The sequence below is a fragment of the Methyloprofundus sp. genome, from assembly GCF_965251085.1.
Lineage (GTDB): Bacteria > Pseudomonadota > Gammaproteobacteria > Methylococcales > Methylomonadaceae > Methyloprofundus.
Genome location: NZ_OZ252594.1, coordinates 1,211,100 through 1,268,770, shown reverse-complemented (window position 1 = coordinate 1,268,770; position 57,671 = coordinate 1,211,100). Strand labels below are relative to the sequence as shown.

General features: G+C 42.8%; 47 protein-coding genes and 1 tRNA gene. 18 read left to right on the top strand and 30 right to left on the bottom strand.

Annotated features, from left to right (window positions below; genetic code table 11):
- Positions 1 to 129: 129 nt before the first annotated feature.
- Positions 130 to 1,491, top strand: coding sequence for an IS1380 family transposase (locus tag ACQY3F_RS05795; protein ID WP_428352972.1), 1,362 nt, complete (start codon positions 130 to 132; stop codon positions 1,489 to 1,491).
- Positions 1,492 to 1,829: 338 nt separating this feature from the next.
- On the opposite strand, the gene ACQY3F_RS05790 is transcribed toward ACQY3F_RS05795, so the two are convergent.
- From ACQY3F_RS05790 to ACQY3F_RS05780, 3 genes are all read right to left on the bottom strand, one after another.
- Positions 1,830 to 3,389, bottom strand: a complete 1,560-nt coding sequence (locus tag ACQY3F_RS05790) for an intermembrane transport protein PqiB (RefSeq protein WP_428353969.1) — start codon at positions 3,387 to 3,389, stop codon at positions 1,830 to 1,832.
- Between the two features lie 67 nt (positions 3,390 to 3,456).
- Positions 3,457 to 4,652 (bottom strand): ISAzo13 family transposase gene (locus ACQY3F_RS05785; protein ID WP_428352995.1). Its coding sequence is split into 2 segments (ribosomal slippage): positions 3,457 to 3,845 and positions 3,845 to 4,652, totalling 1,197 coding nucleotides; the frame shifts between segments, so codons are not numbered across the junction.
- 83 nt (positions 4,653 to 4,735) lie between these two features.
- Positions 4,736 to 5,080, bottom strand: a complete 345-nt coding sequence (locus ACQY3F_RS05780; protein ID WP_428353968.1) for a paraquat-inducible protein A — start codon at positions 5,078 to 5,080, stop codon at positions 4,736 to 4,738.
- A 152-nt stretch (positions 5,081 to 5,232) separates the two neighbouring features.
- Here ACQY3F_RS05780 and ACQY3F_RS05775 point away from each other — a divergent pair, with 152 nt between their 5' ends.
- Positions 5,233 to 7,464, top strand: coding sequence for an IS4 family transposase (locus ACQY3F_RS05775; protein WP_428353915.1), 2,232 nt, complete (start codon positions 5,233 to 5,235; stop codon positions 7,462 to 7,464).
- A 66-nt stretch (positions 7,465 to 7,530) separates the two neighbouring features.
- On the opposite strand, the gene ACQY3F_RS05770 is transcribed toward ACQY3F_RS05775, so the two are convergent.
- The 9 genes from ACQY3F_RS05770 to ACQY3F_RS05730 all read right to left on the bottom strand — a co-directional run bounded on the left by ACQY3F_RS05770 (position 7,531) and on the right by ACQY3F_RS05730 (position 19,172).
- Positions 7,531 to 8,442, bottom strand: a complete 912-nt coding sequence (locus ACQY3F_RS05770; RefSeq protein ID WP_428353967.1) for a paraquat-inducible protein A — start codon at positions 8,440 to 8,442, stop codon at positions 7,531 to 7,533.
- Between the two features lie 192 nt (positions 8,443 to 8,634).
- A complete protein-coding gene (locus tag ACQY3F_RS05765) occupies positions 8,635 to 9,177 on the bottom strand; it encodes a DUF308 domain-containing protein (RefSeq protein WP_428353966.1) in 543 nt (180 codons plus the stop codon).
- Between the two features lie 341 nt (positions 9,178 to 9,518).
- A complete protein-coding gene (locus ACQY3F_RS05760; RefSeq protein WP_428353965.1) occupies positions 9,519 to 10,397 on the bottom strand; it encodes a hypothetical protein in 879 nt (292 codons plus the stop codon).
- A 251-nt stretch (positions 10,398 to 10,648) separates the two neighbouring features.
- On the bottom strand, positions 10,649 to 12,256 hold the full coding sequence (locus tag ACQY3F_RS05755) for an arylsulfatase (RefSeq protein WP_428353964.1): 1,608 nt from the start codon (positions 12,254 to 12,256) through the stop codon (positions 10,649 to 10,651).
- 180 nt (positions 12,257 to 12,436) lie between these two features.
- The gene (locus ACQY3F_RS05750) at positions 12,437 to 14,860 is read right to left on the bottom strand and encodes an arylsulfatase (RefSeq protein ID WP_428353963.1); all 2,424 of its coding nucleotides are present in this window, start codon (positions 14,858 to 14,860) and stop codon (positions 12,437 to 12,439) included.
- 523 nt (positions 14,861 to 15,383) lie between these two features.
- Positions 15,384 to 15,710: a hypothetical protein gene (locus tag ACQY3F_RS05745; RefSeq protein ID WP_428353962.1), complete on the bottom strand. Its 327-nt coding sequence runs from the start codon at positions 15,708 to 15,710 to the stop codon at positions 15,384 to 15,386.
- 86 nt (positions 15,711 to 15,796) lie between these two features.
- Positions 15,797 to 17,962, bottom strand: a complete 2,166-nt coding sequence (locus ACQY3F_RS05740) for an FUSC family protein (protein ID WP_428353961.1) — start codon at positions 17,960 to 17,962, stop codon at positions 15,797 to 15,799.
- Between the two features lie 6 nt (positions 17,963 to 17,968).
- Complete coding sequence (locus ACQY3F_RS05735) at positions 17,969 to 18,979, bottom strand: efflux RND transporter periplasmic adaptor subunit (protein ID WP_428353960.1); 1,011 nt, start codon at positions 18,977 to 18,979, stop codon at positions 17,969 to 17,971.
- Positions 18,954 to 19,172 (bottom strand): DUF1656 domain-containing protein, encoded by a 219-nt coding sequence (locus ACQY3F_RS05730; RefSeq protein ID WP_428353959.1) that lies wholly within the window; start codon positions 19,170 to 19,172, stop codon positions 18,954 to 18,956. The genes ACQY3F_RS05735 and ACQY3F_RS05730 overlap by 26 nt, the downstream gene beginning before the upstream one ends.
- A 395-nt stretch (positions 19,173 to 19,567) precedes the next feature.
- Here ACQY3F_RS05730 and ACQY3F_RS05725 point away from each other — a divergent pair, with 395 nt between their 5' ends.
- From ACQY3F_RS05725 to ACQY3F_RS05695, 7 genes are all read left to right on the top strand, one after another.
- Complete coding sequence (locus tag ACQY3F_RS05725) at positions 19,568 to 20,764, top strand: ISAzo13 family transposase (protein WP_428352931.1); 1,197 nt, start codon at positions 19,568 to 19,570, stop codon at positions 20,762 to 20,764.
- 368 nt (positions 20,765 to 21,132) lie between these two features.
- Entirely contained in the window at positions 21,133 to 22,329 is a 1,197-nt protein-coding gene (locus ACQY3F_RS05720) for an ISAzo13 family transposase (RefSeq protein WP_428352931.1), read from the top strand.
- 464 nt (positions 22,330 to 22,793) lie between these two features.
- Positions 22,794 to 24,194, top strand: coding sequence for a glutamate decarboxylase (locus ACQY3F_RS05715; protein ID WP_428353958.1), 1,401 nt, complete (start codon positions 22,794 to 22,796; stop codon positions 24,192 to 24,194).
- Between the two features lie 319 nt (positions 24,195 to 24,513).
- Positions 24,514 to 26,421, top strand: a complete 1,908-nt coding sequence (locus tag ACQY3F_RS05710; RefSeq protein ID WP_428353957.1) for an aspartate:alanine exchanger family transporter — start codon at positions 24,514 to 24,516, stop codon at positions 26,419 to 26,421.
- Between the two features lie 103 nt (positions 26,422 to 26,524).
- On the top strand, positions 26,525 to 27,178 hold the full coding sequence (locus ACQY3F_RS05705; RefSeq protein ID WP_428353956.1) for a hypothetical protein: 654 nt from the start codon (positions 26,525 to 26,527) through the stop codon (positions 27,176 to 27,178).
- A 75-nt stretch (positions 27,179 to 27,253) separates the two neighbouring features.
- On the top strand, positions 27,254 to 28,921 hold the full coding sequence (locus tag ACQY3F_RS05700; protein ID WP_428353955.1) for a DcaP family trimeric outer membrane transporter: 1,668 nt from the start codon (positions 27,254 to 27,256) through the stop codon (positions 28,919 to 28,921).
- Positions 28,922 to 29,153: 232 nt separating this feature from the next.
- Positions 29,154 to 29,726 (top strand): hypothetical protein, encoded by a 573-nt coding sequence (locus ACQY3F_RS05695; protein ID WP_428353954.1) that lies wholly within the window; start codon positions 29,154 to 29,156, stop codon positions 29,724 to 29,726.
- A gap of 25 nt (positions 29,727 to 29,751) precedes the next feature.
- Here the strand turns inward: ACQY3F_RS05695 and tnpC are convergent, their stop codons facing one another.
- The 3 genes from tnpC to tnpA (ACQY3F_RS05680) are packed head-to-tail and all read right to left on the bottom strand — an operon-like array spanning position 29,752 to position 32,112.
- Complete coding sequence (gene tnpC / locus ACQY3F_RS05690) at positions 29,752 to 31,386, bottom strand: IS66 family transposase (RefSeq protein WP_428352934.1); 1,635 nt, start codon at positions 31,384 to 31,386, stop codon at positions 29,752 to 29,754.
- 46 nt (positions 31,387 to 31,432) lie between these two features.
- A complete protein-coding gene (gene tnpB, locus ACQY3F_RS05685) occupies positions 31,433 to 31,798 on the bottom strand; it encodes an IS66 family insertion sequence element accessory protein TnpB (RefSeq protein ID WP_428353150.1) in 366 nt (121 codons plus the stop codon).
- Positions 31,795 to 32,112, bottom strand: coding sequence for an IS66 family insertion sequence element accessory protein TnpA (gene tnpA, locus ACQY3F_RS05680; RefSeq protein WP_428352923.1), 318 nt, complete (start codon positions 32,110 to 32,112; stop codon positions 31,795 to 31,797). The genes tnpB and tnpA (ACQY3F_RS05680) overlap by 4 nt, the downstream gene beginning before the upstream one ends.
- A 361-nt stretch (positions 32,113 to 32,473) precedes the next feature.
- Here tnpA (ACQY3F_RS05680) and ACQY3F_RS05675 point away from each other — a divergent pair, with 361 nt between their 5' ends.
- The 6 genes from ACQY3F_RS05675 (at position 32,474) to ACQY3F_RS05650 (ending at position 41,129) form a co-directional block, all read left to right on the top strand.
- Positions 32,474 to 33,928 carry an NAD-dependent succinate-semialdehyde dehydrogenase gene (locus ACQY3F_RS05675; RefSeq protein WP_428353953.1) on the top strand — a complete coding sequence of 485 codons (1,455 nt, stop codon included), beginning with the start codon at positions 32,474 to 32,476 and terminating at the stop codon, positions 33,926 to 33,928.
- 155 nt (positions 33,929 to 34,083) lie between these two features.
- Positions 34,084 to 35,370 carry a 4-aminobutyrate--2-oxoglutarate transaminase gene (gene gabT, locus ACQY3F_RS05670; protein WP_428353952.1) on the top strand — a complete coding sequence of 429 codons (1,287 nt, stop codon included), beginning with the start codon at positions 34,084 to 34,086 and terminating at the stop codon, positions 35,368 to 35,370.
- A 431-nt stretch (positions 35,371 to 35,801) separates the two neighbouring features.
- The gene (locus ACQY3F_RS05665; protein ID WP_428353951.1) at positions 35,802 to 37,004 is read left to right on the top strand and encodes an NAD/NADP octopine/nopaline dehydrogenase family protein; all 1,203 of its coding nucleotides are present in this window, start codon (positions 35,802 to 35,804) and stop codon (positions 37,002 to 37,004) included.
- A 254-nt stretch (positions 37,005 to 37,258) separates the two neighbouring features.
- Entirely contained in the window at positions 37,259 to 38,350 is a 1,092-nt protein-coding gene (locus tag ACQY3F_RS05660) for an AI-2E family transporter (RefSeq protein ID WP_428353950.1), read from the top strand.
- A gap of 1,273 nt (positions 38,351 to 39,623) precedes the next feature.
- The gene (locus ACQY3F_RS05655; protein WP_428353949.1) at positions 39,624 to 39,911 is read left to right on the top strand and encodes a hypothetical protein; all 288 of its coding nucleotides are present in this window, start codon (positions 39,624 to 39,626) and stop codon (positions 39,909 to 39,911) included.
- Between the two features lie 105 nt (positions 39,912 to 40,016).
- Complete coding sequence (locus tag ACQY3F_RS05650; protein WP_428353948.1) at positions 40,017 to 41,129, top strand: DUF6094 domain-containing protein; 1,113 nt, start codon at positions 40,017 to 40,019, stop codon at positions 41,127 to 41,129.
- Positions 41,130 to 41,224: 95 nt separating this feature from the next.
- Here the strand turns inward: ACQY3F_RS05650 and ACQY3F_RS05645 are convergent, their stop codons facing one another.
- Together ACQY3F_RS05645 and ACQY3F_RS05640 are read right to left on the bottom strand one after the other, a co-directional pair.
- On the bottom strand, positions 41,225 to 41,581 hold the full coding sequence (locus ACQY3F_RS05645; RefSeq protein WP_428353947.1) for a type II toxin-antitoxin system ChpB family toxin: 357 nt from the start codon (positions 41,579 to 41,581) through the stop codon (positions 41,225 to 41,227).
- On the bottom strand, positions 41,575 to 41,832 hold the full coding sequence (locus tag ACQY3F_RS05640) for an AbrB/MazE/SpoVT family DNA-binding domain-containing protein (protein ID WP_428353946.1): 258 nt from the start codon (positions 41,830 to 41,832) through the stop codon (positions 41,575 to 41,577). Before ACQY3F_RS05640 ends, ACQY3F_RS05645 begins: the two co-directional genes overlap by 7 nt.
- Before the next feature lie 288 nt (positions 41,833 to 42,120).
- On the opposite strand from ACQY3F_RS05640, the gene ACQY3F_RS05635 reads away from it, so the two are divergent.
- Entirely contained in the window at positions 42,121 to 42,831 is a 711-nt protein-coding gene (locus tag ACQY3F_RS05635; RefSeq protein ID WP_428353945.1) for a DUF932 domain-containing protein, read from the top strand.
- A gap of 17 nt (positions 42,832 to 42,848) precedes the next feature.
- Complete coding sequence (locus ACQY3F_RS05630; protein WP_428353944.1) at positions 42,849 to 43,418, top strand: site-specific integrase; 570 nt, start codon at positions 42,849 to 42,851, stop codon at positions 43,416 to 43,418.
- 171 nt (positions 43,419 to 43,589) lie between these two features.
- On the opposite strand, the gene ACQY3F_RS05625 is transcribed toward ACQY3F_RS05630, so the two are convergent.
- The 4 genes from ACQY3F_RS05625 to ACQY3F_RS05610 form a co-directional block, all read right to left on the bottom strand.
- Positions 43,590 to 43,667, bottom strand: a tRNA-Met gene (locus ACQY3F_RS05625).
- 82 nt (positions 43,668 to 43,749) lie between these two features.
- Positions 43,750 to 44,841, bottom strand: coding sequence for a redox-regulated ATPase YchF (ychF, locus tag ACQY3F_RS05620; protein WP_428353943.1), 1,092 nt, complete (start codon positions 44,839 to 44,841; stop codon positions 43,750 to 43,752).
- 315 nt (positions 44,842 to 45,156) lie between these two features.
- Positions 45,157 to 46,335, bottom strand: a complete 1,179-nt coding sequence (locus tag ACQY3F_RS05615) for an NnrS family protein (protein WP_428353942.1) — start codon at positions 46,333 to 46,335, stop codon at positions 45,157 to 45,159.
- A gap of 208 nt (positions 46,336 to 46,543) precedes the next feature.
- The gene (locus tag ACQY3F_RS05610; protein WP_428353941.1) at positions 46,544 to 47,341 is read right to left on the bottom strand and encodes a ferritin-like domain-containing protein; all 798 of its coding nucleotides are present in this window, start codon (positions 47,339 to 47,341) and stop codon (positions 46,544 to 46,546) included.
- Between the two features lie 29 nt (positions 47,342 to 47,370).
- Here ACQY3F_RS05610 and ACQY3F_RS05605 point away from each other — a divergent pair, with 29 nt between their 5' ends.
- Complete coding sequence (locus ACQY3F_RS05605) at positions 47,371 to 47,760, top strand: VanZ family protein (protein ID WP_428353940.1); 390 nt, start codon at positions 47,371 to 47,373, stop codon at positions 47,758 to 47,760.
- A gap of 588 nt (positions 47,761 to 48,348) precedes the next feature.
- Here the strand turns inward: ACQY3F_RS05605 and ACQY3F_RS05600 are convergent.
- From ACQY3F_RS05600 to ACQY3F_RS05560, 9 genes are all read right to left on the bottom strand, one after another.
- Entirely contained in the window at positions 48,349 to 49,392 is a 1,044-nt protein-coding gene (locus tag ACQY3F_RS05600; RefSeq protein WP_428353939.1) for a sulfite exporter TauE/SafE family protein, read from the bottom strand.
- Positions 49,393 to 49,526: 134 nt separating this feature from the next.
- On the bottom strand, positions 49,527 to 51,137 hold the full coding sequence (locus ACQY3F_RS05595; protein ID WP_428353938.1) for a multicopper oxidase family protein: 1,611 nt from the start codon (positions 51,135 to 51,137) through the stop codon (positions 49,527 to 49,529).
- Positions 51,138 to 51,272: 135 nt separating this feature from the next.
- Positions 51,273 to 52,121 (bottom strand): damage-control phosphatase ARMT1 family protein, encoded by an 849-nt coding sequence (locus tag ACQY3F_RS05590; protein WP_428353937.1) that lies wholly within the window; start codon positions 52,119 to 52,121, stop codon positions 51,273 to 51,275.
- Positions 52,122 to 52,138: 17 nt separating this feature from the next.
- The gene (locus ACQY3F_RS05585; protein WP_428357621.1) at positions 52,139 to 53,743 is read right to left on the bottom strand and encodes a heavy metal translocating P-type ATPase; all 1,605 of its coding nucleotides are present in this window, start codon (positions 53,741 to 53,743) and stop codon (positions 52,139 to 52,141) included.
- 128 nt (positions 53,744 to 53,871) lie between these two features.
- Positions 53,872 to 54,273, bottom strand: coding sequence for an IS200/IS605 family transposase (gene tnpA, locus ACQY3F_RS05580; RefSeq protein WP_428353936.1), 402 nt, complete (start codon positions 54,271 to 54,273; stop codon positions 53,872 to 53,874).
- Positions 54,274 to 54,376: 103 nt separating this feature from the next.
- Entirely contained in the window at positions 54,377 to 54,925 is a 549-nt protein-coding gene (locus ACQY3F_RS05575; RefSeq protein WP_428353935.1) for a hypothetical protein, read from the bottom strand.
- A 189-nt stretch (positions 54,926 to 55,114) separates the two neighbouring features.
- Complete coding sequence (locus ACQY3F_RS05570; protein ID WP_428353934.1) at positions 55,115 to 55,579, bottom strand: YMGG-like glycine zipper-containing protein; 465 nt, start codon at positions 55,577 to 55,579, stop codon at positions 55,115 to 55,117.
- A 46-nt stretch (positions 55,580 to 55,625) separates the two neighbouring features.
- Positions 55,626 to 56,354: a hypothetical protein gene (locus ACQY3F_RS05565; protein WP_428353933.1), complete on the bottom strand. Its 729-nt coding sequence runs from the start codon at positions 56,352 to 56,354 to the stop codon at positions 55,626 to 55,628.
- Positions 56,355 to 56,395: 41 nt separating this feature from the next.
- On the bottom strand, positions 56,396 to 56,929 hold the full coding sequence (locus tag ACQY3F_RS05560; RefSeq protein ID WP_428353932.1) for a DUF4136 domain-containing protein: 534 nt from the start codon (positions 56,927 to 56,929) through the stop codon (positions 56,396 to 56,398).
- Positions 56,930 to 57,671: the final 742 nt, after the last annotated feature.

Genomic DNA, 57,671 nt, shown 5'->3' with positions numbered 1-57,671 from the left:
GGGCATTCCTATCTACAGCACTTAATATATAACCTAAATCCTGCAAGCATTATACATAATAATCCACAAAACTCCTTATTAAACAATGATATAATATCATTTTCCTGATTTCACTATCTCATTGTTTTAATGAAGCCCTCTAAAGTATCAAAATCCTCATCTCACGTAAGAAACCGTACCCGAACGGTAAAAATGACATCTACAGCACATGGATTGACAAGCCAGGCGGGACTGATTCCCGTCGTGAAATATTTAGACAGGATAGGTTTTGAAAAAACCGTAAAACAAAGCGTTCCACATCGGCGGGGTGAAAATGCAGACCATCACTTATCTGATGTGGTTCTATTGACGTTGGTTGGCATGATGGGGGGAGCAACATCAATGGCAAAGGTGACGACCGTATGGGCAGATAGCGTACTGCGCAAAGTAGCTGGCTGGATAAAGATTCCTGTTGAAACCACAATTTTACGGATCTTTAAAGAAGTAAGTGATAGGCAGATAAGCCAGTTTGAAACGCTCACGCATACTTTGCGTGGTCAACACTGGCGGCGATTGCTTCGTTCCGGAAAATCGAAAACTGGCATACAATCCGTCCAGTGGGTCGATGTCGATTCAACTGTGGACACCGTTTGTGGTCGACAAGAAGGAAGTGCCAAAGGCTTCAACCCCAAAAAGAAAGGTGCCCGTTCATACCATCCACAACTCGCTTTTCTAGCGGAAACAAAAGAAATTTTACAAGCCTGGTTCCGGACAGGCAATGCCTTTACAAGCAATGGTGTTGTAGAATTTACCAAACAGTTACTTGCACACTTGCCCAATCGGATGCGCATTATTTTTCGCGGTGACAGTGGTTATTTTGTCGGTGATTTGCTTGAATTTCTCGATACCAGAGGGCATGGGTATCTAATAAAGGTTAAACTTAAGAATTTGAACGCATTGCTGGCCAAACAGGCCTGGACAGCCATACAAGGCCGACCCGGTTGGGAGCAGAGCGAGTTTCAATATCGTTGTGGTGGCTGGTCTCGCTCTCGTCAGTTTGTCGCGGTCAGGATAAAGCAACCTAAACAAGTGACAGGACCTCAGTCCGAGCTTTGGGATACGGCAGAATATGACTATTTTTGTTATGTAACAACTGAACCTCTATCGCCTTGGCAAACACATAAGAAGTATGGTGAACGAGCGACGTGCGAAACATGGATTGAAGAAGCAAAATCACAAATGGGTTTAGGTAAAATCAGAACGAATCAATTTCTGGCTAATGCCGCATTATTTCATTGCGCCGTTCTTGCCTACAATACCGTGCGCTGGATGGCTCAATTGAGTGGCAACAAAACGTTGTGCCAATGGGAGCCGGATACACTTCGTACTTATCTGATTCGGGTGGCTGGAAAATTACTCACAGGCAATAATCAGCTGAGAGTCAGAACACCTGCAGATCCGCTCTATCCACAGGAATGGGATGATTGGGTTAAGGTGGGGTTACTCGCTTAACATTAACCGAAGTTAAGTCACTTTGATTAAAAGGTCATGGCACGTTGGCAGGGTGTTTATTGCCTTGGGCTCGGGGGATATCCATACGATACAAAAAATTTCCTCTATTTATGATTTAAATCTGGATATTTTGATCGGTTGGACAAAGAGGGCTGGCAAAGCGGCAGTAAAAACCTAATAACCACTTAGCTAGACAGGTTAATGAGAGTCAAAATATGGGCTTGCAGGATTTAGGTATAAAACTTAGCATCGGGAGAGCTACCACAGCCCGCAAATAACAGTGTGGTTGCAATCAGCGATAAAGATAAAATAGTTTGTTTATTCACAATAAGTCTCCTTTATTTTCCTTGAATGAGTGATTCTGGATGTCTTTCCAGATAATCAGCCAGGGTTTTGATAGATCGTGCTGCTTTGGTAAATTCGCGTAAAGCCATTTGCAAATCCTGTTGCAGCGGTGAATCATTTTTCAAGGTATCCTGAATAGTTACCAACGTACTTTCAGCTCGCTTCAAAGTTCCAGATAATTCAGGCTCCAGATTATGATTCAGCTTATAGCTCAGTTCTTTTACCTGAGTCATCATATCATCCACTTTTTGCAGAATACTGCTTAAATGCAGTTTAAGCCCTGACATAGTGCCCGGTTCTGTAGGGAATTCGGTGAGCTCGGTACTCCAGTCGATAACAAATGGCTTTGCATCAGGAAAAAAATCCAGTGCCACATACAAACTTCCTGTCAATAAGCTTCCCGACTGCAATTGCCCTCTAAGCCCCTGTTTTACAAAATAGTCAGTGCGATTTTCACGATTAGTAGCAAACTTCCTCACAGCTTCATCATTACCTTTCACCACAATTCTGCCATAATCAAGAGTGATTTTTACCGGAACGGTAATTTTTTTATTGACAGCATCATACGATAATTGAATATCAGTGACTTCACCGACCTGTAAACCTCTGAAATCAACAGGCGCTCCAACAGATAGGCCACGTACAGACTCAGAAAAAATAAGCACATATTGCTTGCCAATTTTGTATTCTTTTTTTAGCGCGGCTTTACGATCTTTATAGAGTTCAAATTCGCTGTTATTTTCCGCGATAGTAACCTCTGTCGTCAGGTCACTGGATTCAAATGCAATCCCGCCAATTAAGATGGAAATCAAAGATTCGGTTTCTAGTTCAACACCATCAGAAGTCAACGAAACTTCAACACCACTGGCATTCCAGAACTTGGTCGTTTTATTAACCCATTTGTCAAAGGGTGCCTTGATAAAAATTTTTACAGTAACTGACTCACCATCATCATCGAGCTTGACATCTTCGACGCTACCCACACTAAATTTTCGATAATAAATCGGCACATCTCTTTCTATTGAGCCTAGATCCTTGGTATGCAATATAAAATGCTTGCCTGGTATTTTTCCAGTGATCACCGGTGGAATTTCCAGCCCTTTAAATTTTCTTGTTTTCTTACCTTCCGAACTGGGATCAATACCCACATAAGCGCCTGACAACAAAGTATCTAAACCCGATACTCCACTGGCATTAATACGCGCTCTAACAACCCAGAAACGGGTTTTATTGTAAAGATAGGATTTTGCATCGTTAACCATTTCAGCCTGGACAATAACCTCGTCTGTTTTATGATTTATACTGATACTTTTAACAACGCCAATCTCAACATTTTTATATTTTACTTTTGTTTTTCCCGCTTCCAGCCCATCCGCCGTCTTGAAAGTAATGGTAATTATTGGCCCCATTTCAGACCAGGCTTTATAACCTATCCATGCGCCAATTAAAATAGCCACCAAGGGGACTAGCCAGACGATAGAAAATTTCGACCGGGGCTGTATATTGCTTTCCGGTAAATTGTTCATAGTTTCATTTTGTACCGGTTCACTCATTTACTTTTCTCCATATTATCCCAGATTAAACGAGGATCAAAAGCCTTAGGGAGATGGAAAGAAATAATCATCCAGAACAACCAGGAGAAATGGTCAAAAACCATTTCTCCAACGATGGCATTCGGTCAACAAACTGATAATACGTCTTCATTGCTTTTTTACCTACCTTTACTCCTGTTTCATATATTTTTTCTGTTAATTTAACAATAGGTGCTTTGCCATTGTAGGTCATACTTTTGGCAAATTTTAAAGTTGTTTCAACTGTATCCATTATGTCGCCACTAATATGATTTTCATAGGCTCCCCATACTCGTTCAATTGGGTTATATTTACTATGATAAGGAGGGTAGTAGGCCAGTTTTATCTTTATGTTGCTTTTTTCAGCAAACTCCACAAGCCTTTTTATAAACTGAGTTCTGGAGCTACTGTTCTCCATACCATTGTCAGCGTGTGTGTCAGAATATCTACTCCATATTTTTCTTGAATTTCTGGCCAAATTTCTTCCAATCGGTCAACGATGAAATCACTGCTGGCATAGCCTGCTGTAAAGAAAAGGAAAAAATCATCATGTTCAGGCAGATAAAAACCAAAAGGAGTTAACTTTTCCTTAACATCTAAATCATGATCCTCTGCTTTTGTTAAAACCCGATTTCGTCCTCCCCGTGAAAAATTTCCTATATTCATTCTTGCTTTGGCATCAATTGATATACGAATCTCTTTTGGGTTGATATCTGCCATTCCATTGACTGAATGAACTTGTTCAAAAATTGCATCCGTTTCCTTGATTTTCTTATGAGGCTTTGTTTTTTGTACCTTTTTTGGATGGTAACTCAGGTCATTTAATTTTGTATTGATAGTTTTTGAGCAAGGTAATGTTTTTTCATCGTAATAATCAATCTCCAGTAAACGTTTTCTAACTTCTTTAGCCGTTAGCCGGGTATATAATCGACAGGAATTAAAAGAGGGATCCGTTTGACACTCCGGTTCAGCAATTTTTTTTATGTCATCAAGTAGATGAGGAAAATGCTCTTCACTTTTATTACGCCCTCTCGCTGAAAAATTATCTTCTATGGGCTGAGTTTCAAGTTCATATTGTCCTTTTCGGATAGTGCCTCTATTCCATCCTAGTTTTTCTTCAGCAATACTTGCACCACCTGAGCCTAGTAGCTCCACCGTTTCAGCCATGAATATACGACGTACCGAGCCTTTTAAACGATGGGCTGTATTTATAATCCAACCTATAATGCTATCTGTTAATATCAACAAGCTTATCTGCCTAGTGTGAGAATAAATTCAGAATTCATTATTATAAATTATTGAGACACAAGCTTACTTCGTTTGGATGATTATTTCTTTCCATCTCCCTTAGCGGCTAAAATAGTTAATACCACTACGGCACCAAAGGCAACCGCTCCCACACCGACTTCTATCACAATCAGCCCTTCAATTTGAATCATCGCAGCCATTAATGAATCGACATAAATATCCACCATCGACCAGCGACCAATAAACTCAGTCAGACGATACAGTTGCGTTCGTTCCTTAGGTCGCCATTGTGACTTAAAATGTACCGTTATTAGTAGCAAATACAAGATGATTAATTTAATAGTGGGCACACAGATACTGGCAATAAAAAGAATAATCGCCAGCGGCAGATCCCCTGTTGTTGCCAGATACATAACCAATGTCATTCACTTAAATACAAAAATAACAAAAAAAAATAAAGTGATTAAAACTCATAAGCTTAAGCAACACTTTCCTCAGTTACTTTTTGCCTTGACTATATCCATCTAATCTGCCAACATAAGCATGGATAATTTAATTTTTGCAGGCAGGCAACATAATGACAACAGCTATTACCCAACCACTTACACTTTCTGCTCGTTATTTTTCTAAAAAAGAACTCGCCTACGTTCAGCAAACCGTTAACACGTTCCCCAACTTAAGCCTGACCGAACTTGCCGAAACGCTATGCGAACATTTGCACTGGGTCACGGCAAAAAAACGCAATAAAATTAATGCCTGCCTAAGCGCCTTAGCTAAGCTGGAAAAATTGGGCTATATCAGCTTACCGGTAAAACGCGTTCAAAAGAAACGCGAATCAAAACCGATCATCTGGACATCACAATCGGTTCCTGGTGTACCTATTGAATGTGAGCTCAGTTCCTTGGGGCCTATAGAATTAGAGGTTGTCACAGATAAGGCGGATGTCGCGCTTTGGAATGAGCTCGTTGATCGGCATCATTACCTGGGTTATCGTCATCCTATCGGTGCGGCCTTAAAATACTTTATCATCTCCAATACACCGACACGACAAATCCTGGGTTGCCTGCAGTTTTCAGCCTCTGTCTGGCACCTGGCTGACCGTGATCACTGGATTGGCTGGCAAACGAAAGATAGGGAGCAACGCTTAAACCTGATCATTAATAACACCCGTTTTTTGATTTTACCCTGGGTCAAAGTCAAAAATTTAGCCAGTCACGCCTTGTCTATCGTGACTCGTCAAATTGCAGATGATTGGGATAAAACGCACGCTTACCGTCCCGTCTTGATTGAAACCTTTGTGGACACCACGCAATACCACGGCACCTGTTATCTCGCTGCTAATTGGTCACATATCGGTGAAACCAGTGGCAAAGACTGGCAAAAAGCGACGGATAATAAAGAGGGCACCATTAAGAAGTTGTTTGTTTTTCCGCTTAATCCACACTTTAGAGCCGTATTGAAAAATGAACCTGTCAGCCAAAAAAAATCGATCATTGATGACGACTTTTTAAACTTATGGGGCAAGGTTGTCAATATCATCTCTGAGGTGGCTCTTGCCTACGATGCCACCTGGCAAAAACGCAAACGGGTGATAGACTCATTATTACTGGTTTTTCTTATTTTTCGCCTGGTTTTTTCAAAAAACACACAGAGCTATGGCACCACCATTACCGAATTCTGGCACAATTGCCATCGGATGAAGTTTCCCTTGCCCCAAAAACAAGCCATTTCAGCCTCATCCTTTACCGAGGCACGTAAAAAACTGAATGAATCCATTTTTATCGAGTTGAACCAGCGCATTATCCAGGCCTGTCCTGAGAAAACATCAGAACGCTGGTTGGGACATCGCCTGTTTGGAGTGGATGGTAGCAAGATCAATCTGCCCCGAGAATTAATCAAAGCAGGTTATGCCACACCACAACAAAACAGCCATTACCCACAAGGCCTGCTCAGTTGCTGCTATCAACTTAAATCAAAAATCCCCTATGATTTTGATCTGGTCAGTCATGGCAATGAACGCAAGTGTGCTTTGGCGCATTTACAAACACTAGAGCCAAATGACGTTTGCGTCTATGATCGCGGTTATTTTTCTTACGCCTCTTTATCCCAGCACATTCAAGCGGGCGTACACCCTGTTTTTAGAATGAAAAGACAAGCAGGGAAAGCGATTGATGCATTTATCGACAGTGATAAAATAGATGAAATCATCACTCTGATGCCAACAAAAGCGCGTCAGAGAGAGATCAAAAAAGAATTTCCTCAGATGATCTTTGTACCGTTAAAGATACGTCTCATCAAATATGTCATTGATGGCACGAGTTATTGCATTGGCACCACGCTGATGGATAAGCAATACACCATTGATTCGTTGAAATCGGTCTATCATGATCGCTGGGGCATTGAGGAGCTTTATAAAGTGAGCAAAAAGCTAGTTGAGGTTGATGATTTTCATGGACGCAGTGAGCGCACGGTCAAACAAGAACTGTACGCTCACTTTGTGTTGATCACCATGAGTCGACTCTGCGCGAGTGCCTCTGAGCATTTACTGGCGAGTTTGCTGAATCTTCCTGTCGATGAAGAATCAGAGGCAGAGCAAACCATTCAGGTGAACTTTAAAAATACATTAACGACCGTAGCCCGACATCTTGAGGAGATTTTGTATGCACCCAGTATATACATCAATCAAGTGATGACTGAGTTGGTTTGTTCAATTTCACGTTACTATCACAAGAAAAGGAAGGGGCGTCATTACGCAAGAGAATCGAAACAGTCAGCACAGCAATGGAATACGCGGAGAAATAGCGCTTGATTTTTTAACATAAGAATGTGGGTTGGGTTGAAGTTTATCTGATTCTTAACCGAATAGGAGTGTTTCTTAAACGAATGACATTGGATACATAACCCCACTGATAATGGTATCACCTTCGGTCTTGCCCATACTAGTAACCACCATCACGGGTAATAAATTAGCAGGAATATATAAAACAGTCGCTGCAATCACTAGCGCCGTACAACGCGTTAAACTGTCTGGTTTTCTCCAATGTATATCAGCCTTGCATCGAGGGCAGGCAGATTCCTGCTCAGGGCTTACTGTCTGTATTAAATGGCAATTATGACAATTGGTTAATTGCACATCTGACTTGTATTGCTGCCTATCCCTACCCTTAGTATCGGGGCTAATCAATTCCCAAAGCAGTTCTTTATCCACGTCATTCAAAATCGCAGCAATAACAATCATCAACAATGCAAAAGACCATAAGGCAATGCTTGGAGCCACTGTTGCCATGGCAGATAGCTTGACTATTGAAACCAGGATACCCAGCATCAGCACTTCTAACATGCTCCATGACGTAATAATGCGGACTACACGATAACACTGCGGCGCAAACGGAGGAATTCGATTGAAATTAAGAGGTAGCAGAATATACAACAAACCCGTTAATTGAATTAACGGGGCGCCGATAGTGGTTAGAAAGACCAGTCCGGCAATAAATACCATTTCATGAGTAAACAGGTATTTTACGCAGCCAAATAAGGTGACTGCCATTTCATGGCCTTCCGCATCAACCTTTATAATTGGAAAAGCATTGGAGATGGCCAATAAGACCAGTGCAGTAACCACTAATGCGAGCGTATGCTCAATACTTTTCTCTGGTTTAACTCGCTCCCGCTTGCGTAATGTTGCATCACAACGGCAACATTTGACCGCGCCTTCTTCGGGCATATGGCTTATTTGTTGTAATAAACCACAATCGTGACACGTAGTGACTGGAATATATTGAGTCATAAAATATACAAACGGTTAATGAGCCTAAATTGTACCAATATAAAGGAATGTGCAAGGTAATAACTTGAATATTCCGGGGCGCGGATCTTTAGTCCGCTTTTTGAAAATGCAGGCTAAAGACCTGCTCCCCGAAAGATAATGTAAACGTGTGTTACCCATTTTCCTAAACCACATGGAATAATATGTACTTTATCAAGAGGCTCTGATATTCCCGGCAATGGCAAGCAGTGCAACACCATCAAACAGAAAACTTATGCCAATCAACAAACCGACTAGCCATGTTGAACTTAATGGCCAGCCGACTAAGACTATTACACCTAATAATAATGATAGTATGCCATTCAACAACATAAAAACCCAGCCCTTCGACGGTTTGATTTCAACTGCCAAGGCAATACCCGCAAAACCATCCATTAAAAAATACATGGCCAGAATAAGCCCCAGGGTAGAAATAACCACAGCGGGATGAAACAAAATTAACAATGCCAGCAGCAACAGGATAAAGGGCTTAAACCACAGCATTAAAGTCTGAACTTTGCAGACATAGGCAGAATAAGCTAACGCAATTGCGCTGAGGAAAAATAAACTACTGATAAAAAAATTCAGTGTCAAACTGATAACACTGGGAAACACGATACCAATAATACCAATAACAATCATCGCGATACCTGTAGGCTTCGCACTTTGATTAAATTTTTCCAGACTTTGCTGGTCTAGACTTAAAAATATACTCATTTTGTTTCCTTATTAAAAAGTAAAATTATTAACGAACCTATACGCTCTCACGTAGAGCGGACTTTAGTCCGCAATTACAGCAACCCGGTTACGTAATAAATTCATTATTCCCAGATTCTTTAATTACCTTCTTACTTTCATGCTCTGCATAAGAATGACGGGCATTTATTCCACCATTTTACTGTATTGTTGGGCTAGCTTTGATGGATAAAGATTGTTTTTATATTGTTGATTTCACAATAAACTTTACCCTTCTATTCATTCGCCCAACACGGTGCTGCATTAGTTCTAGCGGACTAAAGTCCGCTCTCAACATATTGTCCATCATTAAATATCAGAACTTACTCAGAAAACATCTCTGGAAGCAATAGATAGCTGGCAATAAAAAAGCACACCCCTCCCTGAAAAGTAAACACCGCAGACAACCAGCTAAAAGTAGCAGAACTATCTCCCGGAGGGACTCCCAGACTATACAATGCAGAAACCATAAAGCCTGTCGAACCCAGTAAATTTAAAGTAGTAATCCACCATTCAATCTTTCCTGGCTGCCAGCCCCAATAATCATGACATGCTTCCATAAAGGCTAAACGACTGGCGATCAAAAAGCAGATACAACCAATAATATTGGGCGTCCAGATCAATAAATTCTGTTGTACCCAGTCTAATTCACCGATCAAAGCATTCCCGGTATTGAAATTAAACATCACTGCACCTATTAATTGTGCCAGGCTTGCCATATAGCCTATGCGCTTTGGCTGCCAGGCCAACCATTGAAAGGCATGGATCCTCTCTTCATCTGCATATAAGCCATCACTATCACCCGAATTTATCGCCTCCAGCAATTGGCAATAGGCAGCTGCGGTAAAAAATAGTGAACCAATAAAGAAAACCCAGTCCACAGTGATGCCAGTCGTTAATACTTTGAAGGTATGTGCAGGAAAGCTAATAGCAAAGCCCCCCACACTAAAAATTCCAGAGCCGATAATAAACAATACCGCAACCCACCAGGTCAAACGCGTGGGAACCCAAAAATGCAACCACGGATATTTATGTTTTGCAGGGATAGCTGTAACACCCTCAGGTGTAACAATGAGCGGGCCTCGCCCTTTGCGATGACGCCGTGAAGTGACAATCTTTTGCCCACCTTCAGCCAAGGTATGAACAGCTTTGGTGATATAGCCAGGACCGGAAAAACTAATTTTTATATGTGTATCTGTCATAAACAATTAATAATGGACTGTGTTATCTTCTATATCGTAAGCTGGGTTAGATTATCAAGCGTAGCGTAGATAACGTAACCCAGAATTTCCATATGAATCAGCAAGTCGTAGTTAATTGTTGGGTTACGTTTTTTTACTTTGTAAAAAATCTAACCCAACGCCTTATCTTATTGAAATTAAATGCATAAATACTTAAGTAAGCAGTATTAGCCCCTGCCCCTGTTTTAATAGGCATTAAAAGCATTTGATGATTATTTTGTTGTCGAAGTAGCCCAGGTAATCCTATCCATCAACTTACCCAGACTCAGGCTCGAACCTCTGGCGGGAGGAAATTCTTTCAAGGTTGCCAGTTGCTTGCCAACATAGCCTTGAGCTGGCACCATCAAGTACATGCGGTCCGCCCACCATTTTGTGTACATTGAAGATTGACTATCGAAGCGTTCATAGGGATCACGTCGCAGGTTAGTGATCAGTGGCCAGCTTGGGGTTTTATGCCAAGCCGTAGGCAAATTGCCCCACATCTCGGTAAATGTAATCTTCCACTCGCCGACCCGTATAGCGTTAAGATCACCGTCGCCACTGAAGTAAAAGATCTCATTCCTCTTGCCTGGGCCTTTGCCGGTCAGTACGTCCATCTGATTATAGCCATCAAGATGTGCCTTAAAGGTCTTGCCATCAGCCTTAACACCGCCTTTCTTCAACTTAGCCTGAATATCGGTATCTTTACCTGCTGCAGCAGCAAGCAAGGTGGGCATCCAGTCCTCTTGCGAAAAAATATCATTAATGATCGTGCCTGGCTTGATCTTACCCGGCCAGCGCACCAGTTGTGGCACACGAAAGCCGCCTTCGCTAGTCAGGCCTTTCTCTCCTTTAAAAGGGTGATTACCGCCTTGTGGCCAGGTGAATATCTCGGCACCATTATCCGTAGACCATATCACGATGGTATTATCAGCGATGCCTAGTTCATCAAGCTTGTCGAGTAAAGCTCCAGTAACATCATCCAGCTCGGACATGCCATCAGCAAAGATGCCATTACCGGTTTTATTCTTGTATTTTTCAGATAAATGAATCCAGACATGGTTGCGGGTTGAAACATGCCATAGGAAGAAGGGTTCATCTTTCTTTGAAGCTTTATTCTTCTTCACTGCTCGCTCCATAAAATCGAGCGAACGCGCCAGCAAGTCTTCCTCAATGGTTCTCATGCGTTTGATCGTTAGTGGTCCGGTATCCTTACATTTCTGCTTACCGACCACGCCCCAGCGCGGCTCATCAGTCTTGTCAAATTTATTATTTGCAACACAATCCATAACGCCACGCGGACCATAGGTTGCGCGAAATTTTGGGTCTTTCGGGTAATCTGCATTCTCAGGCTCTTCTTCGGCATTCAGATGGTACAAGTTGCCGTAGAATTCATCCATCCCGTGTACAGTGGGCAGATATTCGTTACGATCGCCTAAATGATTTTTACCAAATTGGCCGGTGATATAGCCATAGGGCTTGAGTAATTCAACAATGGTAGGATCTTGTGCCCGAACACCATGTTTAGCACCGGGCATACCAATGGTTAGCAGCCCTGTACGGAAAGGGTTCTGCCCCAACATAAACGCAGCACGCCCAGCAGTACAGGACTGCTGAGCATACATGTCTGTAAACAAGGCACCTTCTTGAGCGATCCGGTCAATATTCGGCGTTCTGCCGCCCATCAAGCCGCGGTGATAGGCGCTGATATTATCCTGTCCAATGTCATCACCCCAGATCACCAGGATATTTGGTTTTTTCTCCTTTGCGTAACTTGTGCCGACAGACAGACAAAGCCCGAATAGCAGCAATACAAAGAACAATTTGGTTTTGCTTAGCATTGTTTTATCCTCATTTATTTTTCCAGGTTTAAAATAGTTTAATCAGTCTAGTCTTGTTCCCAAGCTCTGCTTGGGAATAAGTGGAGCAGCAGCTCTGCTGTATGTTACTTCAGTAAGCAGAGCTTACTCCCCATGCATTCCCAAACAGAGTTTGGGAACGAGAAATATATCTCACGAATATTAACCCGCTTTTTTCGGCTGTTCTAATTCAATCGTTATCTTATCGATAGTACCGGTAAACTTATAAGGTGTTTTGTAGATGCCTCCCCTGACGACTGGAGCATTGAGATCCATTCCGATATCAAATGTATCCATGCCATATCGGCCAGGGATGGTCTTCTCGACGCGTCCTGCTCCGGCCTTCTTGCCATTGACATACAAGGTAACTGTTCCACCCTTACCAGCCCCGCCGCCATCGTATTTGAAGTCCATCTTTAATGTGACTTTACCGGTCGGTAGTGCTGTCGACTCAATCTTGTAGTCGTGGAAGCCAAAGAAATCGTAGTAATAAGTGAATTTATCGTCCTTAATGTACAGCACGTAACCACCCGTGCCGCCACCCATGGCAAGCAGAACACCTTCTGCACCCTGTTTGGGGATTTCAACCTCAGCGGTGATAGTATGTGACTTGTTCTTCACGTTTGGAGCCGTACCTTCGTCCAGATGCGTCATACCCGGAAAGAAGGTGAAATTTGTCCGACTGGATGTCCAGCTAGGGCGAAGACTCACATCTAACCGCCCTGCCAGACGATCATCGAGAGGAAAGACACCAAATTTCGCGCCTTCTGTTGCAAAGAGAGCCTGCATTTCTTGCAGCTTCTTCGGATGGGTCGCAGCCAGGTCATTGTACTGCGAGTAGTCCTCGTTAATATTATACAATTCCCAGCCGTCGTTACTGAAAGGAACACTGCCTCCGGTATCCCAGGGCACCTTATGAAATTTCGACGCCATCCAGCCGTCGTGATAGATCCCACGATTACCCATCATCTCGAAATATTGGGTCGTGTGCCGCTCAGGAGCCTTTGCAGCATCATCGGCTAAGGCATACGCAAAGCTCGTACCCTCTATCGGCTTTTGCTCAATGCCATTGTACTTCTTCGGCTGCTCAATGCCGACAATTTCAAGGATCGTCGGAGCGACATCGATAACATGATGAAACTGCGTACGGAGGCCACCCTTGTCTTTAATTTTTCCCGGCCAGGAAACGACCATCGGATTGCGCGTGCCGCCAAAGTGAGAGGCGACTTGTTTGTTCCATTTGAATGGCGTGTCCATTGCCCAGGCCCAGCCGACAGCAAAGTGAGGCGATGTTTCAGGACCACCCCACACATCGTAAAATTTCATGTTCTGCTCGACGGTCGGATCTAGACCGTTTAAATTCATAAGTTCATTAGCTGTGCCGACCAGACTTCCTTCGGCGCTAGCACCATTATCGCCGGCGATATAGATCACTAATGTATTTTCTGTCTGACCGATCTTATCGATAGCACCCAGAATGCGTCCGATCTGGTGATCGGTGTACTCGTAGTAACCAGCATAGACTTCCATCTGTCGCTCGAACAACTTCTTTGCCTCGGCATCATAACTGTCCCAGGAAGGAACCTGCTGCATGCGCGGAGTAAGTTTCGCATCTTGAGGGATTACACCTAACTCTTTTTGACGCTTAAAGATGACCTCGCGGATCTTGTCATAGCCCAACGCGAACTTGCCCTTGTACTTCTCCGCCCACTCCTTCGGCGGATGGTGCGGAGCATGAGTCGCGCCCGGCACGTAGTAGAGAAAGAAAGGACGATCCGGTGCGATGCTTTTTTGATTGTTCATCCACGCAATCGCCTTGTCTGTCTGATCGGCTCCCAGATTATAGCCTTCTTCTGGCGTACCCCAGGGTTGAACCGGATTCAGGTTTTCGTATAGTGTAGGAAACCATTGATCCGCTTCCCCTCCATTAAACCCATAGAAGTAGTCAAATCCCAAATGATTCGGCCAGCGATCAAATGGGCCGACATTGTTGAGCATATTGCTCGGAATATTGTGGTTCTTGCCAATCCAGGCAGTGCTGTAGCCATTATTCTTGAGAATCTGAGCGATGGTCGCGGTACTGCGCGGCATAATGCCTGTGTAACCGGGAAAGCCGGTTCCCATTTCCATGATCACCCCGGTGGCAGCTGAATGATGGTTGTGGCCAGTCAGCAGTGCCGCACGCGTTGGAGAACAGAGAGCCGTCGTATGGAAGCGGTTGAAGCGGAGTCCTTCAGCAGCCAGTTTGTCTAGTGTGGGTGTATTGGCCGGGCCACCGAAGGTGCTGGTTGCGCCAAAGCCAGCGTCGTCGATCATGATCAGCAGGATATTCGGCGCTCCCTTGGGTGCCTTGGGGGAGTCGAACATCAACTTATCGGCCGTTGAGTCATGGTAGGTCTTACCAATCTTGCCATGAAATACCGGGTCTGGTTGCGGCAGCTTATTAACAGCTTGAGTATGCTCGTGCTCAGAGCTAGCTGTAGCCCCTCGCATAGGTGACCTGGATGCAGAACAAGATGCTAAGGCTGTGCACATCAAAGCACTAACAGCCAGGCCTACAGGGTATAATGGAAAGTAGTTTTTCATTTTTCTTCCTCTCATCAAACAAAATTTTCTGCGCGACAACGCGCCGTTAACGGGGCGATTGCTTTCAGGAATTATTGTAAAATAATATGCGGTCTTGAAAGTCAGGCAAATCGTTTGCCGATACACCTTATATAACAAGAAAAAACATGCTAATCACTCATAATGTAAAATAGCTTAAAATTTTATATTTACGCATTTTTCTATCCCTGGTTTACCTGAAAAATCAATAAATGTTGTAGCTAGAAAGTATGGCTTGATTAAATAATTAACCTCTAAATTCTTTATACTCATGTCTGTAATACTTTTCAAGAAAATCTTAGCATAGAGACCGTGAAAGCATTCAGTGTAGGCTGGATTGAGGAACAGAACCCAGCAATATATGCGAGATAAGTCATTGATTCTGGGTTTCGTCACCTCAACCCAGCCTACAAAAATAGTAATATTTATAGATAAAACGAATACTTTCACAGTCTCTAAATACCTGCGGCCCCATATTAAGATGTAAATTATTCCGTGCGCGTTTTTACTCTGCCTGGCCGCTACCTATTCGCGCACCTTCTACGGCTCCGCCTCCAGCACCTTCTAAAGACCCTTTAACAGCTCCTCCAGTGGCGCCTACAGTAGCACATGCGATAGGCATTCCAGTGGTATCAAAGCATTCCTTTGCGCCTTCGGCGGTACCTTTAACTGCGCCATCCACAGCGCCTGCAGTTGTGCCAATGGCTGCACCTGCTACACCACCGGCCGTTTTTGCTGTACCTTCGACTATGTCTCCTACTACGGTTTCAGCCATTGCAGTCGTACTAATCATGCCAGCTGCTATAAAAGATAATATTGTTACAATTTTCATAATTCTCTCCGAAATATTTAAATAAAAGGCATATTATGCCTAGGTAATACTCTTAGCTTTTTCAAGCCAAGCCAATATAAATGGCACTAAATACGTGCCTCCACCCACTGAGACCAGTGAATTTCATGGATCACGCTATCCGTTTCAGCCATCGCATCAAGCAAACCGTGCACACCACCGAGTAAGGCAATCAAATCGGTTCCCATTTGTTCACTGTATGCGGGAGACCCAGCCTGTGCGTAATACATGTCAATCCGTTCTTCCAGTTTATTGTAGAGCTTATTGATTTCGCCTCTTTCTTCCCCGGAGACCACAGCCGATTTGGTGGCCATAGCCCAGCGCTCAAATACACGCTGCAGTTGTTGTGGCAATTCGACACCTAACGGGGTTGTCGCTGGATCAATAAAGGAAGTATTAACTGTGATTTTCTCAATCAGTACCTTCACCATGCGCAAGCGGGCGGAAACGCTCTCAATCGAGTCGAGCAGATGGTTGATTCTCTCTTGGGCATCGGCGGGAAGACGGCTATAATCAAGTGTACGCTCAACCCTGCTTAACTCTCCAGGCGCCCGCCTCACCTCACGCATAAAATGTTCTGCTCTGCGTCTTTTTTCCGCGACATTAACGAAATCGCGTGTAACCGCAGCGCAATCGTAAAAGAAACTACGAATCCGCCGTGCCATAATCTTTTCAGGGCGGATTACCAGCATAAACATCACTACCAGGTTGACAATAAGTCCAGACATAATCATCCCAAATTCACTGCTCACCCAGGCCATAAAAGAATAATTCTGCTCGTTGGAGATACCGGTAGTCATTACAAAAAGTACCATCACGCTGGACTTGACCATCGGCCAGCGAGCACCAAGGTAAGCAGAGGTGAACGATAACAGAAAGATCATGATCAACAAGCCAGCACCACCGTCAAGCCATGGCATCACAACGAAATAGATCGGTGCGATAACCAGCAAACCAGCTGCCCCAAAGGCTAAACCGATATAACGCACGTCGGCACCCAAAACAAATGCCAGACCAAAAATTCCGCTCATTTCAGCAATTGTCTGGCCCGAGGGGGGCGGACTGGTTGGGTAGATCCAGAACAGAAAGCCGAGAATAAAAGTGCACGCAGGAACCAATGCCTTTAGCAAGCGCACAGTATCCCATCGCGACGGGCGGCTAGAAGGCAGCGGATCTGTCAGCGTTACCGTAGAGTCAAGCCCGTTGAGTACGCGCAGAAGGATTAACAAATTTTGACTCTGCTGGTCGAGCTGACGAAGTAAATCTGCCTGGTTCATCAATAACCCGCGCTCGGTGTTAGTTATCGTGTGCGGGAGAGATAGATCGATTGTCAGCGTTTGTAACAGTGGCTTGTCGTCGCCTGGGCTTACTTCACCTGGCAGTTGCCTGGCTTGCCACAGCTCGCCAATTCGAGTGCATCGCTGCTCAATCGTTTTCAATACCTGCTTAAAATTAGCCTGGTTATTTCCCGGAGTACGCTGCTGGTAAGTTTCACTAGTGCTACGCCATAATGCCAGACTATTGGTAAGCTCATGTAAGCTGGTGAGTGCCAGCATCCATTCGTGTTTTTGCTCGCGCACCATCATGGTATCGTTAACAGCCGCCGACAAAGTCCCCTGTAATTGCGTAAAGAGTACATCTTGTTTGCGTTGCACTGCAGCCGCTTCGTCATGCTTTATTCCTTCCAGGGCATCCTGATAAAATTTAAGCACACGGCATAACTGCTTAAGGTACTCGCTCCCTTGTTGATAAAACTGCACACCGGCAGTTTGGGGCCATAACAGAACGCTGACCATGGTGTAAATAAGTATTCCCGATACAGTTTCCAGTAGCCTGAAGATAGCGAAGTGAAAGCTGTTATCAACCGCTCCATAGGTATCCGACCAGATCACTATTGACACGAAACCAGCCACAAACCAGGCATAAGGGTAACGACTAGTCTGCAAGTAGTAGCCGGTGAAGACCAGATAAGCGGATATGGCGAACATCATGTTCCAGCGCTCCTGACTAAACCACGCGACCAAAATCAAACCGACCGTGCAACCGATGATGGTACCAATAACACGCATCACACCTTTATTAATCGATGCACCACTGGTGGAAAGACTGATAAGGACGATAGCCAGAGCACCATAGCGCGCCAGATCCCAATCCATCCACAGCGCCAACCAGTACATCAGTACCATGGAAAGCGCGAACTTGAACGCCTCCTGAAGGCGGATACGGATACTCATAAGCTGTTATTTTGGCACATGCGGAAATGCCGCCGTATCGCTTTTAAGCTTATCGTTATTTACCTTCATAGCATCAGAATCGACCGCTAGTTTACTTTGTTCACCGCTTAGTATGATTACCGTCGCGGTAGTACCGACGCGCAGAACCACACCCTCCGGTAGTTTACCGAGATGAACCCGCACCGGAATCCGTTGTGCCAGTCGAATCCAGTCAAAGCTCGGCTCAATGGTAGGTAGTCCCAGATAACCGGGGCTACCATCATCCTGGGCAACACCCCAGCCTATGCTATCAACTACCCCTTCTATTGGTTTATCGGGATAGGACATCAGTTTGACGATCGCTTTATCGCCTGGCTGAATATTCTCCATCAGGGTTTCCTTGAAAAAAGCATCGATCCAGAAGGTTTCAGTATCAACCAGCGCCAGTAACGACTGATTGGTGACAGCCTGACTACCGTTGCGCAGCCTCAAATGAGTAATAAAGCCGTCAACCGGCGCATACATCTCGGTGTAGCCAAGATTCAGTTTGGCGCCATGCAAATCCGCCTTGGCAGCCAACATATCTGCATGCGTCGCCCTTTGATTGCTCTCAGCCTCGACCAACTTTTGTTCAGAGATAATTCCACTGTAAGCTTTATGTCCCTTACGTGCGCGACGCGCGACATCCCTTGCTTCAAATGCAGCTTGTTTAGCATTTTCTAATGCTGACACAGCATGATCCACTTGAGTCTGATAATCGCTAGGGTCAATCTTGAACAGCAAGTCACCCGTTTTCACCCATTGATTATCCTTGATAGGCAGTTCAATCAACGGCCCGGTCACACGTGGAGTAATCTGAATCACCTGTGCGCTTACCTGACCATCACGGGTCCAGGGATAAATAAGATAGTCTTTATACATACCGTACAATACCCAGGCAGCAATAGCCACTGCGCTGAGGGTGATAACGATACGCGTAATCGACCAGAAAATACGACTCATAACAATATATTTAAATAGGGATAAAAAGATGTCCAACCAGGCCAGTACAAATTACCAGCAAGGCCAAAAAAAAGAGAGGTGGATGCCATATATATCGAGCCAGGCGAAAATGGTTCAGCATGCGGGCGATAAACCACGCTAACAAAAAACCAAAAAGGCTCGCAGAGAGAATCGGTGAAAAATAGATGCCGCCAATTGATTGTTCAATAGGAAGATGATCGTAGTTCATATTGGCTTTGTAGCTTATTGATCAAGATAGCAGATTAGCTCTATACTTAGAGAGGAACAAAAATATTATATATAATATTTTATTTTATAGCCTTATGCAATACTTACTTATAGCCATTTTACGCCAATAATCATTATGGCTGAACGGTTAGATTTCTTTTTATTTTTGCGAGCTACATTTATTCCAGTTTTTGCGAAAACTGCATAGTGATATTGCTACGAGCTTGTTATAATCAATTTATATTTTTTCACAGTGTAGGAATGAATGGAATATAGCTCCTCATCAACTGATAAGGGAGATGGAAAGAAATAATCATCCAAACGAAGTAAGCTTGTGTCTCAATAATTTATAATAATGAATTCTGAATTTATTCTCACACTAGGCAGATAAGCTTGTTGATATTAACAGATAGCATTATAGGTTGGATTATAAATACAGCCCATCGTTTAAAAGGCTCGGTACGTCGTATATTCATGGCTGAAACGGTGGAGCTACTAGGCTCAGGTGGTGCAAGTATTGCTGAAGAAAAACTAGGATGGAATAGAGGCACTATCCGAAAAGGACAATATGAACTTGAAACTCAGCCCATAGAAGATAATTTTTCAGCGAGAGGGCGTAATAAAAGTGAAGAGCATTTTCCTCATCTACTTGATGACATAAAAAAAATTGCTGAACCGGAGTGTCAAACGGATCCCTCTTTTAATTCCTGTCGATTATATACCCGGCTAACGGCTAAAGAAGTTAGAAAACGTTTACTGGAGATTGATTATTACGATGAAAAAACATTACCTTGCTCAAAAACTATCAATACAAAATTAAATGACCTGAGTTACCATCCAAAAAAGGTACAAAAAACAAAGCCTCATAAGAAAATCAAGGAAACGGATGCAATTTTTGAACAAGTTCATTCAGTCAATGGAATGGCAGATATCAACCCAAAAGAGATTCGTATATCAATTGATGCCAAAGCAAGAATGAATATAGGAAATTTTTCACGGGGAGGACGAAATCGGGTTTTAACAAAAGCAGAGGATCATGATTTAGATGTTAAGGAAAAGTTAACTCCTTTTGGTTTTTATCTGCCTGAACATGATGATTTTTTCCTTTTCTTTACAGCAGGCTATGCCAGCAGTGATTTCATCGTTGACCGATTGGAAGAAATTTGGCCAGAAATTCAAGAAAAATATGGAGTAGATATTCTGACAATTAACGCTGACAATGGTATGGAGAACAGTAGCTCCAGAACTCAGTTTATAAAAAGGCTTGTGGAGTTTGCTGAAAAAAGCAACATAAAGATAAAACTGGCCTACTACCCTCCTTATCATAGTAAATATAACCCAATTGAACGAGTATGGGGAGCCTATGAAAATCATATTAGTGGCGACATAATGGATACAGTTGAAACAACTTTAAAATTTGCCAAAAGTATGACCTACAATGGCAAAGCACCTATTGTTAAATTAACAGAAAAAATATATGAAACAGGAGTAAAGGTAGGTAAAAAAGCAATGAAGACGTATTATCAGTTTGTTGACCGAATGCCATCGTTGGAGAAATGGTTTTTGACCATTTCTCCTGGTTGTTCTGGATGATTATTTCTTTCCATCTCCCTTAGAGAGGAACAAAAATATTATATATAATATTTTATTTTATAGCCTTATGCAATACTTACTTATAGCCATTTTACGCCAATAATCATTATGGCTGAACGGTTAGATTTCTTTTTATTTTTGCGAGCTACATTTATTCCAGTTTTTGCGAAAACTGCATAGTGATATTGCTACGAGCTTGTTATAATCAATTTATATTTTTTCACAGTGTAGGAATGAATGGAATATAGCTCCTCATCAACTGATAAGGGAGATGGAAAGAAATAATCATCCAAACGAAGTAAGCTTGTGTCTCAATAATTTATAATAATGAATTCTGAATTTATTCTCACACTAGGCAGATAAGCTTGTTGATATTAACAGATAGCATTATAGGTTGGATTATAAATACAGCCCATCGTTTAAAAGGCTCGGTACGTCGTATATTCATGGCTGAAACGGTGGAGCTACTAGGCTCAGGTGGTGCAAGTATTGCTGAAGAAAAACTAGGATGGAATAGAGGCACTATCCGAAAAGGACAATATGAACTTGAAACTCAGCCCATAGAAGATAATTTTTCAGCGAGAGGGCGTAATAAAAGTGAAGAGCATTTTCCTCATCTACTTGATGACATAAAAAAAATTGCTGAACCGGAGTGTCAAACGGATCCCTCTTTTAATTCCTGTCGATTATATACCCGGCTAACGGCTAAAGAAGTTAGAAAACGTTTACTGGAGATTGATTATTACGATGAAAAAACATTACCTTGCTCAAAAACTATCAATACAAAATTAAATGACCTGAGTTACCATCCAAAAAAGGTACAAAAAACAAAGCCTCATAAGAAAATCAAGGAAACGGATGCAATTTTTGAACAAGTTCATTCAGTCAATGGAATGGCAGATATCAACCCAAAAGAGATTCGTATATCAATTGATGCCAAAGCAAGAATGAATATAGGAAATTTTTCACGGGGAGGACGAAATCGGGTTTTAACAAAAGCAGAGGATCATGATTTAGATGTTAAGGAAAAGTTAACTCCTTTTGGTTTTTATCTGCCTGAACATGATGATTTTTTCCTTTTCTTTACAGCAGGCTATGCCAGCAGTGATTTCATCGTTGACCGATTGGAAGAAATTTGGCCAGAAATTCAAGAAAAATATGGAGTAGATATTCTGACAATTAACGCTGACAATGGTATGGAGAACAGTAGCTCCAGAACTCAGTTTATAAAAAGGCTTGTGGAGTTTGCTGAAAAAAGCAACATAAAGATAAAACTGGCCTACTACCCTCCTTATCATAGTAAATATAACCCAATTGAACGAGTATGGGGAGCCTATGAAAATCATATTAGTGGCGACATAATGGATACAGTTGAAACAACTTTAAAATTTGCCAAAAGTATGACCTACAATGGCAAAGCACCTATTGTTAAATTAACAGAAAAAATATATGAAACAGGAGTAAAGGTAGGTAAAAAAGCAATGAAGACGTATTATCAGTTTGTTGACCGAATGCCATCGTTGGAGAAATGGTTTTTGACCATTTCTCCTGGTTGTTCTGGATGATTATTTCTTTCCATCTCCCTAATATCTAATTTAGTAAGGGAGGCTGAATAATTGCCGTCATCTATAAGCATTTTTAGTAATTATGACCAGAATATTAGTGAATTTATTAAGTGCAACACTTTTGGCGCAAAATGGCCATTAATAGCAAAAAATTGTGATATATTCCAGTTTAGAGTATAAATAGTATGAGTAATCAAGATTAAATTAATAACCCGAATCAAAATTTAACTTAATTAAGCTTTAAGTTTTTAAGTTTTTAAGTTTTTAAGTTTTTAAGTTTTTAAGTTTTTAAGTTTTTAAGTTTTTAAACTATTACACATACCACTTGACTATCCATAATTATTAATTATAAATAATAATTTCCATCGTTATCACTTAAATATACTGCGCTATTAAACTTGTAATTAAGCTTAATTAGATATAATTATTTTTCTCATGCTCAACAATTAAAGGGGCTTCAATCAATGCCATTACATTCTAAGGACAATATCCGCGACGAAATAGAAGATGACGTATACGCTTCATCTGAACTCTCGGGAGTTATGCCCAAGTACAAAATGCCGGAAAAAGAACATATGCCGGATCATGCTTTTACTGCAGTTCGTGATGAACTGATGCTGGACGGTAATGCTCGTCAAAACCTGGCAACTTTTTGTCAGACCTGGGAAGAACCTCAGGTGCATGAACTGATGGATCTATGTATCGATAAGAATATGATCGATAAGGATGAATATCCACAAACAGCAGCCATCGAAGAACGCTGCGTACATATACTAGCTGACCTGTGGAATTCGCCTGATGCCGCAAATACTCAGGGATGCTCGACTACGGGTTCTAGTGAGGCTGCAATGCTAGGTGGAATGGCGATGAAGTGGCGCTGGCGTGAAAAGATGAGAGCGCAGGGTAAGTCTACCGATAAGCCAAATATGATTACCGGTCCGGTGCAAATCTGCTGGCATAAGTTTGCTCGTTACTGGGACGTTGAAATCCGTGAGATCCCGATGGATAAAGGCCGTCTGTTAATGACTCCGGAAGAGGTGCTCAAGCTGTGTGACGAGAACACTATTGGCGTTGTACCTACCCTCGGTGTCACCTTTACCTGTGCCTACGAACCGGTCAAAGCAGTCGCTGATGCACTGGATAAACTGCAGCAAGAAACAGGACTGGATATTCCTATCCATGTAGACGGTGCCAGCGGTGGTTTTCTAGCACCTTTCTGTGCACCCGATATCGAATGGGACTTCCGTATCCCACGCGTTAAGTCGATCAATACCTCAGGCCATAAATTCGGCCTAGCGCCTCTAGGTGTAGGTTGGGTCGTCTGGCGTGATGCAGAAGACCTTCCTGAGGACCTAGTCTTCAATGTCAATTATCTGGGCGGCAATATGGCCACCTTTGCATTGAATTTCTCACGGCCGGGTGGACAGATCGTCGCCCAGTATTACAATTTCCTGCGCCTGGGTAAAGAAGGTTATCGCAAGGTTCACAATGCATGCTATGAGACAGCGCAGTATCTGGCTGATGAGATTAGCAAAATGGGCCCTTTCGAAATTATCTACGGCGGTGATCCAGAGGGAGGCATTCCGGGCTTGTGTTGGAAAGTTAAAGATGGCTTCGATACTAAGGGCTACACGCTTTATGATGTCGCTGATCGTCTGCGCAGTCGTGGCTGGCAAGTGCCTGCCTATTCATTACCAGCAAACTGTGAAGACGTTGTGATCCAGCGAATTCTAGTACGTCATGGGGTCACTAAAGATCTAGCTTCACTGTTACTTGAAGATATGCAGCGCTGCTTTGACTTCTTCGAGAAGCACCCCATCACTAACCCTATGGAACCAGAAGAGGCTGGCGGTTTCCACCACTAGCACACACGTACTGCCCGACCATAAATGTCGGGCAGTTATATCCGAAGGGCGTGTGATTAAAAGTGAGATTTACATTTCCCTAACTTCACTTTTAATGACACATCCTCAAGGAACATGCATGAAATATTTAGACAACAATGTAGGCGGTGGTTGAGGTACGAAACCCAGCAAAGTTAAACGCTGGGATTACACAAGCTCCATCCAAGCCTACATCTACCTGCAGTGTTTTTTTGTTTTTTTTGCATATTCCTAAGCAAGACATCATCTCTCGGTTTTGAGTAATATGTCCCACACCTGTCATCAAAAAACAGAGGTTAATATGCTAAAAAAATATCTAAAAAAGCATCATGCTAACCCACTCGCTATCATCGGTGCTCTTCTTGCAACACTATTCTTAGCAGGGTCGGCTTTCGCTGCAAGTGGCACAGAGGGTGCCCTTGCTGAAATCAAGCATTTCGGGGGTGTTACCCTGGAGATGTTCGAGCCAGTAACCGCAGAGGGTCTGCATGCTTTATTCCAGCTGCTTGATAAGCAGCCCATCGTTTTTCTTCTACTTGCTTTGTCCATCGGCTATCCGCTGGGTAAGCTTTCACTCAAAGGCGTAAGCCTGGGAGCAACTGCCGGTACTCTGGTAGTCGGGCTGGCAATTTCAATCACTGCCTCGGTTGCTTTCGGTATCAACTATTCGATTCCCGGGATCGTCTCATCGCTGTTTCTATTGATGTTTATGTATGCCCTCGGCCTGAAGGTTGGCCCACAATTTTTCGCGGGTCTTAAAAGTGGTGGTATGGCATTTATTGTTCTGGCTTTGATCGTCTGGTCACTGAACTGGCTGATTGTTTTTTTCGGTGTAAAACTGGCAGGACTTGCGCCAGGCTATGCGGCGGGTATTATTTCAGGTAGTTATACCGTTACCGCTGTCATCGGTGTGGCAACTTCGGCTATACAAAGCGGGGCATATACACCACCATCAGGGATGACGGCGGAACAGGTCAGCGCCAATATTGCTGCCGGTTATGCCATCAGCTATGTTATTTCTACTATCGGTATTATTCTGCTAATCAAATATCTACCGCAAATGTTTGGTCATGATCCGGTTGCTGATGCTAAGCAAGCTGAAATAGATATGAGTGGGGGTGCTACCGAACTAGTACCTGGGTCTGCGGGTTCGCTGACTATTGGCTTTTCACCCCTGGAAATTCGTGCTTACAAACTACAGCACGATGATTTTATCGGTAAAACCATTGAGCAACTTTTTGACCTTCACCCTAATGCACCCATTCTACGTGTCGTACGTGGCAAGGATGTCATAGAACCTTCCGATAATCCCACCTTGCAGAAAGACGATATTATTGCCGTGCGTTCCGATGTCCATGAACTTATTCTTAAAGGCACGGAAGTTATAGGCGAGGAAGTAGACGAGCCTTTGGCACTAAATATTGAGCTTGAGGCTGCTGATATACGTGTAGGCGCTGATGGCATATCAGGTAAAACGCTGGAGGAGCTGGCTAAGGAAATTGGCTTTGGTTTGCAACTTAAGGGTATATTTCGTCAGGGAGTACAAATACCATCACTAGCGAAAACAGTTATCCAGTTCGGCGATGTTGTTCGGGTTGTAGGTCCTGACTGGTGTGTACAAAAAGCGGCTATAGCGCTGGGTGGCCGGGCACTGCTGGATACTTCAGTGACTGAAGTTATGTGGATGGCGATTGCCATGGTTATCGGTTATCTGGTGGGTCTGCTCAGCTTTACTGCGGGCGGCATCCCCTTTGCACTAGGAACTTCGGCAGGCTGTCTGCTTGCGGGTATCTTCGTCAGCTACTTCCGCAGCAAGAATCCTGAGTTTAGCGGCCCCGTCAGTGAAGGGGCGCGTAGCTTTATTCAAGACATTGGTCTGAATATGTTTATCGCAGTACTGGCAGCGAATGTCGGACCGAAAGTGATTAACTCATTCCATGGCGATACGGTAATCTGGGTAGCCATTATTGGTTTTATCGGTGCGTTATTGCCTGTCGTCGTTGCATATATAGTCGGCCTAAAAGTATTCAAGCTAAACCCTGTTATCTGTGACGGTGCCTGTACCGGTGCGCGCAACAGTACTCCAGGCTTAAACGCGATCAACGACCAATCAAAGAGCTCGATTGCAGCATCACCTTATCCAGTAACCTATGCTTTGACCACAGTACTGGTGCTTATTGGTGGATATATCGCGCAGATTTTATCATAAGCAATGCAATGTTCTGAAGAACAGAAGTATCCGGGTTGATTGAGATTAATCAACCCGCCTGCATACTCGGAGTTACAGATGAATGCTAACAGAGATAATACCCATGACTGAACAACTGCAGCCGGTACGGGTCGCAGTCAATGTGATGCGAGCGCGACTAACAGTAGTCGGCTTCAATCTGGCTATCATCACTTACCAGATCAGCGTGACGCCGAGATTTCCAGGGGCCATTCAACTACCAAATACGGCTATGCCGCTGCATATAGTAACCGATATCACCTTGCTCATCGGCTTGGCATTGTCGGTTATTGCCATGGTCTGTTTCATCACATCAACTAAACTCGACAACGAAGGCATCTGTACGCACTGGTCTTTGCTTTCAGGAGACTTGTTTATGTACCTGGCACTGGCATATAGCGTAGGCGGTTTTTTCAGTCCGATACTGCAGGTACTGGATCAGGCAACATTAGCTATTCCACAGGAAGCATGGGAATTGGCAACAGTCCGTATGGGAGTTGTTATCAGTGGCGGTTCTGCATGGTTTATCGCCACTTATGTTGGTCCATTTGTGTCTTTAATGCGTTCCCCTTTTAGCAAACGAATTACGATCATTCAGGGTGGCCTTTATTTACTGCTGGTGCTGTCGACTGCTTATATTAACACCCAGACAATACGACTTGATGCACTACTTGGTGGCAACACTGTAGGCACTGAGCCCACTATACTAAAAGAACTCTTACAGCCTTTGCGCTGGTGAGTTCTATCTATTTAATGAATTAAATCCTGATCATTACAGAACTATAGTAATAAAAAGATAATGGAGATTATTCTCATGAAGTTACGAAATCTTGTTATAACAACGAAACACTCGGGTATTTCATCCTTTCTGCAGCATAAGGGCGCAACTGATATCCTCCCGGGCTTGAAGGCGGTTTTCCTATCTTTAGTTATCGGATGCATGGGGCTTACATCCACTGCTTACGCTGCTGACCCTTCTGTTCAACAACAACTGGAAGCACTGACACGTCAGCTAGAGCAACAGCAAAAAATGATGCAGCAGCAGAGCCTAATAGAGAAAATGCAACAGCAACTCGACGAACAGAAAACGAGGGTTCATGCCAAAGGTCAGGAAATTGATCAACACATTGCAACAGAAGTGCAAAAAGGTGATACCAAGGCGCAGGAAATCGAACAACGCATTGCAACAGATGTTCAAAAAGGTGATACCAAGGCGCAGGCAATTGATCAACACATTGCAACAGACGAGCAAAAAGTTCATGCCAAAGGGCAAGAACTTGAGACAAAAACTGCAAAAGCCGAAGGAGATGCGCAAGAGGCATTAAAGGAGGTCAAAGCAGTCGCAAAGGCTACGGGAGTTGACCTGTCTAAGGAAATGTTTCGCTACAATGCAAAGGGTACAACCATTAAAGTCCCGGCAGCTGATACAGCATTAACGATTGGTGGATTTATCAGGGCATCATTTATCCATGACTTTAACGCAATCAATAGCCCCTACAAATTCGTCACCAAAAATATTGTAGTCAACGGCCAGCCTAGTGGTGTACCCGACAAGCGAACTACCTTTACCGCCAATACCTCACGCTTATTTTTCAGTACAGCTACGCCTTTGGAAATAGGTCAGCTCACTACTTTCTTTTCTTTTGACCTAGCTGGAAATACAACGTCAACCGGTGCTGAATTTCGCTTCCGACAGGGCTGGGCACAATTAGATGATTTTGTTTTTGGTGGTAACCTGCGTGTTGGTCAGGCGTGGTCCACCTGGGATGATGTAGACGTTTTACCAGAAACTATGGATTTTGAAGGTCCTAATGGTTCACAACAAAACCGTCAGGCTCTGGTCAGATGGTCGCGTGATTATTCTAAAGCATATTTATTTGAAATCGCTCTGGAAAACCCCAGCTACAATATTAGCAATGGCAGCACCAGTAGTGGCTGGCCTGACTCTATCGTTGCTTTTTCCTGGCATCAAGACTGGGGGCATCTCAGATCAGCGTTTATTGGACGCCATATCCGGGGAGATAATAGCAATGGTCATGGAGACAGCACATTTGGCTGGGGTGTGCAGGTATCAGGGGATATTAAGATGCCACTATTTCATAAAAAAGACAATGTTAAATTTCAAGTGGTTTATGGCGCGGCAACAGGTAGCTATAATAACGATGGTTACGATGATGCCATATTTGCAAATAACGGTGACCTGAGGACTATTAATGCCTTTCAGGGCTTTGGCTCTATGCAGCACTGGTGGACAGATAGCATACGCTCCACTGCTGTCTTTGGCTGGGTAGATATGGATAATAATAGCGCTCTGAGTGCTGACGATCTGGATCGTACCTTTTATACCTCGGCTAACGTAGTGTGGAGTCCATTTAAGCAAGTTGATATAGGTCTTGAATACCTTTGGGGGCAGCGTAGAAATGTGAATCACGATATTGGCTCTGCAAATCGAATTCAGGCCACTACTCATTTCTCATTCTAAAGGCATATAGAGGGTTTCCCTAAGAAGAGCAATAGTCAAGAAGAAAACAAAAGCTTTAACCTTCGTGTTCTTCGTGTTCTTCGTGCTCTTCGTGGTTTAATACAAATCCAGCTATGCACTTGCATGACTATATGACAAGGAATCTGCATAGTTAGTCTCAACCTTAAAAATAATGAAATATCTTGTTAAATTACATACTTGCGGGTTATTGTTGGTCTTACTTAATGGCTGCATGACATTCTCCAGTGATAAACTGGCAGATCTCGAACCGATCAAGCCTATCGCCTCCCCGTACATTGAAGTGAGTGTTGGAGATTTCACTGCTCATCTGGATGAAAACAAGTCACTTACGAATAATGAAGCAGGAAGAGTTATTATTGATAAAATGATGGAAAACTGGAAAGATAATAACTATATCCGTGATTTTACTTATTCTAATAACAATCTCGCTGAAAAAGCGCAATATAAGCTTTTCCTGAGAGGTCATCAAGAAGATACATCAAGTTTTGTCATGCAGTTTCTTAGTGCAATAACATTTCTTCTTATTCCCGCGACATCGGAAACATCTTATAATTTGATCTACGAGCTAGAAGAAGTACATTCTGAAAAAAAGTATTTTGCAGAAGTTGCTGATAATATAAGTACCACGACATGGCTATTATTCTTCCCTGCCCTGCCTTTTTCCTCAATGGGTGCAAACAATACATTTCAGCGTATTTCGGAACATATCTATCAGAACTTTGCTAAGCAAGGCGCATTTGTAAATCTTGAAAATCCTACAGATTTGAATGCAATTGATAGGTAAGCGCTCAACGAAGCACGTACTTGCCCTATTCAGGCGTATCTGATTTTTTAATATTCCAGGGCAACAAAGCCTCCACTTTATCAACCGTATCAGCATAAGGTAAAGCAGTGAGAACCTGCTTAAGATATGCATAAGGCTCCAGCCCATTTGCTTTAGCTGTTTCTATCAGGCTGTAATGTATTGCACTGGCACGAGCACCCGCAGGGGTATCAGAAAATAACCAGGCTTTGCGCCCTATCACAAACGGGCGAATCGCATTTTCTGCCAGGATGTTGCTAATATTGAGTTCACCATGGGTGCAATACACATTGAGTTTTTCCCACTGGTTACTCAGGTAAGTCATTGCCTTTCCTGTCAGGCTATCTTTAGGTACTTTATGCTGGTTTTCTTCCAGATAGGCTTTGAGCTGGTTCAATACAGGAATGCTCTTCTCCTGGCGCTGCTGATATTTTTCATCCACTGACAGGTCTTTAATTTCTCGCTCAATGACATACAGTTTATTGATCAGGCTCAGCGCTTTACCTGCTTTTGAGGGTTTGTTATTTTGTCCCTTTTTGCGTTTAGGCTGTGCATTCTGGGCATCTTTAAAATAACGACGCGCATGATCCCAGCACCCCAGCTGGGTGATGCTGTTTTTTTGGCACACGGCATTGTACCCCGCATAGCCATCGGTTTGCAGATAGCCACTAAAGCCGTCAAGCAGGCGCATGGGGACGTCTCCACTACGAGAGGGATCGTATTCAAACAGGATGCTTTTTTCACCCGGTGGCCCGCCAAGCGTCACCCACATATATTTATCTGAGGTCGCTGGCCGCCCCGGTTCTTTTAATACCTGAACCCGCGTTTCATCAGCGAGTATGACTGCCCCTGTGTGTTGATGCTCTCGCATCAGGTTAATCAGGGGCTGAAGTTGTTTAGCCAGTGCGATCATCCAGTTTGCTAATGTCGCTCTGGAGATGTCACCCCCATAACGAGACAAGATGCCTTCTTGCCGATATAAAGGTAAGCCGTCAGCATACTTGGCGATAATAACAAAGCACATTAAACTGATGCTTCCCATTGCTCTGGCAATAGGGTGTCTGGGCATTTGTGCGGCTTTAACCTGGCGTTGTTTTTCGCCTTCAATCTGTTTGATAAAGACCGCTTTTTCCTGCATGTATTCAAGAACACGTACTTTAGCAGGAATAATATCCAGCTCTTCTTTCACTTTAGTAAAGAAAGTATCAATAGCACCTTCTTTTTCTTCATCGGTTAAATAAATAAAAATTTGCTCGCGAGGTAACTTATCTGAGAAGGGTTTGCGTCCCGGCTTTTTCTTGGTGCCAGTAGAACTTGTTTGTTTTTCGTCCTCAGGTGCTTCATCAGCCTCCAGGTCTAGCTCCTCATCGCTATCCGCTTCATTCTCTGCTTCATCAAACAAAGAGGATTGATGAGATTGTTCACTGGATGATCCAAAGCGTTTTATTTTAGATAAGCGTAGTACCTCTTCCAGAATAAGGATGCGTTTTTTCTGTTCGGAAATCACCCCAGACTTAACTTCAATCACACGCGTCAGTTCATCAATAGCCTGTTTTTTTTCAAGCAACAAAGCAACACTCTCCGACAGCAAAGAACCGGCTTTATCTTGTTGTTTTATATTTGAAATATCGGCTAAAATCATGGCTTTATTATAGCATTTATAGTGGCAATAATGAACACAAAAACAGCTAAAAAACAGACTCATATTGAAGTTTTTTATGACCTTTCATCGCGCTAATATCAAAGCCATCCAGCAGCCAGTTTAACGGCTGGCCTGTTAAGGTTAATGTCTCTTCCTCACCCTTAGGCCACTTAAATGTTTCTTCTACCAATGACTTGTAATAAAGGACAAAACCATTATCTTCCCAAAACAGGCATTTAATCTTATTCCGCCGTTTATTCGTAAAGGCATAGAGAGCCCCCTCAAAAGGATTATGCCCTAACTCACATTCAACAATCGCCGATAAGCCCCGATGTGACTTACGAAAATCAATGGGCTGCCGATACAGATACACTTCTGTCAAAGACAGAGAGGGACGCATAACAACCGTCATCGCAACAGCTCAAGCAGTGGTTGAATACACGGCATAGTATCCTGCGTAATACCTTCCAACCGAATACCATCATTAAATTGCAAAGATAATCCTGGGACTGGCGCAGATGAACGATCCCCGTCAACCCGAATACGTGTAAACCCTGTAGGGGAAGTAGTCGGCTTTACAGTCGATTTACGTTTCCAGTAGCCTAACTTTTGCGGACATAAATCATGCTGTCGACAATAAGCTACCTGTGATTGGCCTGATGCCTGCCAGTGCTCTATGTGAATAGGCCAGAAAGTCTTTGCCTGTATTTTTTCTAACGCTGCCATTTAAAATTCCCCGTGGTATTTAACAATGGGGATAGTTTGGCATTAATCTGAGTTGCCGTGAAGTACGCTGACTATTGAGCGCTTACATTGATAGCACTAAAGGCGTAAAGTAAAATCTCTCAGGAATCAGCAGTCACATCCACGATATGGCAACTATTTTCGTAACCGTTAAGTCCCCCTCCATAGCAAGGAGGGGTTAGGGGAGGTTTTATTAGATAATCCCCCCTTTATCAAGAGGGGAAGTGAACGGTTACCTATGTTCAGTTCCCTATCGTATTTATCCCCTTACTCAGCCAGACATCAGCAGCATACTGCATTTTTCTATTATGCAAACAATTATTACTGAACAGGAGTTCAACTAATGAAAATCACCAATAAATCTTTGCTAAAAGACCAGGCTTATGTAGATGGCGCATGGGTTGATGCCGATGATGCCGCTACCTTTGCTGTGTTTAATCCTGCAACGGGAGAAAAGCTCGCTACTCTGCCTGATCTCGGTGCTGCCGAAACTAAGCGAGCAATTGTAGCAGCTGATAAGGCGTGGGATGCGTGGAAATCAAAATCAGGCAAACAACGTGCTGTTATTCTGCGTAAGTTTTTTGACCTGATGATGGTTAATCAGGAAGACCTGGCACAAATTCTCACGGCAGAATGTGGTAAGCCTTTAGCTGAAGCACGCGGTGAAATTGCCTACGGTGCTTCCTTTATAGAATGGTTTGCAGAAGAAGCGAAACGTGCCTATGGCGACTTGATACCTGCTACGATAAATGACCGTCGCATTGTGGTGATCAAACAGGCAATCGGTGTTTGTGCGGCAATCACACCATGGAACTTTCCTAATGCGATGATCACGCGCAAGATTGGGCCTGCGCTGGCTGCTGGTTGCCCGATAATCTTAAAACCAGCGGAAGCAACGCCATTGTCAGCACTTGCTATTGCTGAGCTTGCGGACCAGGCAGGTATCCCGGCAGGAGTTCTCTCGGTCGTGACCTCATCTGATGGCGCAAAGATTGGTGCCGAAATGACAGCTAACTCCATTATCAGAAAGATTAGTTTTACGGGATCTACTGCTGTAGGAAAAATTTTAATGCGCCAAAGTGCTGATACTGTCAAGAAATTGTCATTGGAGTTAGGTGGTAACGCTCCCTTTATTGTTTTTGATGATGCTGACCTTGATGCTGCTGTTGCTGGAGCAATGGCCAGTAAATACAGAAATTCAGGTCAGACTTGTGTGTGCGTAAACCGTTTCCTCGTACAGGAGGGTATTTACGATGCATTTATTGATAAATTAACTGCTGCGGTAAAAGGGCTTAAGGTGGGTAATGGTGCTGATGAAGGGGTTACCCAGGGGCCCCTTATTAACGAGGCGGGTATGGAAAAAGTGGCTGCTCATGTAGCAGATGCATTAGATAAAGGGGGGAGAGTCGTCATAGGCGGTAAACCTCATGCACTGGGTCGCTCTTTTTATGAACCCACCATCATTGCCGATGTAACACCCGAGATGAAGGTGGCAAAGGAAGAAACCTTTGGTCCACTTGCTCCTGTGTTTCGCTTTAAAACCGAGCAAGAAGCTATCGCCATGGCCAATGACACAGAATTCGGCCTGGCATCTTACTTCTATACCCGCGATGCTGGACGTGTCTGGCGTGTGGGTGAAGCACTGGAATATGGTATTGTCGGTATTAATGAGGGTATTATCTCGACCGAGGTCGCGCCTTTTGGCGGCGTAAAAGAGTCTGGTCTTGGTCGTGAAGGTTCTCACTATGGGCTGGATGATTACATGGAAATTAAATATATGTGTATGGGCGGCATTTAAGCTGCCAAAGATAATGAAGATGGGGCATTCAATAGACTGGTAGGGCGTGGCTTCAGCCCACCTTTAAATAAGGTCTGGCATTGGCGGGCTAAAGCCACGCCCTACAGTTTTCAATATGTCCCATGTTATAACGATAGCCGATAAAGATAAATAATATGACTAAAAATGCTGATTTATTAACCCGCCGGCAAGCAGCCGTTGCTCCCGGTGTTGCATCTGCAACCACTGTCTTTGCTTCTAAAGCATTGAACGCTGAAGTCTGGGATGCGGACGGTAAACGCTATCTCGATTTTGCGATGGGTATTGCTGTTTGTAATACAGGTCACTGTCATCCAAAGGTGATAGCAGCGGCGAAAGCTCAATGTGACAACTTTACCCATACTGCTTTTCAAGTAGTTCCCTATGAACCCTATGTTGCGCTGTGTGAAAAATTAAATGCAATCGCGCCGATTAAAGATGCAAAGTCTGTGCTTTTTACTACCGGGTCTGAGGCGGTAGAAAATGCAGTCAAACTTGCTCGGGTACACACAGGCCGTCAAGGCCTTATCGCTTTTCGCGGTGCCTTTCATGGTCGCACGGCACTTACCAGCACACTAACGGGAAAAATCGTTCCTTATCGCGCAGGTGGTGGTGTTGGCGTTGCTAATGTATTCCACGCACCTTTCCCTATTGAGCATCATGGTATCTCTGTGGATGATGCTATGGCTGGCCTGGCTACGATATTTAAAACAGAAATAGAAGCTCACAATGTAGCAGCTATTATTGTGGAACCAGTACAAGGCGAAGGTGGCTTCTATCAGGCACCCAATGACTTTATGCAAAAATTGCGGGCCCTATGTGATGATCATGGCATTATGCTAATTTGTGATGAAATACAAACTGGCTTTGGCCGTACCGGTAAGCTATTTGCATCTGAACATAGTGGCATTGAACCTGATCTGATAACGGTTGCTAAAGCGATGGGCGGTGGTTTTCCTGTGTCGGGTGTCATCGGCAAAGCAACTATAATGGATAGCACTAAGCCTGGAGGATTGGGCGGGACTTATGGGGGTAACCCTGTTGCCTGTGCAGCAGCGCTCGCAACGATTGCTGCGATTGAAGATGAAGGTCTAGTCGAGCGTAGTGTAGTTCTTGGTAACCGTCTTGTAGAACGTTTAAATGAGATCAAAGCCCGTGATGATGTGCCTGCCATTGGTAATGTGCGCGGTGTAGGTTCCATGGTCGCATTTGAGCTGGTTAAAGAGCGCGGAGGTAATGAGCCTAACCCGGACCTTATTGGTAAATTAACCGCCAAGGCAGCCGAGAAAGGCTTGATTCTGCTTGCCTGCGGTTATTTCGCAAATACGATACGTTTACTTGTCCCCTTGACAATTCCTGACAAACATCTTGAAGAAGGGCTGGATATTATAGAAGCTGCTTTGATTGAGGTGCTTAAATCCTAAATTGCAAAAAAAAGGATCACCATGAAGAACATGAAGCTCATAAAGGAAAGAAAACAAAAGCTTTACCCTTCGTGTTCTTCGTGTTCTTCGTGGTTTAATCTATCCAAGTGTCATGCATTGATTAAAAATTTCTTGTTTGTTTCAGCGTGAGAATGCAGTTTATGACACTCTTCGTCATGGAATACCGAACGTTCCGGTATGAATTCCCACGGAAACCGTCACTGTGATTAAGTTAAGGAATACATGAAAGAGCAGCTCTGCTGTATGTTTCGGTAAGCAGAGCTTACCCTGCATGCATTCCCAAATAGAATTTGGGAACGAGAAGTATCTTAACTTAATGCCAGTGGGAGACCGTGAAAAATAGATCAATAATCCATTTAACCTCCTGTAGGAGCGGCCTTTAGCCGCGATTCAGTGAGTGGAGACTCAGAATGAATAACAATACACACTTAAATAACAATCTACGGGTCTGTGTTATCGGCGGTGGCAATGCTGCTCATGCATTGGCGGCACTACTGCCCTCTCGCGGTATAGCCACAAATGTATTGGCCTCTCACGGTGACGAAGCTGAGCGCATGGCCAAAGGTGTAGCCGAACAGGGCCATATCGTGGCTGAATTTGCCGAGCACAATAATCCTTCTGGTACTGTCATTGGAACACCCGACAGAATTTCTGCCCATGCAGCAGATGTGGTTCCTGGTAGTGATATTTTAATTCTGCCACTGCCCTCTTTTGCCTATGCTAGTGTACTTAAAGAGCTCAAACCTTATTTACGTAAAGGCATGTACATTGGCGTAACCCCAGGGCAAGGTGGTTTCGACTGGGTAGCTCGCGAGGTTCTCGGCGATATGGTGGATAATTTAGTGCTATTTGCTATTTTGCCTATGCCCTTTAACTGTCGTATCACTGATTACGGTAAACGCGTAGAAGTACAGGAACTTAAATCGCGTTATCGCGTAGGCGTACTGCCTGCCAGCGCCACCGACAAGGTCATCGCTTTAAATGAGAGACTGTTTGGTGCCACCGAAAGCTGTGGTCATTTTCTTAGTTCTACTCTGTACCCGGTTAACGCCATTATTCACCCTGCTCGCCTGTACACCTTATGTAAAGATTGGCAGCCTGGTGATATCCTGCCCGAAAACCCACTCTTTTACGAACAGATGACTCATGCAGCTGGCGAACTTATGGACGCGCTTAATCAAGAATTGTTGACTATAGCTGATGCGCTAACATCACAAGGCATGGAAGATATTCATGTGCCCCATATCTATGACTTCCTGACACGCTATGCCTACGCTGATAGCTCACCCAATTTGACTACATTTTTCCGCACTAACCCTGGTTACCGAGGCTTTCGTTGTCCATTTAAAGAAATTCCAGATAGTAACGGCTGGGAACCTGACTTCTCGAACCGTTATTTCACCGAAGATATTCCCTTAGGCTTATGCATTTATAAAGGGGTAGCTGATATAGTCAGTGTCAACACCCCCGTTATCGACACTGTGATTGGCTGGGCGCAAGGACATATGGGTAAAGAATATATCCTGAATGGTACGCTCTCGGGTCGCCATGTATCAGAAACAAACGCCCCTCAGCGCTTTGGAATACACACCATAGAGCAACTTAATCGCTAAGAGTTCCTTCTGTACATAGCTGCTGTAGAGCAGACTTTAGTCCGCTACGGGGGCGAGTGTGCGGACTAAAGTCCGCTCTACTCGACCATCAAGGCAAATTGTCCTGACTATGCTCCGGCTGTTTTTTTGTTTTTCTTTTCTTCGTGGTGATTATTTTTTGTCATGTGTAATAAATACGTATTGAATATATACATTGTATTTATTTGCCATATTTGTTAATAATATGCGTGTTGTATTTAAACTCCAGGCAGAGCATGAACAATAACTATTTACCAGAAAATGACCGACAATTTGTAACAAATTCACTCGAAGCGGCAGTTCGAATTGGCCTTGTCGCCATACTGGCTTTCTGGTGCTTCGATATTGTTAAACCTTTTATTACTGCAATTATATGGGGAGTTATCATTGCTGTTGCCATATACCCGCTTTACCAGCGTTTGCTGACTGTTCTGGGTGGGCGTCATGGCCTTGCATCTGGCCTTTGCACCGTTGTCTTTCTAATCATACTTATACTCCCCACCATACTACTGGCCAGCACCCTGATCGAAAGTATTGAATTTTTAATACAGGGGCTTAGTAATAATACTTTACAAGTCCCTCCTCCACCGGAAAATATTAGCTCCTGGCCCTTTATCGGAGCACCTCTCGCAAAGTTCTGGGAGCTTGCTTCAGATAACCTCGGAGCGGCATTGAGCCAGATTGCACCCCATCTCACAATTATCGGTAACTGGTTGTTATTGAACGCAAAGGGAACAGGATTAGGCATTCTACAGTTTATGGTGGCAATAATTATTTCTGGTTTCCTACTGGCGAAATCAAAAAGCGGACAACAATTTACCCTACTTATAGTGACACGCTTTGCTGGTGAACGGAGACGGGGAGAAAAAATAATGGACCTCACATATGCAACTGTGCATAGTGTTGCCTTAGGTATACTAGGTGTTGCCATTATTCAATCAATTCTTGCCGGATTAGGTTTTATTGTCGCCGGTGTACCGGCTGCTGGATTATGGGCACTGCTTTGCCTGATTCTTGCTGTGTTGCAGATTGGCATTGCGTTAGTCACTACTCCAATTGTTATTTATATGTTATACAGCGCTGATACTGTCACCGCAGTTGCATTATTAATTTGGTGCGTTCCTGTCACCTTTATAGATACCATTCTTAAGCCCATACTTTTAAGTCGAGGCGTTAACACGCCTATGGTTGTTATCTTTTTAGGCGCGATAGGTGGGTTCATTGAATCTGGCATAGTCGGCTTGTTTATTGGTGCGGTCATTTTTTCACTGGGATACGCGTTGTTTATGAGCTGGGTCAAAGAAGAATGGCGGGATGACAAAATGTAGAATGATGTTTGATAGTCTATCCGCAAGAGGATCTGTGGAAGCAGTCTTTAGGTGCAGTTACTGGCAAGCTATTCGTGGCTAAAGACCGCAGCTACTGATACTGTAGTGGTCTAATAGCACAGGACAGTTTAGTAAGAGATAATTAACTATCAATTATTAAGGTGTCAGAATGGGACAGAAACGAACGTACAAACAATATTCTAAAGAATATAAAGAAGAAGCGGTAGCCCTGGTTAGGGAACGTAGATTTATGCTGTTCGCTTCAAAACCAACCTGGAACGTCGGTACAAAATGAAGGGGCGGAGAAGTTTCACCTTTTCTGATATTCGATACATCATTGCCGAAGCTGCTTTGGGTTCTGATTTTGATAGGGTTTTTCCTAAATATACCAGCTTCCCAGTTAATTTTATGGTAACCTTTTTATTACTTATTATGGCTTGATGAATTCCTAGGAAACTTCAGTTGTTTTAATACCAATCGTTAAAATGCGAACAAACCTAACATTGTCAGTTGGATTGATTCTGCACCAATACATTTTAGTGATTTGTTATTTTCAGTATTTTCCAATTAACAAATGAGTCTGAACAGAGCCTTTAGTCCACCCCTAAAAGCAGGCTTTTTTCTGTTCATTTATTTGTTTAAATAATCGCTTTTTAGCGAAGAATGGGGGTTCATGATCATAGGAATATGCATTTACGACGCGAATAGTTAACTGCTCCTTTAAAGGCTGATCTCAGAAGCCAATATATTACTTGTTTTTATGATCACTTACGTGTTCCGCCCTTCAACTCCAACATCCTGTCACTGATTTGATGTTTTACCCTCATCCATGTCACCATGAAATCACTGGCACCAAATTTTACGATTACTATGGCTTCATCCGAAAACCCTCGGTTCATAACGTCTACATTACTGTAACGCTTAGAGCTTAAGGAGTCGCAGTTACTCCGACTCAAACCCGACGGCTCTTCACTGGGTAAGATAGTCAACTTTATCTCGGTCTTCCTACCTTCAATACAGCAACAAGTTACGGTGAGAATATTGGGCTTCGGTGGTCGAGGGCACCTTACCCTTTTGTTGCCGCCTTACGAAGGTTCACTTTCGTTTAGGTGACCGATTTGGCTAGAGCTTCCTTCAGATTCCGCATTGGCTTCCAATAACCGCGCTTCCCTGTTGGGTAGCTACTGGGAGTTTCTTTGGACACCCTTGCTTTCGCCTACTTTTTCCCTTCTCACAGGGCAAAGGCTGGACTTCCACCAGCTAGCTGACTATCATGCCAGTCACACCTCATACTCAATTAAACATTGATGGCTCTAATAAGGGCAATGATATTAATGTGCAAATATGGCAATTAATTAAATCTGTCTGTCATCTACCTTTGCTGGATGTGTGGCAGGCTCCCATCATGGATCTGCTTTTTAAAAAAGGCTGGATGGAAATGAAGCATGGCTACGCGATTGATAATGTCAGTATTAATTTACCTGAAGCAGAGTTTGAGGAAGTTATTAGTCAAATGATTGTGGCAGGTAATTTATATCTTGATATAGAGACTTCAGGATGATTTATGAAATAGATTTTTAAGCAATTAATTTTGGTTACATTAACACAAACACGGGAAAACCAACTCCCGTGTGGCGTTGGTTTTCCCTTTTAACGGAGAAAAACAATGGCTTTAATGTTTCAACGTATTGCACGTAATTATGCAAAAAATGGGTATTACCCAACGGATGCAATAACAACTGAGCGAATTTTAAATGCGCTCAGTCCCTGCGCAAAAGGTCATATGAGAATTATTGACCCTTGTGCAGGGGAAGCATCTGCTTTAGCTGAATGTGAGCATCACCTCGGTAAAGATAGTGTTGAATCGTTTGCTATTGAATATGATCGTGATCGAGCAGAACAGGCTAAGAAGCTGGTTGATCGGTGTATACAGGGTGATTTTCAGGATACCATCATCACACCGCGCAGTTTCGGTTTATTGTGGTTGAATCCTCCTTACGGTGACTTGGTAACAGATAAGGCGCAAACAGGCACCCAATTTGTGACTAAAGGCCGCAAGCGTTTGGAGAAGATGTTTTACCAGCATTCTGCCAGGTTGTTACAGGCTGGTGGTGTATTAGTTTTAATTATTCCCCATTATTCTCTGGATGATGAGTTTAGAAAATGGCTGGCTGCGGGTTTTGAACAGGTTCAGATTTATTTAGCACCTGAGCAACAGTTTCAACAAGCGGTTGTTTTCGGTATTAAAAAAAGAAGAGCTGTTAAAGATAAAAAAAGCAGTCTTGTTTTAGCTAAACTGGAGCAATTTTGTAATCTGGATGATAAACCCGTTCTGCCTGAAACGTGGAATGATGATTGTTATGTTGTCCCTGCTGGCGTAGATCAGGAAATTCAGTTTAACATCATTAATATTGATGAGATTCAGTTAACTGAGCAAATTAATCAATACCCCTGTCTGTGGGATCAGTTTGCTTTGAATTTACAATCGTGTTCTGGTCAAAAACGCAGACCATTGATGAAATTATCAGATTGGCATTTAGCCTTAGCGTTGGCAGCTGGAGAAGTTTCTGGCGTTGTACACTCCAATGATGGTCGCAAAACCTATGTCATAAAAGGTGATACATTTAAAGATAAAAAGCACAGTGTAAAAGTTGAAGAGAAAGCTAACGGTGAGTTTTCAGAAATAAGGACATCAATTGATGTTTTTGTTCCAGTGATTAAAGCACTGGATTTCACTCCTGACAGCCCTACTTTCGGACACGTATTAACCATTAAGTAACACAGCAACCCCGATATTTTGTCTATTGGGGTTTTTTATTAACACGCTCCGTTACTGATGATGATTAACCATTTGATATTTCATAGATACCTTCGCTATTCTGGTTCAACCAAAGTGGCTAAAATTGCTAAAACTTCATCAACAATTTCAGCCGGCGCAGTTTCGATTTTAGTTGCCTTACGAGCTACCAAGTCAACCATTCGTATGCCACTGATTAATACGACACCTTGCGTGTCCGTACCTAAACCCATTAATGTCACTGTAAAGCCCGCTACTCTGGCATAGTTACCACCTTGTGTAATGGGTGCAATAAGAGTGATACCAAGACGGTTAAATGCTTTAGGAGATAGGACTAGACAAGGACGGAAATCGCCCGTAATTTCCTTCCCAGCCGTTGGGTTTAAACACACTCTAACAATATCCCCTCTATCAAATATTGCTTTCCTTACCATTTCTCATTCCCTACATCGGGTGTATTGTCCCAATCAATCAATTCTTGAGGCATTGGGACTGATTCATCACATTTCTCTAGCAGCTGTGTAAGCGTGTACTTAGTTTTTTTTTGAGTAGGTACAATAACCATCCGCCCATTATCATCTTGAATATCAAGTTGATCGCCAATATGTAAACTATATTTCTTTAAAATATTAACAGGAATAATCATTCCTGTTGAATTTCCTATTTTTCTGACTAAGGTTTGCATAAAAAACACCCGTGATAACAAAGTTATCACTATTGTACTCTTTTAATTTATTGTGTCGGGGTTATTTTAAAAATATTGGATTAACTAACTGATATGTTGTATAAATAAATTGTATTAAAGTTGTGGTTGCTTTCTCAGTCACACCCTTTACTCGTTGCGAGTCTGCAATATCTATCCAACGAGCTGTTTCTGTGGAAACAGTGCGGACGTTTTTATTTTTTTAACCCAACCTGGGAACCATTCCCTGTGGGTTAATGTGTTTCTCTGGTTTTTATAAAGTGGAGAAACATGATGCAATTAAGTTCACGTTTTGCACGGTGCAATATTACTCGTGCTAATCATCCTCTGGAGGATGATCAATTAAGATCGGTTGTGCCATCAATTTATGCGGATATGGCGCATAGTTCACGATCAGATAAATATCTACACATTCCTACTATCGTTGTTCTGGATGCCCTTAGAAAAGAAGCTTTCGAACCCTTTATGGCATGTCAGGCCCGTGTTCGCGATGATTCTAAAATCGACTTTGCAAAACATATGTTGCGCTTACGGCATGTCTCTCAAATTGATTCTAGCAATGAAAATGGCGTTAATGAGATTATTTTGCTGAACTCTCATGATGGTTCATCTTCTTATCAGATGTTGGCAGGTTGTTTCAGATTTGTTTGCCAAAATGGAATGGTTTGCGGTGATACCTTTCAGGATATCAGGGTCCGGCATATTGGTCATGATGTGGTTGATAATGTCATCGAGGGCGCATATGAAGTTCTGAATAACTTTGATCGTGTTTCTGCATCAAGAGAGGAAATGGCAGCCATTACGCTTTCGGAAGAAGAGCAAATGGCTTTTGCAAAAGCCAGTTTACCTTTACGCTTTTCGGATTCTGATGATAAACCTACCGAGCAAGCTGTGTTGAACCCTCGACGTACTGCCGATAATAAAAAGGATCTGTGGACCACATTTAATATTGTTCAGTTATGTGGAGCTCTACATAACTGAACGAAATCGACACTAACATGATCGAGAAAATCATTCAGGCAAAACTCAAAGTCGCTGGAAAAACTCGTGTAAATCGTACTACTGAATTAGTCCCGTCTGTTCTTAACAAGGCACATAAGAGATGGGACTGGATTGACAGTGTACCGCATATACGAAGATTTAAGGAAGATAATCACAGGCTACGCTGGTTAACGCGGGAAGAAGCATCACGGTTATTAAATGAATTACCAGAGCATACCAAAGCTATGGCAATTTTTACACTTGCTACCGGGCTTAGTGAATCTAATGTTACTGGTCTCGAATGGTCACAAATTGATATGCAAAATAAAATTGCATGGATTCATGCTGATCAATCTAAAAGTGGTAAAGTTATTAGAATACCTTTAAACCAGGATGCAGTTGATGTACTTATTAATCAACTAGGGAAACACCACACAAGGGTATTTACCTTTCGTGGTAACCCAGTTGCTAAAGTTAGTACTAAATGGCGGAGAAAAGCTTTAGAACGTGCAGGTATTGAAAATTTTACCTGGCATGGATTAAGGCATACTTGGGCAAGCTGGCATGTCAGAACGGGACACCCTTAAACGTACTTCAAGAACTAGGAGGCTGGAGTAGTTATGAAATGGTGCAACGCTATGCACATTTAGCACCAGGTCATCTCAGTAGCTACGCGAACAATCTTAACGGAATCGTTGCAAAATCGGTTGCACCCGATAATGTAACAAGACTAAAAACTCGCTAAGCTATTGAAAAGATGGTGGCGATAGTGGGGATCGAACCTACGACCTCAGGGTTATGAATCCTGCGCTCTAACCGGACTGAGCTATATCGCCTTATCTAGATGAATTACCTGAAAAGTAACCCTAATAAAGAGCTGAAATTATATCCGCTCTTTAGTTACTCGTCAATTACAAATTATACGTTAAAACGAAAATGCACTACATCTCCATCCTGAACTATGTAATCCTTGCCTTCTAAGCGCCATTTGCCCGCATCTTTTGCACCTTGCTCGCCTTTGTATTGCACATAATCATCGTAAGAGATAATTTCTGCGCGTATAAAGCCTTTCTCAAAGTCGGTATGAATAACCCCTGCTGCTTGTGGTGCTGATGCGCCAACCGGAATGGTCCAGGCCCTTACTTCCATGACACCGGCAGTAAAGTAGGTGGATAAATCCAGTAATGTATAAGCTGCACGTATGACCCGATTTAAGCCTGGTTCTTCCAGCCCTAGATCATCCATGAATTCCTGCTTTTCATCTTCCTCTAGCTGGATTATGTCAGCTTCAATTGCAGCACAAACAGGCACAACCACTGAGCCTTCTTTATCGGCATAGGCTTGCACAGAGTCCAGTAAAGGATTATTTTCAAAACCATCATCTTGTACATTGGCAATGTACATTGTCGGTTTTATCGTCAGTAAAAACAGCTCTTTAATGATGATTAATTCTTCTTTTGTTAAATCCAGTTCACGCACCTGACCACCGTCATCCAGATGTTTTATTAACTTCTCGTATAGTACCTTTCGGGCAAGTTCTTCTTTATTTCCGGTTCTAGCCGCTTTGGTTGATTTTACCAGGGCTTTTTCGATACTGGCCATATCAGCCAAGGCCAGTTCGGTATTGATAACTTCTATATCGCCAATGGGATCGATTTTTCCTGCAACATGCACGACATTTTCATCTTCAAAACAACGCACCACATGCACTATCGCATCTGTCTCGCGAATATTACCCAGGAATTTATTACCTAAGCCTTCACCTTGCGACGCACCTGCGACCAACCCTGCGATATCAACAAACTCTATGGTGGTGGGTAATACACGTTCAGGGCTTACTATTTCAGCCAATGCATCCATACGTTCATCAGGCACAGGGACGACGCCTACGTTTGGATCTATCGTACAAAACGGGTAATTTTCAGCTGCTATTTCTGCGTTGGTAAGTGCATTGAATAAGGTCGATTTACCAACATTGGGTAAACCCACAATTCCACAATAAAGTGCCATATTTTCTCTTGATGAATAAAGTTAAGGTTTGCTCAATGGTTTTTAGACCATTGAGTGAATATCTATATATTATATACTTCGCGCGGCCATGGTTGCGGATTTTATAGAGAGTCGGTTTTTGCCGAGAGCAAGAGGCTGAAACTGACGCATAGCTGGTTACGCAATAGTTTTAGCAGCACAGCTATCGACAAAAATCGCCCGTTAGAAAACTGTCACCGTGGCCGTGCGAAGTATAATTCTTGTATCTTTTGGTGAGTAGGCTTTAGCCTGCCTGTTGTCTTGGCTCGTGTAGGCTAAAGCCTACTCCCCTTGCTATTAGCCTGCTTTACCATCGGCTCTTGCAGTCGTTAAGATCGGCGTATAGACATAGGCAAATAATGCAAATGCAGCTAACCATAATAGAGTAGACGCGTAAATTATATCGGCATACCAGTTGGGCATTAGCACCGGGATAACCACCCTAACTAAGGCTCCTATATTAATCAACGCAAATGCGATTGCCATCGCTTGCGATGCTTTTAAAACGCGCCCGGTATGGCCTAATGAAACTCGCGCCATCATGCCCAAGGTGATAACACCTATACCGCCCATGGTAAATGCGTGTAATGCCAGCGTAGGCGGAATAAGCTGAAAAGCACTTAGCGCAGTCATAATAAAACCGACAATAATCCATGCATAACCTAGATACAACACCCATAACAAAGGTACATACCAGATTCTAAACTCATACCAGTCCTTCACTCTGAGTATATTTGTAATGGCTGCCAGGCTAGCGGTAAGTGCTAACAAAAAGCCTGAAACCTGCATAATTGTTAATACAAATACCAGCATTGCCGAGCCAATCGACAGGGCATCATATAAGGGATTACGTATCGTAAATGTGCCTGGCAGTCCTTTTTCCGTAAAAAATGGAAATACGCGACCTGCAATCACCAGAATCATCATAATTATCAACGCGATGACTATTTGAAAACCTGACCATGCGCTTTGCTCAGCAAGCCCCAGTATTTGCATATGCACAAGCGCATTACCCAAACTCATCAGCAATAAAAGAGTAATAAAAACATAGCCTCGTGTATAACGGGCAGCCATGATGGGTTTGACCAGACAAAAGGCCAATATCGGCAAAAACAGAAAATCAACTAAAGCGATAAACTCATCAGCCAGTAAACCGGAATAAAACGGCAATACCCGGCCATAAACCCATAATAATGCCAAACCTGCCAGGCCTCCCCCTGAGAGGGTTTTCTGTCCGGTCCAGTTGCTTACCGCCGTTAATAAGAATCCGGCAATAACAGCGGCGGTATAGCCCAGCAGCATTTCATGTGCATGCCAGTAGCTATTGGCAAAATAGTAATTATCTAGCGCTAGGCTGCCATCATATAAAGAGCGCCATAAAAGCATCAGAATTAAAGCGGCTAGACCTGCTAAAGTAAAAAAAGTTCTAAATCCTAATGCAAAAAAAGGGATATTAAACGGCTTGGTATGATTCATAAGTCTTCACTATTCAGCATTAATATTTGAGCAACGCAGGATTAACCTACATAAACATCTGTCGAAAAAAACTTCCTTAAGGAGCGAGGATTTAATAATATCCGAAGGTATGACGCAGGATTTTGGCATCACAGTCGCACTCCTAAGCATGATAATGACTGAAACAACGCCTTACCTCTGTCCATAAATACTTTGCTACAAAGCACTCTTACTGTTCATTTAACCAGGCCAACTCATTGGCTGTAAAACCCGCATTTAAACGCATTTCGTTATTAAATGGGCCTTTAGGTTTGTTATTATTAAAATATTTTAACAGCATCGCCTTAAAAGTTGCCTCGGGTTCCAGTTGTTGCTCCCGGCATTGTTGATTAAACCACTCTGAGCCAAACAGCACATGTTGCTGCTCATCTTGCAGAATGCGCTGTAATATTTTTACCCCGGCTTCATCTTTCAATGTGCGAATTTTATCTATCATCCCCGGCGTCACATCCAGACCTCTCGCTTCCATACAACGGGGAATAATGGTTAAGCGCGCCAGTAAATCATGTGCCGTATCCTGCGCATGTTCCCATAAACCCTGGTGAGCAGGTAAATCGCCATAATCAATCCCTAGTTTTCGCAAATGACTACGAATTAGCTCAAAATGCAAGGCTTCTTCATAAGCGACTCTTAACCAGTCCTGATAAAATTTTTCCGGCAAGCCTCGAAATCGATAGAGTATATCCCAGGCAAGATAAATGGCAATAAATTCTATATGCGCCAATGCATGATAAAAAGCCTGTACACCTTCAGGTGTGCCCAGCTTACGCCGCGCCATATATCGAGGCGCCAGCAGTTCCGGCTTATCAGGAAAGCAAACCTGCTCTATTTCTTGCACCGCTGATAAAGAATCAAACTTCAATTCACCTTGTTGATATAATTGCCACGCTTTTGCCGTTAATTGTAATTTTTCCTCAATATCTGCACGATGCAAACAAGCTTCGGCAAAATCAAATACATTATTCATTCACTAAGTAAATTCCACCCGATTCTCACATGTACGGATATTATAACAAAGCATTAGATAGCGCACAGCTAATACTCTATTGTGTTTTGATATACTGGCTCTCAAGCCAGTCTTCTCTACCAGCTCCCGAGTTATTTGAGCATCAGGATAAAGTGATTCACGCAGGCGCTTATTTCGTGATGGCTTTTTTTGCACTTCGGGCTTTTCGGCATGCAATATCATCCCTGCCACTCTTAATCTTGACTAGCCTGATATTTTGCAGCTTATATGGAGTATCCGATGAATGGCACCAGTCTTTTGTGTCGGGAAGGATGAGCGATGTTGCTGATTGGCTGGCCGATACTGTGGGCGCGCTGTTATTTCTAGGATTGTATTATGGATATGACCGAAAATTTCTCAGAAAAAACGGTGAAACTTAACGACTTATGGAGTAGAGCGTGGCTTTAGCCCGCCCATATTAGAAAAATCAGTTGAGCGTGAATTTATATAGTGCAAGATCAGAGCTCTTAATCTCGACATAAAGAAATCAAAATCTGACCGTTTTCACAAGATAATTAGATGATACTAAAGTGCGTTGGCGCTGAGTATACGAAGCCCAACATGATATTGCACAGTGATTGTTGGGCTTCGCAAGCCCGGCGTCAACCTACATATCAAGCATTGGCATCAAGTTATTATCCTAGAATTCAGGTGGTCTGAAGATATTGAATGAATATAATACTTTCAAAAAATTTTAGCTCCATCCATAGGTTAAGCGGACATTTTGTGGAAATGCGGTGGAATCAAGAGCTTGTGCTAGAAAACGCGAGCAACTGATTTTTCTAGAGTCAATGGACTTTGGTACTTAAATATATAGGCGGGCTAAAGCCACGCCCTACAAAGAGCTTAGTATCGCAAAAGATGCGCTTCGTACCTCAGCACATCCTGTCATAAGCATATCAATACCCAATTATATCTATTTATATTGATCATTTATTCACACAGAACCCTTCTAACTGGAAATACTATCATTTGTCATTAAGCTGTTGCGTCATCTGAGTACTGATAGATTTAAAGTCATAGCCAGACTGGGTTTTCATCAACCCCTTATTGAGCATCATAGTTCCCATAACCAGCAAAATCACACCAGAAATTTGTGTAATGCGATGGGTCATTGCGCCTGAAAGCCAGCGTGTTGCCATACCAAAGCCTAATAGAGCAGGTAAAGTACCTAAGCCAAAGGCCGCTAAAAATTTTGCCCCTTCTAGCGGATCACCATTCCCGGCTGCCATAATATACATCGCCTGCAAAGGGCCGCAACCTAAGAGAAAACCGGAGAAAAAACCTATAAAAAAGGGGCTACGCGAATTACGCCGCTTGTTGTTGGCATAACGCGCCATAGCCTCAGGTTGTTTAATGCGTACGCGCTTTAATACTGCAAATATTCCTAGGGTATTAAGCCCAAAAATAATTAAAAATATTCCTGCAAGCAGAATACTTACACCACTAATAAACGGGGTAATGCTGACTACCGAACCAATAAAACCAAATACTGCCCCAAACATGGCATAGGAAAGTGTCTTCCCGATACCATATAATAAGTGCGATAAATAAGCTGAGCGTCCATGTTCAGCATCTTTGACGGTGTAGCCAATAACGAAACTACCGCACATACCGATACAATGTAAGCCGGTGATTAAACCCACGATAAAAATCATGCCATAACTTAGCTGCGAACTAATTTCAGGCACACTAAATTGATGCCATAACTTGCGCGAGAAAAACATCAATAAAACAATACCTATCAATGCAAGAATAGATAAACTGATTTTGATAAACACATTGCCCTTATTAGCCGGTGCCAAGTCTACCTGGTAGACTTTATCTTCAATAGTCTTATAAATATCCTCAAGCTCGACTATATTATCTGTAAAACTTACCGTGCATTTACCGCTAGTATAATCAGCCTTAACCTCAAGCACACCGTCCATTGCTGCAAGGGCTTCTTCAATGACAGTCTCACAGCCGCCACAGACCATTCCGTTGATATCGATTAGTTTGTTAGTTTGCATAATACTTCCTTTTTTAGCTCTTTCGCGCAACCCAGCTATTAATAGTTGTTAGTTCTGGTGTTTGTACCATTCCATCAACTTATATTTGGCAATGCTGTAGCCTGTATGGAGCCTGCGGAATACAGGCTACGTTTTTATTTCACCAACAAATCACGCATCATACCCATATCTTCATGCTCCAGGTTATGACAGTGATACATAAAAATACCAGTATAGTCATTGAAAGGTTTCAAGATTGTGACCTTTTCACCTGGCATCACTAGCACAGTATCTTTCCAGCCTTTATCCAGAAAGCCTTTGGATACAGACGTATATCCCTTGCCGGATTTATTTCTCACTTCACGTTTAACCACCTGAAATTGCTCACCATGCAAATGCATAGGATGCGGCATTCCCATCATCCCGCCCCCCATGCCATGATGAAAGCCATTATCAAACTCCATTAGCTGTAAGGTATTAACAGGAATAATCTCATCCTTCCTGATATCATTCATTTTATAGGAGCGGCCATTCAGCAAGGCAGACATATGACGCATGGATAAAGTGATGCGCCGAGGTGATTGCGGATTTGCGGCATCCGCTAAGCGTAATGCTTTTACTTTACTTAAACGTTTCGGTAAGACATCTTTACTGGAAGATTTTTTGCTAACACGTACTTTGAGTACAGTAAAATCTTCTCCAGAATGGGACTGCCCTCCTCCCATACCACCCCTCATGCCACCACCACGACCGCCTCGCATACCGCCACCGCCCATGCCGCCCATCATCCCCATACCACCTGAAGAAAATCCCAGGCTACGTAAAGTTAACTCAGTGCCTATTTCCTTATCACTAAAGTCCACCCAGATTTCGCGTCGTTCCGCTGGTGCAAGCGTTATATAAGGCAGTGTTTCAGGTCGCTCTAATAGCCCACCGTCTGTTCCAATTACTTTAAAAGGCGTGCCATCATCCCAGGCTAATTTATAAATACGTGAGTTGGAGCCATTTAACAATCGCAAGCGGTAAGCACGCGTCGCAACCGGTAATTTAAACTCAGGCGTACCATTTACCAGAATCTTCTCGCCTAAAAACCCATGCATCTTCATCATCATGCCGCCATCATATTTAAGCTGGTTTTGCTGATCAAAGTTACGATCCTGAATGACTAAAGGGACATCGTATTCATCACGAGGTAATTTAAGCGCCTGCTCTTCATCATCACTGACAATAAAAAAGCCAGCAAGCCCTGAATAAACATGCTGGGCGGTTAAGCTATGGGTATGCGCATGATACCAATAAGTCCCTGCTCGATTGAGTATTTCAAATTCATAGACAAAGGTTTCTCCATTATCAATGGCATACATAGGATTACCATCCATTTTGGAAGGAACATGCAAGCCATGCCAATGCAATATTGTTGCTGAAGGTAATTCGTTTTTAAGATAGATACGTACCTTTTGACCTTTGTGCAAACGGATAGTAGGCGCAAGATAGCTCTCTTCATCATTGGAAATGGCGCTTTTATTTCCTTTAATCACTTCACCCGTTACTTTCCAGACACGAGTACTAGGGCCACTAAAAATCGACACATATTTAACTTCACCGGTCAGGTTAATTTCTACATCCGGGTTAAAATCAAGCGAAGGGTGGCTCCCCACCCTCATCGTCTTAGCATTTAATAGACCAGGAAATGTTGCTAGTGCTGCTGCACTAACACCAGCATATTTTAATAGTTTGCGACGCTGAATATTTACGTTATTGTTCATAATCCACTCCTGACTAACAAATAATATTAGTCTTTTATAATATACTTATCATGCATTGTAAAGCTATTCTAATAATACTTTGCATTTTTATGGGTTTGACGAACACAATCTAATAAAACAGCAAGAGAAAATTTGCTAGTCCACTACTTGTTGCTTTAATATCGTTCCTCCTTCGGCAACGCCTAAATCCCGTGCAATCACGTTACACTTAGCCTGTAACAGAAAGAAAATTGGCGCAGAACTATTGCTTAGGCTCTCATAATTAGCCTGGCCCTTGGCGAGAATTAGATCGGCTTGTGCAAAGCGTTTACGAAATAATTCTGAACATTGATCAAGCAAGGTTCCAGGAGCATTAGACCCATTATCAATAATATTTGCCACTGGCTCTATGCCGGCAGCAACTGCATCTTCTCGGGTTGCATCATTTATAATCGGGCCAGCTTTGACCACATAATTTACTGGGATATCAAGAGTTTCTATCAGTACTCTGTCAAACACTGTCTCACCCGCATTATCTGCAAGATATAGAACAGACATACTCTGAGCTAAAGCGTTACGTAATGAGGCTAAATCGTTAATAGCAAAAGCTTGCGTCAGAACGCGTGCCAATGTTGCCTCCAGATCATAGCTGTCGGCAACGCCAAGATCTATGATATTGCCTGCAATAGCAATACGTACAGCCATGTCAAGTGGGTCTGCTGCCTGGCTGACCTTTTTCTTCAACTCAGGATAAAGCGCCAGGGCCTGTTGCGTCGCTTGATCCTTGTCATCCCGGTAGGGATCAAGGTTATTGGTCAACTGTTGAACTTGCTGATGAATGCGATACGCGAGTTGCGCAGGGTTCGAGCCGGTCGGAAACGCACTCAGCTCTTCCATGGTCTTAAGCAATATACTGTGTTGCTGATTATCAGAAGCTCCTGCGCGACGTGCAGCACTCAATGCCTGTCTCATTAAACAAGGATAACAATCAAGATAGGTTTTCATATGTGCTTACCTCCTTACTAAGGCAATTCTTTAACAGATTTCGCAGATCTTACTCTTGCCCAGTCATCCATTATCTTGAAAAATGGCTGAGCAAATGAATTTTCGATATGGGTAAAGTACAAGCGGCCAGCATTGGTCACCACGAATACGGAACTTATATGGTGTAGAATCGCAGCAAATACGGGATTAAGAAAACCAAATGTCGCCAGCGCAAGGCCAATACTATTAAATCCCATAGCCCAGGCATAATTCTGCTGGATAATTCCGCCCATTTTTTGACTGAGTTGCAGTATTGTTATTAAATCTTCCGCATCATTACCCAGTATCACAATATCAGAGGAAGTAATCGCAAGATTAACATTCTTATGCCCGCCTATAGCAATACCCACATTCGCAGCGGCCAGAGCGGGAGCATCATTGACACCATCGCCAACCATGGCAACTTTTCCAAAAGCCTGATACTTTTTAACCAGTGCCGTTTTATCTTCAGGTCTGCTATTAAAATAATATTCGTCAGCATTGATATAATCAGCAACACGTTTAGCTTCCTGTTCTTCATTATCGCCGGTAGCAAGTATCACTTTTTCAATGCCAAAGCGATGGATGGTATCAGCCAGATTTTTCATTTCAGCTAACATAATATCGCGAATAACAATAATGCCTTTGACATCTCCATCAACCGCTATCCAGATTGCCCGCCCCGTATAATCAATCTCAGGTAGTTTACAACCTTGGTTTAGCAGTGTTTCTGCACTACCGATCAAAATGTCCTGATTTTCGATAACCGCCTTAATTCCTCTGCCGGGAAGATCTTCTGCCTGTTCAACAGAGCGGAAATGAGTCACCCCTTTTGTTTTAGCAAAGTTAATGATCGAACGTGAAATAGGATGATCAAAACGGGACTCAACTGAAGCCGCTAACTCCAGCAGTTCCTGTTGTGGCATATTAATCTCAATAACTTCACTGACTTCTGGTTCTGCCAGCGTGACAGTCCCTGTTTTATCCAGAATCAGGGTTTTAATATCCTGCATATTTTCCAGCGGTTCACCGCCTCGTGCAAGAATATTGGAACCAGCCAACCGACCAATATTAGCGGCAAATGCAGTCGGTGTAGCTAATGCCCAGGCGCAGGGGCACATGACGGCTAATGCTGTCGCCATTAAATGTAAGTCACCCGTTACAAATAATAACAGGAATGCATAGGCTGTAACAGACAGCAGCAGAATTTGCACCGTGGTATCAGCACGCCTTTGCATATCTGATTTCTTCGATAAACTGGATTTAATTTCCTGAGCAATGACCGCCATAAAAGAGTCATCACCTTTTTTTTCTGCCTGAACTTGCAGAGGCGTTGTTAAGTTTAAGGTGCCAGAGGTCACACTTTCCCCTGTTTTTTTATAGACTGGAAAGGGTTCGCCGGTAATAAAAGACTCATCAATCGATGATTCACCCTCGATTATTTTACCGTCAACTGCAATCATACTGCCTTTAGGCACAATAATAATGTCATTTTTTTGTACTTCACAAATCGGGGTTTCTCTGATTTCATCACCAACGATCACCTGAGCCGTTTTTTTACCTTCCTGTATCAGATTTTCTATTTTTTCCCGGTTTTTTCTGATAATGGAGAAAGAAATTAACGACCACGCTTATAAAACGTGGTTTGAGTTCGACCTAAAAGGCCGTCCTCAGCAAAACCCCTCTGGGGCCTTGCTGAAATAAGATCAAGTTGTTCCCAATATTTCAGTGGTTATTTATTATCCTGGAACTTTACATACTTTCTTATCATTTCTGCATCCATACCTACGGTATCAACACAGTAACCAGCCGACCAAAAATGATTTCCCCAGTATTTCTTTGTACGCAAATTGGGAAATTTCTGGAAAGCCTGAATTGCAGTCTTTCCTTTTACTCTCCCAACCAAATCTGATATTGAAATCTTTGGGGAAACTTTCACAAGCAAATGGACATGGTCAGGTTGTACATTTAATTCGATAACTTCACACCCTGCTCTCTCAGTATGAGCATAAATGCTCTGGTAAACATACTTCCCAAGATCTCCTTTTAAAATTTGATAACGGTACTTTGGCACAAAAACAATAGGGTACTGGCAAAACCAGACGACATGTGATAATTTTTGAAATCTGCTCATTTGTTTCTCCTAGTTAAATTGCGGGAACAACTTAACTACTTGATACTCTTGAGCAGACCTTTACGCAAAGCTTTTTTTACCCCCGCCCACAGGGCGCGGTTATCTAAGTTGTAATATACTCCGCGAGCCGGACAGCATTTTCATCTACACTACGCCGCCAGTCATAACCAAATTCAAAGGCATTTGCTTCATGCCGTCTATCATCAATATAATCATCCAGTTTAGCAAGTGACCCACCTGCCCCTAACTGCTCGCCAACTCCCATAGCAGATAACATGCTGGCGTAGGTATTGATGCTAATAGGAATACCAGCAACACTCCCTTTAAGGTATCTAAGACTACCATCGACTTTGGATTTACTTTGTAATTGATCTAGTGTTTTACCCATTTGCATAGGTAAAGTGATCATGCGCAGGTTTTCATCGACTTTCGGGTCAGCGAAGGATTTACCGAAGTCCCCCCACAAAGTGTTGTCATTTTCCAGGCTGGCAAGATTCGAGCCTAAAATTCCCGGAATAACAATAATGGGATTTTGCTTAAAACTAGAGCGGCGTATTTGCTGTTCATATTCAATTGCAGAATCTAAATCAGCAGAAAAATTGCTTTTGGCGTGTTGTGTTTTCTTGTTATTAAATCGACTGGACCATTGCATTATCTCTGCCCTCGAATTTAAAATCAGTTCGACAAATATCTTAATGTGACAGTTTGATTAAAGCACTTGTAGGCACTGTTGCCAAGTATTTTGCAAGGATAAGTTAATGCATGAAGCCGTAGGGCGTGACTTTAGCCTGCCATATGCATAATTCGCGGGCTAAAGCCACGCCCTACATTTAGGTACAGACTATTTAACGCTATAACCTCTGCCTTCAAGGCACACTGAATAGGCGCGATCATATTCACTGCGCATTTGCGCGTGAGCAGCAGACTGTTGTTGAGCTTGTTGCTGTTGCTGGCCCACGGCTCGTCTATTCCTCATGCCTCTAGCTGCAGTTCCAGACACAGCTCCTATAGCCGCCCCTTTACCAGCGTCGCCTGCAATAGCACCAATCACTGCACCACCCGCCGCTCCTTTGGCCGCGCCTCCTACGACACTGCCCGTTTTCGCTTGCCCGGTAGATGTAACAGATGGATTCATGGGATCATACCCTGTCTGCTGTTTCCCCCAGCCATAGCACTGATACTTATCTTTTTCCATTTGCTCCGCACTTTGTCCTTTAGAGGGATAAATATACGGCTCTGCTTTCAGCAAAGTACTACTGGTAAAAAGTACAACACCAGCAATGAAAATGAATTTGTTTTTAATCATATGTTGATCCTCGGAAAAATAATAATTTTGTTTAACAGTTAAAAAATCACCAGTTAAACGCCAGACCTACAACAGGCCCTTTTGCCTGGAGGTTAAGACCTAACGCTTCATTGCTAACTTTATAATCCATAGCCCGATAGCCTGCATAGACTGATCCCCAATGTTTATATTGCCAGTCAACCAGAGCGGCAACATTCCACACCAGATCCGAACTACCGCCGCCTGCATCTGCGCGCACTGTCGCACTGATACTATCATTTAAATACCCGGTCAAACGTATGCCCCCAAAGCCGTCCCAGAGATTATCTTTAGCTGACAAGGTATCCAGGTTATCACTATAGAAATCAAACTTATTGGCTACATACAAATATCTAACACCGCCCAGTAATTCAACTTTATACCAATAGTCAGCCAATAACCGGTATGTAACACCTAATTCAGATAGATGCACGGTCAATTCATTTTTACCCTGAACAGGGCTGGATGAAATACTGATATTATCAGCAGTATATTGGGCATATAGATAATCTGTAAACACAGTCCAGTCACCTTTACCTGCTTCAAAGTGAATGCTAAATGCGCTAGTTAACACACCTTCATTAGTCGAACTAGTTGCATCGGAAGAGCCGCCTGAAGCAGGCATAGTTGTATCTCCTTCCAGGCTGAGAAACCAGAGATAAAGCGGCTTTAATTCAAACCGCCATGGATCAAGTTGATTTTTTGAAAGTTCCTCGGCAGAGACCGATACAGGCACAAAACACAGGGCTACAACCAATAAAATAAATGCCTTAATAACAGGAAATTTCATGGTAAATTTTATTTGAGCAATTTAAACATTTTACTCACAGCATAATCCAGGCGTTCCCTTACCAGCTCAGGAGAAGTCCCTTCAAGGATATCAGCTTGTGCCGTCCCTACCCAGACCACATAACCAGTTTCAACATTGATTAGTGTGACCACCAAAGCCCCCTGAGGAACATCTTCTAAAACATCAACGTTAGTGTCCGGGTTATCAACGATTTTCTGGGCATCCATATCGATGCCTATAAAAAAAGCAACAGCTAAATCAGGGTTTTCATTATTACTATAAATACCCTGTTTATTTAATTCTCTATCAATCAAATATTTAATATCCCCCGCAATATCCATTGCCGGTGGTTGCCACTTGTTATCTGGGTCATTCAATACTCTAGCCGAACCTAGCCAGGCATAGCTTTTATAACCCGCCATATTTGCCTGAGGATCAGTTTGAGCATCGACTTCAATATCACAGGTCTTCTGATTAAAAACAGCACAGCCGCTAAGTAAAATAAGACAAATAGTTAATACAATCGTAGTCAATTTTTTCATTGTTATTCTCCTTCTTGATTAATAATAATTTTTTTAATAGAGATCGTCAAATTATAGCATCAGCCTGATAGCTATCGTGCAATAGTAAACCTCCAGATAAGGCAAGCATGCTGCCTTTTATGCAATCCATGGTCTAGCGGCTATAGGCCTAATTTCTGATATCAATAAATTTGCTGATTGAGATCATAATTTAAAACATCTTGTTGCCCACTATATAGTTTAATTTTTTCCTAGCAAATATAATGCTGATTTACATCGCTATTGTTAAATTGCAGACGATTACTAGATCAGCCTATAGCTAAAGAAATTAATGCGACCATTAGCACAATAAATATCAAACGAAAAAAGTTGAACACAATGTGGAGAAATTTGAGCATAATGTTTTTTAAAAAAACTAAAACTTTCATGTTGCTAAAAGTTTATCAGAAAATCTAGTAAGGAAGCACCTAATAGAGCCAAAATCAATAGTTTAATTCCAATGGCTAAACATCCGTTATTAACAAATAACTGGCCGTGAAAATAACTGTTTTCTAGAACGGCAGGTTTACTGAAAGTCTGATGTGGTATTTCATTACCCTCCTTCAAATTAAGGCATGTAATTTTTATGAATCATATTTGCCATATCCATTGATTTTACATAAATATCTGCAAATCATTATCAGAAATCCGCAAATCTAACCGCAAAATTAGTGGAAGAATACCCAATTTACCTGCATTGCATATCAATTCCTTCTAAATAAAA

Bases quoted from the DNA above. Each gene is read 5' to 3' on its own strand.
- ACQY3F_RS05795 (WP_428352972.1), top strand. From the start codon at position 130: ATGAAGCCCTCTAAAGTATCAAAATCCTCATCTCACGTAAGAAACCGT.
- ACQY3F_RS05790 (WP_428353969.1), bottom strand. From the start codon at position 3,389: ATGAGTGAACCGGTACAAAATGAAACTATGAACAATTTACCGGAAAGC.
- ACQY3F_RS05780 (WP_428353968.1), bottom strand. From the start codon at position 5,080: ATGACATTGGTTATGTATCTGGCAACAACAGGGGATCTGCCGCTGGCG.
- ACQY3F_RS05775 (WP_428353915.1), top strand. From the start codon at position 5,233: ATGACAACAGCTATTACCCAACCACTTACACTTTCTGCTCGTTATTTT.
- ACQY3F_RS05770 (WP_428353967.1), bottom strand. From the start codon at position 8,442: ATGACTCAATATATTCCAGTCACTACGTGTCACGATTGTGGTTTATTA.
- ACQY3F_RS05765 (WP_428353966.1), bottom strand. From the start codon at position 9,177: ATGAGTATATTTTTAAGTCTAGACCAGCAAAGTCTGGAAAAATTTAAT.
- ACQY3F_RS05760 (WP_428353965.1), bottom strand. From the start codon at position 10,397: ATGACAGATACACATATAAAAATTAGTTTTTCCGGTCCTGGCTATATC.
- ACQY3F_RS05755 (WP_428353964.1), bottom strand. From the start codon at position 12,256: ATGCTAAGCAAAACCAAATTGTTCTTTGTATTGCTGCTATTCGGGCTT.
- ACQY3F_RS05750 (WP_428353963.1), bottom strand. From the start codon at position 14,860: ATGAAAAACTACTTTCCATTATACCCTGTAGGCCTGGCTGTTAGTGCT.
- ACQY3F_RS05745 (WP_428353962.1), bottom strand. From the start codon at position 15,710: ATGAAAATTGTAACAATATTATCTTTTATAGCAGCTGGCATGATTAGT.
- ACQY3F_RS05740 (WP_428353961.1), bottom strand. From the start codon at position 17,962: ATGAGTATCCGTATCCGCCTTCAGGAGGCGTTCAAGTTCGCGCTTTCC.
- ACQY3F_RS05730 (WP_428353959.1), bottom strand. From the start codon at position 19,172: ATGAACTACGATCATCTTCCTATTGAACAATCAATTGGCGGCATCTAT.
- ACQY3F_RS05715 (WP_428353958.1), top strand. From the start codon at position 22,794: ATGCCATTACATTCTAAGGACAATATCCGCGACGAAATAGAAGATGAC.
- ACQY3F_RS05710 (WP_428353957.1), top strand. From the start codon at position 24,514: ATGCTAAAAAAATATCTAAAAAAGCATCATGCTAACCCACTCGCTATC.
- ACQY3F_RS05705 (WP_428353956.1), top strand. From the start codon at position 26,525: ATGACTGAACAACTGCAGCCGGTACGGGTCGCAGTCAATGTGATGCGA.
- ACQY3F_RS05700 (WP_428353955.1), top strand. From the start codon at position 27,254: ATGAAGTTACGAAATCTTGTTATAACAACGAAACACTCGGGTATTTCA.
- ACQY3F_RS05695 (WP_428353954.1), top strand. From the start codon at position 29,154: ATGACATTCTCCAGTGATAAACTGGCAGATCTCGAACCGATCAAGCCT.
- tnpC (WP_428352934.1), bottom strand. From the start codon at position 31,386: ATGATTTTAGCCGATATTTCAAATATAAAACAACAAGATAAAGCCGGT.
- tnpB (WP_428353150.1), bottom strand. From the start codon at position 31,798: ATGACGGTTGTTATGCGTCCCTCTCTGTCTTTGACAGAAGTGTATCTG.
- tnpA (WP_428352923.1), bottom strand. From the start codon at position 32,112: ATGGCAGCGTTAGAAAAAATACAGGCAAAGACTTTCTGGCCTATTCAC.
- ACQY3F_RS05675 (WP_428353953.1), top strand. From the start codon at position 32,474: ATGAAAATCACCAATAAATCTTTGCTAAAAGACCAGGCTTATGTAGAT.
- gabT (WP_428353952.1), top strand. From the start codon at position 34,084: ATGACTAAAAATGCTGATTTATTAACCCGCCGGCAAGCAGCCGTTGCT.
- ACQY3F_RS05665 (WP_428353951.1), top strand. From the start codon at position 35,802: ATGAATAACAATACACACTTAAATAACAATCTACGGGTCTGTGTTATC.
- ACQY3F_RS05660 (WP_428353950.1), top strand. From the start codon at position 37,259: ATGAACAATAACTATTTACCAGAAAATGACCGACAATTTGTAACAAAT.
- ACQY3F_RS05655 (WP_428353949.1), top strand. From the start codon at position 39,624: ATGCCAGTCACACCTCATACTCAATTAAACATTGATGGCTCTAATAAG.
- ACQY3F_RS05650 (WP_428353948.1), top strand. From the start codon at position 40,017: ATGGCTTTAATGTTTCAACGTATTGCACGTAATTATGCAAAAAATGGG.
- ACQY3F_RS05645 (WP_428353947.1), bottom strand. From the start codon at position 41,581: ATGGTAAGGAAAGCAATATTTGATAGAGGGGATATTGTTAGAGTGTGT.
- ACQY3F_RS05640 (WP_428353946.1), bottom strand. From the start codon at position 41,832: ATGCAAACCTTAGTCAGAAAAATAGGAAATTCAACAGGAATGATTATT.
- ACQY3F_RS05635 (WP_428353945.1), top strand. From the start codon at position 42,121: ATGATGCAATTAAGTTCACGTTTTGCACGGTGCAATATTACTCGTGCT.
- ACQY3F_RS05630 (WP_428353944.1), top strand. From the start codon at position 42,849: ATGATCGAGAAAATCATTCAGGCAAAACTCAAAGTCGCTGGAAAAACT.
- ychF (WP_428353943.1), bottom strand. From the start codon at position 44,841: ATGGCACTTTATTGTGGAATTGTGGGTTTACCCAATGTTGGTAAATCG.
- ACQY3F_RS05615 (WP_428353942.1), bottom strand. From the start codon at position 46,335: ATGAATCATACCAAGCCGTTTAATATCCCTTTTTTTGCATTAGGATTT.
- ACQY3F_RS05610 (WP_428353941.1), bottom strand. From the start codon at position 47,341: ATGAATAATGTATTTGATTTTGCCGAAGCTTGTTTGCATCGTGCAGAT.
- ACQY3F_RS05605 (WP_428353940.1), top strand. From the start codon at position 47,371: ATGTACGGATATTATAACAAAGCATTAGATAGCGCACAGCTAATACTC.
- ACQY3F_RS05600 (WP_428353939.1), bottom strand. From the start codon at position 49,392: ATGCAAACTAACAAACTAATCGATATCAACGGAATGGTCTGTGGCGGC.
- ACQY3F_RS05595 (WP_428353938.1), bottom strand. From the start codon at position 51,137: ATGAACAATAACGTAAATATTCAGCGTCGCAAACTATTAAAATATGCT.
- ACQY3F_RS05590 (WP_428353937.1), bottom strand. From the start codon at position 52,121: ATGAAAACCTATCTTGATTGTTATCCTTGTTTAATGAGACAGGCATTG.
- tnpA (WP_428353936.1), bottom strand. From the start codon at position 54,273: ATGAGCAGATTTCAAAAATTATCACATGTCGTCTGGTTTTGCCAGTAC.
- ACQY3F_RS05575 (WP_428353935.1), bottom strand. From the start codon at position 54,925: ATGCAATGGTCCAGTCGATTTAATAACAAGAAAACACAACACGCCAAA.
- ACQY3F_RS05570 (WP_428353934.1), bottom strand. From the start codon at position 55,579: ATGATTAAAAACAAATTCATTTTCATTGCTGGTGTTGTACTTTTTACC.
- ACQY3F_RS05560 (WP_428353932.1), bottom strand. From the start codon at position 56,929: ATGAAAAAATTGACTACGATTGTATTAACTATTTGTCTTATTTTACTT.